The sequence below is a fragment of the Cetobacterium sp. ZWU0022 genome, assembly GCF_000800875.1.
Classification (GTDB): Bacteria; Fusobacteriota; Fusobacteriia; order Fusobacteriales; family Fusobacteriaceae; genus Cetobacterium_A.
This window is the reverse complement of sequence record NZ_JRJZ01000188.1, coordinates 1-41,380: the sequence shown is the minus strand read 5'-3', so window position 1 is coordinate 41,380 and position 41,380 is coordinate 1. Positions and strand designations below refer to the sequence as shown.

The following is a 41,380-nucleotide window of genomic DNA, read 5'->3' as shown; positions in this document are numbered from 1 at the left end:
AAAATAAACTCACTACTTCGAATAGTAAGATCAGATTTTTTTAGATTACAGTAAAGAGAAGAAAATAAACTCACTACTTCAAAAAGTAAACTCAAATGAATATTTTTTAGAGTACTGTGACCTTAAAGACGCTGAAAATTTAAATAAGATATTTAAAAATAATCAAATTGATATGGTTATAAATCTAGCTGGATTAGCTGGAGTTCGTCCATCTTTAGAAAATCCTATTGAATATGAAAAAGTTAATATTGGTGGCTATCTAAACCTTTTAGAGTGTTGTAAAAAATACAATGTAAAAAGATTTATTCAAGCTTCTTCAAGCTCTATATATGGAGATAATAAAGTAGTTCCATTCAAAGAAACTGATATTGTAGACTTCGCTATCTCTCCTTATGCTGCAACTAAAAAATCGTGTGAAGTTTTAGGTCATGTTTATTTCAAACTTTATAATATTGATAGCTTACAATTTAGATTCTTTACAGTTTATGGACCAAGACAAAGACCTGATTTAGCTATTCACAAATTTATTGATAAAATTTATAAAGATGAGAGTATTCCTGTTTTTGGAGATGGAGAAACATATAGAGACTACACATATATTGATGATATCATTGACGGTGTTGTAAAAGGTGTTCAATATTTAGAAAAAAATAAAAATGTTTATGAAATCATAAATTTAGGTGAATCTGATGCTATCTCTTTAAACTTTATGATTGAAACAATTGAAAAACATATGAATAAAAAAGCCAAAATAGATAGACTGCCAATGCAACCAGGGGATGTTAAAAGAACATTTGCAGAGATAGATAAAGCTAAAAACCTTCTAGGATATAATCCTACTACAAAGTTTGATGATGGAATCCAAAAGTTTATAAGATGGTATTTAGGAGGAAAATAGTATGAAAATCACAGTTATTGGAACTGGTTATGTTGGTTTAGTTCAAGGAGTTATTTTAAGTGAGTTCGGACATAAAGTAATATGCTTAGATATAGACGAAAAGAAAATTGAAAATTTAAAAAATGGAATTATTCCAATATATGAACCTGGTTTGAAAGATATTTTAGATAGAAATGTAGAAGAAGGTAGACTAAAGTTCACAACAAATAAAGAGTATGCTTTAGAAAACTCTGAAGTTATTTTTATTGCTGTTGGAACTCCGCCTGCGGATGATGGGTCTGCTGATTTAACTTATGTTTTAGATTGTGCTAAAGATATTGGAAAAAATATAAAAGATTACGTTGTTGTTGTGAATAAATCAACTGTTCCTGTTGGAACTGGAGATCTTGTTGAAGAAACTATAGAGAATGAATTGCTTAAAAGAAAGTTAAATTTAGAATTTGATGTGGTTTCAAATCCTGAATTTTTAAGAGAAGGGAAAGCTGTTAATGATTGTCTAAGACCTGATAGAGTTGTTGTTGGAACAGAAAGTAAAAAAGCTCAAGTTATAATGAAAAAAATATATGATGTTTTATATATAAATAAAACTCCATTTGTCTTTACAAATAGAAGAACTTCTGAGATGATAAAATATGCCTCTAATGCATTCTTAGCTGTAAAAATATCTTTCATCAATGAAATTGCTTTATTAGCTGAAAAAGTTGGAGCTAACACACAAGAAATCGCTCAAGCTATGGGTATGGATGGTAGAATATCTCCTAAGTTTCTACATTGTGGACCTGGATATGGTGGGTCATGTTTCCCTAAAGATACAAAAGCTATTGTTGAGATTGGAAAAGAATATGGAGAGGATATGAGTGTTATCGCTGCTGCTATCTCAGCAAATGAAAAACAAAAACAAAAAATGGTTGACAAAATAATCAGAGAAATGAATGGAGTCTCTGGAAAAACAATTTGTGTATTAGGATTATCATTTAAACCTGATACAGATGATGTTAGAGATGCACCAAGTATCGATATAATTAAAGGTTTGATTGAACATGGTGCAAATATAAAAGCTTACTGTCCTAAAGGAATTGAGGAAGCTAAGTGGAGATTAAAATCTTATAATGATAAAATAAAATATTATAAAGATGAAGAGAGTTGTACTCAAGATGCAGATGCGATAGTTTTAATGACAGAATGGAATCAATTTAGAGGAATTAATCTAGAAGAGTTGAAGAATAGAATGAATGATAATTTTTATTTTGATCTAAGAAATGTACATACTAAAAATTGCAGAGTAAGATCATTATTCAAATATTATCCAGTTGGGCAAAAATAAAACTTAAACTAGAGGAGAATTTATGTATCTAAAAATTGATGAAAACAAACAAAATAGAGAACGTTATAAACTATTTTTTATAATTTATTTTTTATTTATGATATGCCTCACTTTCTTTAGAGCCCCTGATTTAAGAAATGAACTAAAATATTTTTTAATTACAGATCAAATGTTAGCAACTAAGAACTTTGTAGTTTTAGGATATTTTAATGAACTTTATCCTGATAAGCCCCCAATTTATTTCTGGCTACTAGGAGTTATTAGAAGTATTAGCAAAGATTCTTTCTATCCATTGGCTTTAATATTTGGAAGTGTCATTCCTGCTTGGATTACAGGAATTTTAGGTTTTAAATTATTCAAACTTTATTGGAGTGAAAAAATGGCATATTTATCTCTTGCTATTTTTATAACACTTCCATATTTATTAGGTATCTCTTTAGTTCTTCGAATGGACTATCTAATGACTGCTTTCATTTTTGGAGCTTTATACATTTTCTTTAAATCATACTCTGAAAAAGATAAAAAGAAAATTAGTTTTCAAAATATATTTCTAATCTATCTATTTATAGCTCTTGGAGTTCTTGTAAAAGGTGGAGCAGCTATAGTTATTACTATACTTACAATTTTAACGTTTCTATATTTAGATAGAAATTTAAAATATTTAAAAAATATAAAACCAATATTTGGATTTGGAGTTATTTTAAATATTCTAGGCTTTTGGCTTTTACTGATCTCAACTTCATCTAATGGGAATGAGTATATATCTCTTCTATTAGGTCAAGAAACTATTGGTAGAATGGTAAAAGCTAAAACTCACACAAGACCAATCTATTATTATATTAAAAATCTTATTTTCACGGTTTTGCCTCTAACACCATTTCTTGTGAGAGGTTCTATAAACAGTTTAAAAAATATAAAACTTAGACATAAATGGAAACTTGTGGATAAGATATCATTAAGCTTATTTCTACCTAATTTACTATTTTTCAGTTTAATAAGTGGGAAACTAGATATCTATTTACTTCCTCTATATTATGGAGTTGTTGTTATTGCCTTAAGATTTATAGAACACGAATGGAGTGGAACAAAAGAATCAATTTGTAAAAAGATATTATATATCAATGTTGGGATAGGAGTTTTATGTGCTGTTGCTCTTCCTTATTATAATAAAAATTACACTATGATGGATGCTATAAAGATATTGAAAGAAAACACTCAAAATGTTTATAGCTACAGATTTAATGATGCTAAAAATATTTTAACTGAAATTAATAAAAAATCTTTAGATGATCTACCATTAGACGAGCTATACAAAATAAATGAAGGAGAACTTCTGCTAGCAAGAAAAAAATATTATAAAGATATCCCACTTCAAAACTTTAAAGAAGTATACTCTAATAACGAATATATAATTTTAATCAGAGAATAACTTCAAACAAAAAAATCCTTCCCTTTTTTAGAAGAGAAGGATTTTTTTATTTTTCAGCTACTATAAATCTAACCACATCGCCTAACATTATATTTCGACTAGTTACCTTTGAAAAACCGGTATTTCTAATGGTTTTTTCAGTTTCTCTTATAAGAGATGTCCCTAATATAAGTTTTGTAAAAATATTTAAAAATCTAAGAGCTAAGTTTATTATTTCATTTTCACTTCTCATGTGTTCTATAAAAACAGCTTTTCCACCAGGTTTAAGAACTCTATACACTTCAGCAATTCCTTTTTCAGGATTAGGAACTGTACAAAATACACACGAGGAAAATACTGAATCAAAAGTTTCATCTTCAAAGCTCATATTTTCAATATCCATATCCAAAAGAGTTATATTTTTCATATCCAATAACTTTGACTTTTTTTTAGCTAACTCTAACATTCCAATTGAAAAATCTATCCCTGTTACGTCAGCATCTTTTGGATAATATTCTAAAGAAGCTCCACTTCCTATTCCAACTTCTAAAATTTTTCCATTTAACATTTGAACAGCATTTTCTTTTATACTTTTCATAGGCATATTTCGCTCTATCTTATCAAATAATTTTGCAATTCTGCTATACTTATCTTTTGTTTGCATAAACTCCTCCTAAAATTGTACCTATTACTGCACTTGTAAATACATCGCTCATCCAATGTGCTGATAAACAAATTCTTGAAACTCCTACTAAAATAGCTAGTAAAAAACACAATATTTTTATAGAGGTTTTTTGAGATTTAAAAGCTAAAAAAGAATAGCTACAAAATGCTACCATCGTATGTCCTGATGGAAATGACATATAAGTTCCTTTAAAAGGAATCTCTCTTTCTAAAATATCTTCAATAAAATAGAATCCAGAGCTGTTCCACTCTAAAAATGGACGACTTCTCATAAATATAATTTTTAAAATAGTTGATATACTCACACCTAAAATCATAACAATTATCATACCTAAACTAGTATTTTCTAATTTTACAATAGATTTTATTTTTGAATATAAAAACATTGGAAAAACTAGTAATGCAACATACTCTGGTTCACCTAGATGTGTAATTATTTTAAAAATTTTTGTATACTCTATATTTAAATCTGGATGAAGAGAAAAATATCCTGTAGGATACTTATTAGAAATAAAAAAAGCCATCTTTTTATCTATAAATAATATCAGAACAAGAATTAAAATCAAGTATAAAATTAAATACTTCAAATAATCTATTTTAAATTCAAATTTTACTGTTAATAAATCTCTTCGTTTTATAAAGATATAGCTAATCAAAAATATCAATAATACTATTCCTAAAAGTTTCATATTCCACTCTCTTATAAATCAGATTTTTTTATTACATAATCTCCAGGTCCTTCATTGTTAGCTTTTTCTAACAATAAAGCCATCTGTTTTTTAAAATGATCTGTTGAATCTGTGGCACCAGCTACACTGTCCATCTTTTCTAAATTTTTTCCAGATTTAAAATAGTTTTCTGGAATCATTTTAGAATACATACTTGGATTCACTCCTACTTTTTTTAACATATCTGTATTATAATTTTTATCTTGAGAAGCTTTTTTTCCACTTTTCTTAATTCTATCATGTGTTGCTTCAACAACCTCACCATTTTTTACAACCATCTCTGTATATGGATACCAAAACCAAATTGAGCCATCACTCACAACAGTATATTTACCATCTTTCAATTGTGCGTTAGCTATACTAGAAATTGCTATCATTAATAATAAAATTTTTTTCATAACTCTATCCTCCTAAAAACTTGATTTTTTAGAAACCTTTACTCATACTTTTAACTTTATTTAAAAACTCTGGAAACTTTTCCTTTGCTTTTACTGGATCTTTATCTGTATTTTCAAATATTATCTTCTTAAAATTCTTTATTCCCATAAATCTAAAGATAAAACGAACATATCTTTCATCCCAAGCTATGAGTGAAAGAGGAAATGGATATGCTCCACCTCTACTTCCTATATAGATAGCTTTTTTATCTTTTAATAGTCCTTTTGGAATTCCATTAGAACTATATCTAAATGTCACTCCTTTTGCAACAATATGATCTATATATGATTTCAAAATTGAAGGAGTTGTTAAATTCCACATAGGAGCACACACAATATATTTATCAAACTCAGAAAAATATATTGCTTCTTCACACATTTTTCCAGAACGTTTATTTATTGCATTAGATAAAGTTTCATAGCTCAAATGTTCCTGTCCTTTTTCATATAGATCCATTATTTCTATTTCGTGAGTTGGATTTTGAATTTTATATTCTTTTATAAATTCCATTCCTGCTCTTTTACTATAAGATTCCTCTATTGGTTTTGGATTGGCTAATATACATAGTACCTTCATAATTATCTCCTTTTGTAACTAAATTTAAAAATATCTTTATTCATATATTTTTACGGTTTTTTTGAAAAAATCCTCTATTATAAATGAAAGTTTGAAATCTATTTTTTTTATGTTACAATAATTTCATAATAAATCTTAAAAGATTGGAGACTCTATGTTAATTAGTAATAACAAAGTTACAATGTATGAAAGTTTAAAAAACTCTATTAATTTATCCGAAGAGATAATTATTAATGTCTCTTTTATTCGTGATAGCGGATTAAAGTTACTAATTCCAGAACTTACAAAAGCTCGTTCTGAAGGTAAGTCTATCAAGATACTCACGAGTGACTATATGAACGTTACAGAGCCTAATGCTTTATATAGATTACTCGATATTCCTGGTGTGAAAATTTTTAAAAATCCTGAAAAACCTTCATTTCATCCCAAAACTTATATTTTTAAAAATAAAAACAATGTTGAAATATACGTCGGTTCTTCAAATATCTCATACTCAGCTTTAATCTCTGGAGTTGAATGGTCATATCAATTTTTTGGAGATACACAAAACAGTGATATCAACAATATATTAACAGAATTTGAAGAGCTATACGAAAAAAATAGTTTCGAATTAACCTTAGATTGGCTCAGAAAATATGAAAAAAACTATAAAAAAAAGGAGTTTCAAAATTATATAGACCCTGACTCTTCAAAGAGTTCAATTGAAGAGATCGAACCAATAAAATTTCAAGTTCCAGCTCTTTATGAGTTATCAAAAACAAGAGAGGAGGGCTTCAATAAAGCTTTAGTGATTGTTGCAACAGGACTTGGAAAAACATACCTATCGGCTTTCGATTCTAAGAATTTCAATAAAATTCTTTTTGTCGCTCATAGAGATGAGATTTTAAAAGATGCTCAAAAAACTTTTGAAACTATCTATTCAGATTCTAAAAACTACGGATTTTTCAATGGATCTACAAAAGAAACAAAAAAAGATATTATATTTGCAAGTGTTCAAACTCTTTCTAAAAATGATTATCTTTCTGAAGATTATTTCTCAAAAGACTATTTTGATTATATAGTTGTAGATGAGTTTCATCACAGTTCAGCTAAAAGTTACTCTGAAATTTTAAACTACTTTAAACCGAAATTTCTTCTTGGATTAACTGCAACTCCTGATCGTGCTGACTCTGGTGATATTTATAAGTTATGTGACTACAATATCGCTTACGAATGCGATCTCAGAGTTGCTATTAATAATGGTTGGCTAACTCCGTTTCAATACTTTGGAATTTATGATGACACTGATTATTCACTTATTCCTTGGCGTGGAGGAAAATATGATTTAGAATCTTTAGAAAACTCATTGATTGTAGAAAAAAGAGTCCAACTAATTTTAGAAAAATATTTGAAATATCGTAAAAAAAGTACTATCGCTTTTTGTGCTAGTGTAAAACATACTAAAGTTATGCATAACTATTTTTTAAAAAATAAAATAAAAAGCGCTATAGTTTTAGGAGAAACTTCTATTTCTGATCGACAAAATATAATTAAGAAATTTAAAGAAGGAAAATTAGATATCATATTCACTGTTGATATTTTTAATGAGGGAATAGATATTCCATGTATAGATACAGTTTTATTTTTAAGACCTACAACTTCTTATACAATTTTCATGCAACAATTAGGTAGAGGGCTTAGAACTTATCCCAATAAACATCACTTAAGAGTTCTTGATTTTGTTGGAAATTATAAAGGTTCTGAATTAAAGCCTTCATTTTTAACTGGATTCAGAAAAAATGGTAATTTACCAAAATCCCCTTTAGATGAAAACTTTATTCTTCCAGAGGGCTGTACTGCTAACTTTGATTTTAAAATTATAGAGCACTTTGAAAATGAGGAAAAGAAAAGAGAGCCCCTTCATCAAAAAATGATTCAAGATTATCTCAATGTTAAAGATTATTTAAAGAAAACACCTACTATTATGGATATCTATACATTTGGAGAGTATCCAGTTTCTCTGTATATAAAAGAATACGAGGGTTGGTATAATTTCTTGAAAACAGTTAATGATTTAAATGAAAAAGAACTACAGTTTACTCAAAAAGCAATCGACTTTTTAAAGCTTTTAGATACAACCGAAATGACGAAATCTTACAAAATTCCATTATTTTTAAGTTTGTTTGAGGTAGAGCCTAAACGAACTTCATCTTTTTTTAAATTTTCTTTAAAATTACATTTAACCACTTTTCATCTCCTCTACCAACTCTCACATCTGATGTTTCAAAAATATCTTCTAAATAAAAGTCACTTTTCTCAAGTAGCTTTGAAAATCTTTCTTTTGTAAAGCATGTAAATTTTCTATCATTTTTTTCATAATCTTGACTTCCAACCTTAAAAGAAGCGTAAACAACTCCATTATTTTTAAGAGAAGTGTATATTTTATTTAAAGTTTCTAAAATCTCTTCGTAAGAAAGATGTAAAAGAGAAGCACAAGCCCACACTCCAATAAATTTATCTTTGAAATCTATATTTTTCATATCAATTACGATAACACCTTGCCCAATATATTTCGAAGCTTTCTCTGCTAAAACTGGTGATAAATCAATTGCTGTAACTTTATACCCTAATTCTATAAAGTATTTTGAATCTCTTCCACTTCCGCAACCTAAATCTAATATTTCACCAGTTTCTTCAGATAAATTTTTAATAAAATAGTTATAGTTGTAACTCATATCCGCTTTAACTGTATCCTTGAAAAAATTTTCTGCATTTTCATTATAAAATTTAACCGACATTATTTTTCCTCCATATACTTTCTATTAAAGTAGTTTATATTACGATAGTTTAATCTATCTAAGATGTTGTTTAATAGCATATAATTATTTTTAATTTCATTATACAACTTTTCATTTAAATAAAAAATATTATTTTTATATTCAAAAAAGTCTTTATTTTTCTCATTTTTAGTCAAATATTTTATAGGATTATCTTTTGCTAAATTCATAAAGTTTTTCAATTCCCAATTTTTCCAATCAGTATGTTTTTTATTATTTAAATCTTTTCCATGCAGTTTATTATCATAAAATTGTTTAAAATACTTTCCTATCTCCTCTAATTCTATACTCTGTTTAGGCTCTACCTCAAATGGAAACAATAAAAGACAAGTTGTAGTAGAGTCAAATGAAGAACTAATATCTTTATACAAAAGTTTCTCTGAGAAAATTAAAGCTACAAATGGAGCTTCTATGTCTGAATTAAAAAAATATGGATTCAAATACTCTTCAACAGTTTTATTGAGACGTTTTGGAAATTGGAAAACTGTAAAAGAGCTATCTGGATTTACATTTAAACTTGGTTCTATTTACTCTAAAGAGGATATCGTCAAAGCGTTACTAATAGCTCGAGCAGAGAAAGGACGAAGGCTTTCACAAAGTGAAATCAACAAAAATAAAGAGCTTCCATCTCTAGAAACAATTTTGAAATTTTTCAAGACTACTAAAATTTCCAAAGTATGGGATGAGATTGAAAAAAACTTAGAAAAAACAACTACCGAAGGAAAAATATACTCTCTTGAGGAGATTAAAGATTTACTATATAAACAATATTGTTTGAAAGGTTCAACTCTAACTATTTCTGAGATTGAAGTTCTCACAAAACAAGGAATTCTTCCTGGCAAAACAACAATATACAGACATTTTAAAACATATAAAATCAAAGAGATTTGGAAAATAATCTTAGAGGAGAAATCAACACATGAATAAAATTAAACAAGTTTTAAAGAAATACTGGCCTTCAGAAAAAGTTAATACTTTCTATGAAAAATTAGAAATCTCTTTTCCAGTATATAAAATAGAGTGTCTCGAATTTTTTATAGAGGATATTTTCATTCAAAATCCAAAAGTTTCCTCTTCTGATATTTTTTCATATACAAAAAATATGGATGCCTTTCTAAATTCTGAAGAGTTTCTCATTGATTTTTTTAAGTGTACAAAAACTTTAGAGGGAGATTTAATCGCATCTAAATTAGAAAATAACCCTTTAGAAGTTGAAAGAATAGTAGAGGAACTCTTGAAAAAAGAGAAAATTAAATTCAAAGAGAATGAAAATCAATTTATTGTTTGGTACCTTTAATCCTTCAATTATAATACTATTATTTAAAGCTATTATGGATTATAATATAGCTTTATTACAATAATTTATTTTAAGAGGGATTTTATGAAGATTGGATATGTTCGAGTCTCAACAGTCGAACAAAATGAAAAACGACAATTAAAAAAAATGAATGAAATGAAGATTGACAAAATATACATCGAAAAAATATCCGCTAAAGATATTAAAGGAAGAACTCAATTAATAACTATGTTAAATGAAGTTGTTGAAGGCGACACCATTTATGTCCACGATTTTTCAAGATTGGCTAGGTCAACAAAAGATCTCCTATACATCACTGAAATTTTAGCTCAGAAAAAGGTGGCTCTTATATCTTTTAAAGAAAATATAGATACTTCGACTGCAACTGGAAAACTAATGCTAACTATGATTGGAGCTATAAATGAGTTCGAAAGAACAAACCTTTTAGAAAGACAAAAAGAAGGGATTTTTCTAGCCAAAGAGTTAGGAAAATATAAAGGACGCAAACCGATTCCTTTTCCCGATAACTGGGAGAATATCTATGTAAAATGGAAAAATAAAGAGATATCGCCCTCATTTGCTATGGAAAATTTAAATCTAAAAAAATCTACATTTTATAAGTTAGCTAAAGAGTGGGAGAGGAAATAATCCTCTCTCATTTTTATCTCTTTTTGAATTACTTTTTTGTAGCTTCAAAAGCCTCTTTAACTTTTAATAATTCACTCTCATTTAAAATCAATTTAAGTCCTAAAAGTGCCAAAGCTTTTCCTCCTAAAATAACAGCTTCATCTCCAGCTAAAGAACCTGCTGCATCATTAAACTCATGAGTGTGTCCAATAACACATGAATCACAAATTTTAATATTTGGATGAATTGTTGGAACAATGTGACTTACATTTCCAACATCTGTTGAACCCATACTTTTCTTAGAATCCACTAAAACTTCTACTCCTAACTTTTTCATAACATCAACATAAAGATCATCAAAATATCTTGTTTGAACTAAGTTATCAACTCTATTTTGGAAACTAGAAACTTTCGACTTACATCCAGTCATAAGAGCAGCACCATCTGCTATATCCACAATTTTTTGTGTAACCTCGTCACACCCCTCTTTTGTTGCAGCACGAATATAAAATCTAGCTTTTGTATAATCTGGAATTATATTTGGAGCATCCCCACCATGAGTAATAATCCCGTGAATTTTTATATCTGATGTAACATGCTGTCTCAATGTAGCTATTCCATTGAAAAAATGTAATAAGGCATCTAAAGCATTTTTTCCACTTTCTGGAGACCCAGCAGCATGAGCAGACTTTCCAAAGAATTCAAAATCCAAGGGATTTACAGCCAAACTATTTTTTGTTATTGAATGCTCACTACTTGGATGAATAATCATAGCAGCATCTATTCCTTCAAAAAGATTCTCTCTCACGAATGAACCTTTTGCACTTCCATTTTCTCCTCCCTCTTCTGCAGGGCACCCATATATAACTACTTCTCCTGGGACATTTTCCAAAGAATCAGCAAGAGCCACTCCACCAGCCACACTTATTCCCGCTATAACATTGTGTCCACAAGCATGCCCTAAATTTGGCAAAGCATCATACTCAGCTAAGAACGCAAGTTTTGGATACTCTCCATGAATTGATTTTTTTCTAGCTATAAATCCTGTTTTATGTCCAGCTATATCTCTTTCTACATCAAACCCCTTCGACTCCAAATAGTTTGTTAGCAACTCAGATGCAAAATACTCCTCATTTCCAATTTCTGGATTTTTATGTATATTTTGACTTAAACTTATAAACTCATCTCTATTCTCATTTAAAAAACCTATTATTCTATTTTCCATTTTAAATCCTCCCAATTTTATCTTTTTTATTTTTATTTAAAATACAGCTATTGACGACCCTTTATAATAATCATCTATTATTTTTTTATTCTCAGCAGTTTGATATATCTCTAAAACTCTTTTTATTTCAGGGTTATTTTGATTATCCTCTCTTGCTGCTATAATATTAAAGTATGGTTTCAATCTCTCGTTTTTGAAGTCTTCAATAAATATTGAATCTTGCAGAGGCGAATACCCAGCTTGAACAGCAACCCCATTATTTATAGCTGCCACATCTACATCCTCTATTGATCTTGGAATTTGTGTTGCTACAAGCTCAACAATTTTTATTCCTTTCGGATTAGCTACTATATCTTTAACTCTTGGAAATGCTCCTGCTTCTTTATTTAAAGTTACTAATCCTGCATCTTGAAGTAATAATAGTGCTCTTCCACCATTTGAACTATCATTTGGTATTGCTACTGTTGCCCCATCTTTTAAAGCTGATAAATCAGTTATCTTTTTAGAATATATCCCCATCGGTGCTAAAACCGTATATCCTAAATTTACAATACTTAACTTATGCTCTTTCTTAAAATTATCAAAGTATATCTCAGTTTGAAAAGCATTTATATCTATCTCTTTTTCCTGCAAAGCTAAATTTGGTCTTATATAATCAGCAAAATTTATAAACTTCAACTCTATATTCTCTTTTTTTAATTCATCTCTAACATTTTCCCAAATAACATTCTCATCTCCATTTATTCCTAACTTTACAATCTTACTTCCTGAAGTTACATCTTCTGATTTTTTTCCACAACCTACAACTCCTAAAATAGATAGCACTACTAATAAAATAACTCTTAATTTTTTCATAATCTCTCCTCCGATGTTTCAATTTTTATTTTTTTATTCTTTTTAATATTTTTTCTCCAGACCATTGAATTGCTGTAATCAAAGTCACAAGTATGACAATTGTTACAACCATAATATCCGTTTTAAAATGTTGATATCCATATCTTATTGCAAAGTCTCCAAGACCTCCTCCACCAACAGTTCCTGCCACTGCTGAAAATCCAATCAAACTAACTGTTGTTATAATAAGAGCATATATAATTTCAGGTAGAGCTTCTCTTAGTAAAACTCTATAGATTATTTCAAAAGGTGTTGAACCCATTGAATACGCTGCTTCTATAACTCCTGAATCCACTCCCAGAAGTGCTGATTCAATCTGTCTAGCCACAAAAGGTGCTGACCCAAATATAAGAGGAACAATCGCTCCTTTCAATCCAATAGTTGTTCCCATAAAAAATCTTGTTACAGGAATCAAAGCTGCAAGTAAAATCACAAATGGAATTGATCTAAACACATTTATAATCTTCCCCAAAATACTATTGATTAAGTTATTTTCTAAAATTCCATCTTTTCTAGTCACAACCAAAACTATCCCCATTAAAAGTCCAATCAGCGTTGAGATTGTTCCTGCTATAGATACCATTAACAAAGTTTCTCCCATGGCACGAACCATCTCATCTTGATACTTAATTACATTTTCTAAAGAACTATATAGCTTTTCTACCATCTTTTAAAACCTCCGTGTATATATTATTTTTATTTAAGTAATCTAAGGAATTTTGGATATTTTCCTCTTCCCCTTTCAATTTCACAACCAAGTTTCCTATTGGTGTTTCCTTTATAATCTCTATATTTCCAAAAAGGATACTACCATCAACATCATAATCTCTTGATATTTTTGAAATGTAAGCCTCCTCTGTATTACTACCAACATAAGCTAACTTAATTATTTTTTCATCGCCTTTTACAAGAACTGTGTTTAAATAATCATTTATCTTATCACTGTTGAAAACTGAGGATAAAAACCTTTTTGTTATTGGCTCTTTCGGTCTCGAGAAAATATCTATAACATCCCCCTCTTCTTTTACAAACCCATCCTCCATAACAATAACTCTATCACAAATCTCTTTTATAACCTCCATCTGATGAGTTATCAAAACAATGGTTACTCCTAAATCTTTATTTATTTTTTTTAGTAGTTTTAAAATAGATACTGTTGTTTCTGGATCTAGGGCTGAGGTTGCTTCATCACAAAGGATTATATCTGGATTATTCGCTAACGCTCTAGCTATTCCAACTCTTTGCTTTTGTCCTCCCGAAAGTTGTGATGGATAACTACTTTTTTTATCTTTTAATCCAACTAAATCCAACAAACTATTTACTCTTTCATCTATCTCAGCTTTTGAAAGTCCACTGCCTTTCAATGGGTAAGCTATATTTTTAGCAACTGTCCTACTTCTCATCAGATTGAAATGTTGAAATATCATCCCAATTTTTTTTCTTTTCTCTCTAAGCTCTCTCGCATTTAAAGACCCTAACTCAACTCCATCAATTAAAACTTCTCCAGAACATGGTGTCTCTAAAAGATTTATACATCTCAGCAGCGTACTTTTTCCAGCTCCAGAATAACCTATAATTCCTGTAATCTCTCCTTTTTTAAAATCGAAAGATAGTTCTTTTAATGCCTCAACACTTTGACCTTTACTCTCATAAGTTTTTATAATATTCCTAAGTTGTATCATATCTATCTCCTCCAAATATTTTATATTTTTAATTTTTTGAAAAAATTGTATAAAAAAAAGCTTGAGATTTAATCCCAAGCTTTATGTTAACAACTTTATTCCTTGGGAGCTCTCTTTTTGTAAGCAAAAATGAGTTCGTCCCAAAATTAAAAATTAATTTTTGGTTCCAACTCCCATAGGCATCATATTCATCATTGTAGTTTTTGATATTAAATTATAGTTCATCATTTAACTACTCCTTCGATAAATTATTTTTAAGTATACTAACATATGAAATTTTAGAAGTCAAATTATTTTTTATTTAAAGTTGAATAGTTTGAATATCCACCAGAAATATTATATGCATCGAACCCTGAATTTAAAAGGATATTTTGCCCCATATTTCCTGTAACACCTTTATTGCAATGAACTGCAATTTTTTTACTTTTATCCAACTCTTTTACTTTTTCTCTTAAAGTTTCTAGAGGTATATTTATAGCGTCCTCTATATGTGCCGCTTCGTATTGAGATTTACTTCTAACATCTATAACCAAGAATTCATCTCTTTTCTCTTTCAACTCTTTTGGAGTTACAATTTTATTTTTTCCATTTATAGCATTATCTAAAATCATACCTGTATAATTTACAGGATCTTTTGTTGTTGAGAAAGGTGGTGCATAAGCTAAATCTAGATGGAATAGTTGGTCTACTGTCGCTCCAAATGTTAAAAGTGTTGCAAAAACATCTATTCTCTTATCAATACCATTTTCACCTAGCATCTGAACACCTAAAAGTTTGCCAGTTTTTCTATCTGCAATCGCTTTTATTACCATCTCTCTAGATGCTTCTAAATACTCTGTTTGATTTGGTTTTATATTGTGAATTATCTCGATTGAATATCCTTTTTCTAAAGCTTCTTTCTCATCTAATCCAGTGCTAGCAAAGGCCATATCAAATATTTTGAAAATTGACGTTCCTAAAATGCCTTTAAACTCTAAATTTCCACCAGTAAGTCTATCTCCTAAAATACGTCCCATCTTATTTGCTGTTGACCCAAGTGGAACATATGTTTCCTCTCCAGTTAAAAGTGAATATGTTGTAGCACAATCTCCAGCTGCGTAAATATCTTTCAAATTAGTTTCTAAATGACTATTTACTCTTATCGCTTCGCTTTTTCCTAACTGTATTCCTGATGATTTTAAAAACTCTACATTTGGAAGTACTCCAACCGCTGCTACTATAAAATCAACTTCTAAAGTTTCTCCATTTTCAGTACTAACTATTTTTCCATCCTCAGAAATATTTTTTATCTTATCGTTTAAAATTAGTTTAACACCTTTTTTAGCTAGATATTTCTCTAGATAGATACTTATTTCTGAATCCACTCTTCCTATACTAGAATTCATCTCAAGAACAGTTACCTCTATTCCTCTTTGAGCTAAGTTTTCTACCATCTCAAGTCCAATATATCCAGAACCAACTATCAAAGCTTTTTTAGGAGACGTTTCATGAATAAACTTTTTTAATTTATCTCCTGTTTCAACATCTCTTATATAGAATATATTTTCATTATCAAAATCGATTTTCCTAGGTCTCGCTCCTGTTGTAATTACTAGCTTATCATATGAATCTTCAAAAACCTCTTTGGTTATTTCATTTAAAACCTCTATCTTTTTTAAATCTGGATTTACAGATAAAACTTTATGGTTTATATTAAGCTTCATATTAAAACGAGATTCGAACCATTTAGCATCTCTTGGAGTTAGATTTCCTCTTTTTATATAATCCTCTCCAATGTAATATGGAACTCCACATCCAGAGTAACTTATATCTGATCCTGAAGTATAAGCCACAATCTCTACCTCTTCGCTATTTCTACGAGCTTTTGCTATAACAGATGTCCCCGCTGCTACTGCTCCAACTACAACTATCTTCATTTTTCCTCCCAAATTTACTTAATTTTAATTACGCTTTTACAAAATATTCTCTTGTTTTATTAGATATTCCGACTAGTATTAACATCACAGGAACCTCTACTAAAACACCAACTACAGTTGCTAATGTAGCACCTGAATTCAAGCCAAATAAAGATATTGACACTGCCACTGCTAACTCAAAGAAGTTACTGGCCCCAATCATTCCTGCTGGTGAAGCTATCTCATGAGGAAGTTTCCAAACTTTAGCCCATCCATATGCTAAGAAGAAAATAAAGAACGTTTGAATTGTTAATGGTATAGATATTAATAAAATATCCAAAGGATTGTCTATTATTTTTCTTCCTTGGAAAGAGAAAATTATTGTTAATGTCAATAGTAATCCTGTTATCGTTATTTTATCAAACTTTTTTATAAATATATTTTTAAAATAATCTAGTCCTTTTGATTTTATAATATAATGTCTTGAAGTTACACCTAAAATTAGTGGAATAACTACAAATAAAACAACTGAAAGAATCAGTGTATCATATGGAACAACAACATTACTTATTCCTAATAATAGTACTACAATTGGTACAAAACCTATTAATAATATTAAATCATTCACAGCAACTTGAACCAAAGTATAAGCTGGATTTCCTTTTGTAAGTTGACTCCAAACAAAAACCATAGCTGTACAAGGTGCTGTACCTAAAAGTACGGCTCCAGCAATATATTCATCTGCTAAATTTAAAGGTATTAAATTTTTAAAAATAACTTTAAAGAATAACACTGATATAGCATACATTGTAAATGGTTTAATTAACCAGTTAGTTACACAAGTAACTGTTAATCCTTTTGTATTTTTTGTTGCATTCATTATAGATGTAAAATCGATTTTCAACATCATTGGATAAATCATAAGCCAGATTAAAATAGCTACTGGTATTGATACATTTGAATATTCAAAAAGAGCTAAAGTCTCTGGTACTACTGGTGCAAATATTCCAATTGAAACCCCTAAAACTATACAAATTCCTACCCAAATTGATAGGTATTTCTCAAAAAATCCCATTTTTCCTCCTAAATATTAATTTTTTCACATGAATAATCAATTATAATTTATCACAAAGCTTTTCTTTTGTAAATAAGAATATTATTATTTTCTAATATTATAAATAAAATCATATTTTGTATATTTTTTAAATAAAAATATCATTTTTTTATTTTTTGAACTGATTCATATACTATGGTATAATCTAAATAAAACTAAAAGGAAGTGATTGAAATGTGTACGAAATTATTTGAACCAAAAGTTGATTATGTATTTAAAAATCTATTTGGATCAGAAAAACATCCAAGAATATTGATATCCTTTTTAAATGCATGTATAAAACCAGAAAGTCCAATAGTTAGTGTTCAACTAAAAAATACAGAATTATCAAAAGAATATATTGAAGATAGTTTCTCTAGATTAGATGTTTTAGCTAAAACAGATAAAGGAGAGATAATAAATATTGAAATGCAAAGAGCTGATGAAAAAAATATGATAAAGCGTAGTCTTTACTATTGGTCAAAAGCTTTTTCTGGAGAATATGGAGGAAAAAGTAGATATAGGGAACTTCCTAGAACTATCTGTATAAATGTTATAGATTTTAATCTTTTGTTAGAAGAAAATTATCATAATAAATATATTTTAAAAAATGCTAAAACTAGTAATATTTTAACTGATACTATGGAAATACATTTTATTGAACTGCCAAAAATGAAAGAGATTGATACCAAAGACGCTCTTAGTATGTGGACAGCATTTATAAATGATCCAAATGATGATAAAGTTATCGAACTAGAAAGCATGCTTGAAGAACTTCATGAAGCTCGAATTGAATTAGCAAGAATAAGTAGAGACCCAAAAGAAGCTGAAAATTATAGACTTCGTCAAAATGCGATGAACGAAAGAATGAATGCACTTTTAGAAGCTGAAGATAAAGGAGTTGCTAAAGGCATAGCTCAGGGTATGGCTCAAGGTATAGCTCGAGGTATCGCAGAAGGAGAAAAATTAGCTAAATTAGAAATTGCTAAGACTTCATTACAAAATGGATTAAGTCCTGACATTATAACTCAAATAACTGGATTAACTATTGAAGAGATTGAAAATTTGAAATAAAGATATTTTAAATAAACCCTATATCATTTATTCAAAATTTATGATAAAATTTAAATATTGTTTGTAAAAAATAAATTTAATAAATAGATTAGGAGTAAAAATTTATGAGTATTTTAGATGTAAAAGACGTAAGTCATGGATTTGGTTCTAGAGTTATTCTTGAAAACGCCTCATTCAGACTTTTAAAAGGTGAGCATGTTGGTCTTGTTGGAGCCAACGGAGAAGGAAAATCTACTTTCCTTAACATTATAACTGGTAAACTTATGCCTGATGAAGGTAAAGTTTCATGGTGTAATCACATAACTACTGGTTACCTTGACCAATATAGTACTTTAGAAAAAGGAAAAACAATCAGAGATATCTTAAAATCAGCTTTTGCTGGAATGTTCCAACTTGAACAAGACATCATGGATCTTTATACAAAAATGGGAGATTGTACTCCTGAAGAGATGGACGAAATCTTAGAGGAGATTGGAGAGATTCAAAGTATCCTTGAAGGAGGAGATTTCTATAATCTTGACTCTAAAATAGAGGAATATGCAGCTGGATTAGGTCTATTAGATATCGGACTTGAAAAAGATGTATCAGAGCTTTCTGGAGGACAAAGAGCAAAGATTCTTCTAGCTAAAGTACTTCTAGAAAATCCAATGATTCTTATACTAGATGAGCCTACAAACTTCCTAGATGAAGATCATATAATCTGGTTAAAGAACTTCTTACAAAACTATGAGAATGCTTTTATTCTAGTTTCACACGATATTCCATTCTTAAATGATGTTACAAACGTAATTTATCATATAGAAGCTGCTGAGTTAACTAGATATACTGGAGACTACTACCAATTTAGAGAGATGTATGAACTGAAAAAGAGACAAATCGAATCAGCTTATAAAAAGCAACAAAAAGAGATTGCTCATCTTCAAGATTTCATAGCTCGTAACAAAGCTAGAGTTGCTACGACAAACTTAGCAAAAGATAGACAAAAGAAACTTGATCGTATGGATATAATTGAGATTGCTAGAGAGAAACCAAAACCAATATTCGGATTTAAAACTGCTCGTACTCCATCTAGAGAGATTATAACAGTTAAAGATCTTGTTATCGGATATGATGAGCCATTAACAAAACCACTTAACTTCACAATTGAACGTAATCAAAAAATTGCCATCAAAGGAGTTAACGGTTTAGGAAAATCAACTCTTTTAAATACAATCTTAAAAAATATAAAAGCTTTATCTGGGGAGATTGAGCATGGACAATTCTTAGAAGTTGGATACTTCAAACAAGAAGAGGAAAGTTCAACAACAACTGCTCTAGATGAGTTCTGGAATGAGTTCCCTGGACTTACAAATGCAGAAGTTAGAGCTGCTCTTGCTAGATGTGGATTAACTACTGACCATATCACAAGTCAAATGCGTGTTCTTTCTGGAGGAGAAAATGCAAAAGTTAGACTTGCTAAAATCATGAACCGTGAAATAAACTTCTTAGTTCTAGATGAGCCTACAAATCACTTAGATATTGATGCTAAAGAGGAACTTAAAAGAGCAATAAAAGAGTTTAATGGAACTGTTTTAATGGTAAGTCACGAACCAGAATTCTATATGGACGTTGCTACTGAAATTTGGAACGTTGAAGATTGGACAACTAAAATTATATAAATTTATATAAAATCTGTTGATAATTTATCAGCAGATTTTTTTATTAAAAAATTTTTAAACTTTTCAAAAAAAACTTGCTTTTTTTCATTTAACAGTTTATAATTTATTCATAAATGAAATCATTACAAATTTAAAAAAGTAATAAAAAGGAGGCATATAATGAAAATATTACTAGCAACTTCTATTCTTACTTTATCTTTAATGGCATACAGCACAGAAAAAACATATTCAGTTCCAGCTACTGGTACTTTAATGAAATATACAACTCAAGATAATAACAACAAGAACTTAGATACAAAATATTTTTCTGCAACAGGTTCGTTAGCTTTTTATAACAATAATTAATTAATAAAAAATCCACTAATTTTATGATAAATCAGTGGATTTTTTTATTATTTTTTTAATTTTATTTTAGTTTTATATCTATTTAGCCATGCATTTAAAGAATTAGAATTTTTCTTTTTCAAATCTCTCTTATTGTGCTGCTCTCCAAATATTAAATCAACTATATGAAGCGTTTTTGTTTCTCCAACTTCTAAAGCCTCTCTACATCCAGCACAATATGTCAAAATATTTCCTGTGCTACTGCTTTCTGCTCTTTTTTTCCTAACCTCTTCACTTATCTCTGAAGCAACCGTAGCTACCATTCCTCCGAGTCCACAGCATCTTGTTTTCTCCTTCGAGTATTCAAACTCCTCATATTCATATCCCAACTCATTCACAATCCACCTAACTCCATCTTGAATGGACTTCTCAAATCTAGTTGGACATGAATCATGAATATTAAATTTAAGATCAGATCCGATTCCTATATTGATTTTTTCTTCAGGCAATCCTATTTCTGGTAGTAGCTCCCACAAAGATATTATTTCTATATCTAAATCTTTCTTAAACATCTTATAACATGATTGACATGCAACAACTATTTTTTCTACATTTTTTTCTTTAAATTGTTTTTCTAACTTTTCAAATTTTTTAGAAAATAACTCTGCCTCTCCAATATCTCTAGTTGGTTTACCACAACATGCTAACATCGATTGAACACTGTTATCTAATCTATCATTCAGATGATTTAATATGCTTTTAACCCCTGAAGGAGTGTAAGATGATAAAGAACACCCTGGAAAAAATAGATATTTTACATTTTCTTTCTGTGGATCAATATCTTTACTAAAAAATTTAGTCTCTCCTAAATATTGATGAACTTGTACACCTTTATGACCTTTTAAAGGCGATTTTCCACTATTATCTTTAGTATACTCATCTCTTAAATCTTGAAAACTAGATTTTAAATCTAATTTTTTCGGACAAACTAATTTACATTGATCACAAAGATTACAAGAAAAAGCTATCTTTGAATCCATATTTTTATATCCTTTTTCTAGATATTCACTGAATAACTCTTTCGGGCTTTCAGTATACCTATACATCATCGGACACTCTTTCATACAAAGTTTACAACTAGATTTTTTTCCAGAAGTTGCTAAACAGTTATCAGCTATATATTTCATTTTTGATTCCATAATTTTATTTGACATGAATTCTCCTCTATCTATATCTTTATTTTCATCAAAATAACTAGTAACTTTTTTGTAACTGATTGATATAGTGTAATTAATATGTTACATTATATATTATACTATAATTGTCATCATATTTTAAGGAGGTTTTTTATGTACCATACAATTGTTTTAGGCGGTGGAGCAGGTGGACTTACAACTTCTATTGGACTTGCATCTGCTGGAAAAAAAGTTCTTCTTATTGAAAAAGAAAATCTTGGTGGAGAGTGTACTTGGAGTGGCTGTATCGCTTCTAAAAGCTTTATCTCTGCGACTAAAACTTCTAAAAATCTAAAAGAGGTTTTAGAGAAAACTCTTAAAAATGTACATAAAGTTGGTGACAGTGAATTACCACATATCTCTAACTTCAAAAATATAGACTTAGTTATTGGTAAAGGAAGTTTTGTAGATAAAAATAGTATTATTGTAAACGACACTATATACAAAGGAAAAAATATTGTAATCTCTACTGGAAGTTCTCCTTTTATTCCAAATATAAAAGGATTAGAAAAAATTGATTACTTAACAAACCAAAATTTTTTCTATATAAAAGATGATTACAGTAGTATGATTATGATTGGAGCTGGGATAATCTCTTTAGAACTAGCTTTTCCTCTTAAAAAACTTGGAATAGATGTCACAATTTTAGAAAAATCTAACCTTTTTCTTCCTAATATGGAAGATGAAATTAGAGAGTTCTATTCTAAACGATTAAAAGAAGAGGGTATTGATTTATTTTTAAACTGTGAAGAGATAGAGATTTTATCTTTTGATGAATCCAATAAAAAAGTTTTAATAAAAACAAATCACAAAAATTTTGAAACTGAAAAAGTTTTTATATCTACTGGAAGAGTTCCTAATTTAAAAGATTTAAATTTAGAAAAAGCTGGTATTGAGTTCAACAATAAAGGCATTGTTGTTGACAAATATATGAGAACATCATCTAAAAATATATTCTCTATTGGAGATGTAGCATCACCTCTTAAATTTTCACACGTAGCTGGATATCACGGTGAAACAGTTGTCAGAAATCTTCTGTTCCCTTATATTATGAAATCGATAGATTATTCTAATATTCCTTGGACAATATTTGGTGAAACTGAGGTTTCTAAAGTTGGACTGAGTGAAGATGAAGCTAAAACTAAATATAAAAAAATATATACATACAATTTGGATGAAAATAATGATAGAAGTTTAATCACGTTTGAAAAAAATTTCTATTTAAAGGTTATTTGTGACAATAAATTTAATATTGTAGGAGCTACATGCATAGGTGAAAGAGCTGGGGAACTTATTGGCTTTTTACAACTCATGATTGGAAATAAAATTAAGTTTTATAAAGCTATGAAATCTATTCAAGCTTACCCTACATATACTTACTATATAAGAAACCTGTCTAAAAAAGCTTATATAGATCATTTAAAAAGCTATTTACCATAATCTACTTGGAGGTGAATCTTGAAAAATAACAAAAAAAGAATAGTAAAATTGTTCATTCTAATCTTTATAGCTTTTCTCTTCTTTCTATTCTTTAAATATGATGGAGTGAAATATATAAAAGATAAAGAGCAATTAAAAACATTAATAGAAAGTTTTGGAATCTTAGCTCCTTTAAGTTACATATTACTTTACTGTATTGTAACTGTTACAACAATATCAACTCTTCCTCTTAGTTTGGCAGGTGGAGTACTATTTGGACCAGTTTATGGAATTATTTATACTATGATTGGAGCTAGTTTTGGAATGATGTCTTCATTTTTAATAGCTAGATATATTGCTAAAGATTTCATTGAACGAAAGTTTTCAAATCTACAGATTTTTAAAAAAATAAATGAAGGAGTTAAAAAAGATGGTCCATTTATTCTTGCAGTAACGAGATTATTGCCTATATTTCCTTTTGGAATTCAAAACTATCTTTACGGATTAACCTCTATCAGTTTTTTTAAATATACTATCTTTTCTATAATATTTATTTTACCCGGAACTTCAGTTTTCGTCTTACTTGCTGGAGCTATATCTGCTGGAAATACAAAAGATGCAGCTAAAATATCTTTAATCGCATCGCTAATATTTTTAGCTCTGACTATTATTACTAAAATTATTCAAAATAAAATAAAAAACAGATAGGAGATTCTATGTTAAAGAAAATTATTAAACCACTACTTCCTATTCTCTTGATTGGGATTGTTATAGGATGTGGAAAAAAAGAAAACAATGAAGTTAACATATATATGTGGGGTGGCTCAAAAGAGATTAACACCTTTATGGATGACATTGTTATTCCAGCAATTTCAAAAAAAGAAAATATTACTTTAAAAAGAGTTCCAATTGTTGATATTAAAGATGTTGTAAATAAACTTATAATAGAAAAACAAGCTGGTAAAAAAAATGGAACTATCGATGTTTTATGGGTTAATGGTGAAAACTTTAAAGCCTTAAAAGATGCTGAGGTTCTTGAAAAAAATATTTTAGCTAAAATTGATAATAAAAACATAATAAAAGAAAGCACAACAGTTAAAGATTTTGGTGAAACTATTGATGGATTAGAGGTTCCTTTTGGAGAAGCTCAGTTCAACTTTATCTATAATACAGCCAAAGGAGAGATTCCTTTCAGTAATTGGATGACTTTATCTCAGTATGTAAAAAATAATCCTGAAAAATTTACATATCCAAATACCTCTAATTTTACTGGTAGTGCTTTTGTAAGAAATATCGCTATCGATATTCTTGGATATGATGAGATTTCAAAAATGACTACTGATGAACTTAAAGCTAACTTAAATATTGTTTGGAATTTTTTAAATGAGATAGAACCATATCTTTGGAGAAAAGGTGAAACATATCCAGAGTCAGAAGGAAAATTAGATTTATTATATTCAGCTGGTGAAGTTGATATCACGATGGGATATACAATTAATAAGGTTAATTCAAAAATTGAATCTGGGGATTACCCCGTAACGTCAAAAAGTTTCCTACTAGATAAAGGAACTCTTTTTAATAATCACTACTTAGCGATTCCAGAAAACTCTGCTAATAAAAATGCTGCCTTAAAAGTTATAAATGAACTGGTTTCACCAGAGATACAACTGCTTAAACAAGATCCTAAAAATTGGGGTGACTTTACAATTTTAGATATGAAAAAACTACCGACTGAAGCTGTTCAAAAGTTTATTTTATTAAATAAAAGTGATAAAATCCCATCATCAGAGGAGCTTGCAGAGAAAAGAGTGATGGAGTTAACTCCTGAAAAGTTAGAGATTATAGACAAAGGTTGGTTAGAATACGTTGGTAAAAATTAAAAAGTATATATTTATAACTCCTTTTTTAATATATATTTCAGTATTTTTTTTATATGGCTTATACTACGTTTTTATGACCTCTATTGGATTTAACAGAATTCTAAGTCCTTCCTACTTTACTTTAGATTTTTATCGTGAAATTTTAAGCTCAAAAGAAGTTTATGAGAGTTTTATTTACACAATAAAAATAAATACAATATCTGCTTTTATTTCAATTACTTTAACAGTAGTTTTGTTGTTTCTAATATTTTTAGGAAAAAGAAAGAATTATTCTCATATAAAACTATTTCAAAAGATTGTTGAATCTCCAACTTTTATTCCTTATCTTGTAAGTGCCTATGGTATTTTACTCGTATTTATGAAAAACGGGATTCTTCATAATCTTTTTCTTAAATTTGGAATCTTATCGAGTAACCAATTTCCAATTCTAACAAATGAGAAATATGGTATTAGTATAATTCTTACATATATCTGGAAAACCTTACCTTTTATGACTATGATGGCTCTTCCAATAATGTTTAGAGTTGAAAAGAAATGGGATTCTTTAGGTAAAATCTATAACTTAAGTAACTTAAAGTTTTTTAAAAAAATAGTATTACCTTTAATTTTACCAAACTTAGGAGTTAGTTTCTTTATAGTTTTAAGCTATCTCTTTGCATCATTTGAAACTCCCTATATTTTAGGAGTAACTCATCCAAGAGTTTTATCAGTATTGGTCTTCGATATGTATGCAAAAGGAAGTTTGGATTTGAGAGGTAAAATAATGGTTTTAAATATATTAATCTCTTGTATAAGTTTAATTTTTGCTGGAGCTATATATTTCATTTTTAAATATTTTACAAAATTTGAAGATAGAGAGTGGTAATCATGAAAAAATATATTTTGAATTTAACATATTTTATAATCTGCTTATTTTTTCTATTGCCATTTATGGGCATATTTTTTAAAAGTCTGAATTTTAAAATGTGGATATACGTTTTAAATTCATGGAGTACTTATGAAAGTTTAATCACTACCACAACGATTCTTTTTATAACTGTACTCATTAATTTTATAATAGGAACTCCCGTTGCAGCTTTTTTAGTAAGAGAAAAATCTAAACTAAATTTTTTACTGATGATTCTGATAGCTCTTCCTCTTATAATTCCTGTTATGGTAAGTACGATGGGACTACAATTTTCTTTTATAAAATTAAATTTGATTGATAGTGTTCTTGGAGTTTCTATTGTACACAGTGTTGCAACTATTCCCTACTATATTCTAAGTATGAAATCGGGATATCTTACAATAAATAAAGATTATTTAAATCTCGGAAAAATTTTAGGAGCTAATCCTATACAAATCTTTTTTAAGATTACGTTGCCTTTAATATATCCCTCGTTTTTAGTTGGAGTTTCGCTAACTATAGTTGTTTCTTTAGCACAGTATCTTATCACATTTATAATAGGAGGTGGAAGAGTTATCACTCTTCCGATTTTAATGATGCCATATCTAGTAGATGGTGGAATAACCAACGGAACCGTTTACAGTGTTATTTATATTATTTTTACATACCTCTTACTATTTTTACTAAATAGTTTTACCAAAAATATATACAGAAAGAGAGATTTACATGATTCAAATAAACAATGTATCTAAAACATTTTCAGGATTTCTTTTAAAAAATATAAATTTATCAATAACCTCAGGCGAGTTTATTGGTATATTGGGACAATCGGGTTCGGGAAAATCAACTCTTTTAAATTTAATAGCTGGTTTAGATGAAGATTTTACTGGAGAGATTAAAATAGAGGGTAAGAACCCATCTCATACCATAAAAAATGGAGAGATTAGTATGGTTTTTCAAGATTCATTGCTTCTTCCACACTTAAATGTATTTGATAACATTGCGTTTGGCTTGAAAATAAAAAAAATAAATAAATCTGAAATAGAAAAAAGAGTTTTCGAAGCAATTTCTGAAATGGAGCTAACGGGAAAAGAGAAAAGATTTCCAAATGAGTTAAGTGGAGGAGAAAAGCAAAGAGTTTCTATAGCTAGAGCTCTTGTGACAAAACCAAAACTACTTTTAATGGATGAGCCATTCTCTGCATTAGATTTTAATTTAAGAGAACGAATGCAAAAATTAGTTAAATCTCTTCATAAAAAATATAAAATTAGTACTATTTTTGTAACTCATGATAGAGATGAAGCTTTCTTTTTAGCGGATAGAATTGCTATAATGTCTGATGGAGAACTTTTAGAGTTTGATACTCCTCAAGCTTTATATTACACCCCTAAAACACTATATACCGCTAAACTTCTTGGAATAGAAAATATACTTTCTAAAAAAGATTTTGAAGTAATTTTTGGACCGAGAGATGAAAATTTTGATTTTATCGCTTTTAGAGGAAACGATCTATGTATTGTTCAAAACTCTAATTTTACTGGAATCATTGAAGATATCCAGTTTGGATTAGGAAAATATTGTCTCATTATTTTAATTAGAGATATAAGGCTCTATTTCATACAAGAAAAGGAACCAAAGGAAAAAATTGGAGATTTCATCTGTTTTTTATATAATAAAAATAATGAAATCTTAATCAAAGGAGAATAAACTAATGTTAGATACACACTGTAGAAAATATATTCAACCACTTATTGAAGTAGCCGCAAATTTAGCTATAAAATTGAAATTGAGTGCGAACTTTGTAACAATTTTAGCTGCTATCATTGGAATTTCAAGTGGAATTTTTACCCTGATAGATAAGAATATCTTAGCTATTATCATGTTATGGTTATCAGGCTATCTTGATGCTGTTGACGGAACAATAGCTCGTAAAACAAAGTCATCTACAGCTTTTGGTACTGTTATGGATATAACTTTTGATAGAGTTGTTGAAGGGTCTGTTATAATTGGGGTAGCATATAAATATCCTCAATTTAGCTTTATCTCCCTTTTACTGGCAATCAGTATAATTATTTCTATGACAATCTTTTTAACAACAGGACCTTTAGCTCAAAACAAAGGTGAAAAAACATTTTATTATCAAGCTGGATTGGCTGAAAGAACTGAAGGCTTCATTATGCTATCCGCTATGATTTTATTAAGAGAAAAGAGTGGACTTATAATAAATCTATTCACTGGAATCGTTTTATTCACTGCTTTCCAAAGATTTGTTGAAGCCAAGAAGATTTTAGATAAATAAAAAATCCCACTAGTAAATTTTTAATTCGCTAGTGGGTTTTTTATCTCCTATTTATATTTAATTTTCATTTTTAAAATAGTTATTGCAAATGACAATGTCACAGCATTTCCTATAATAACTGGGATATCTTTTCTAAAAGTTCCATAGATTAGCCAAGCAAAAACTCCTACTGTAAACATTATATACATCAAAAGTGAGATTCCACTTGTATCTTTTGTCTTTATAGTTTTTATAGCTTGAGGTAAAAATGAAACTGTTGTTAAAAAAGCTGCACAATATCCTAATATATCTATCATTTTTTTCTCCTTAAATAGCTTTTAATTTAATTAAGCAACTTTTAAAATCTCCAATTAAGCTATCTAACTCTCCTTCAACTTGTAAATTCCCTAAATCAGAGAATGAAGGCTCTTTAAATATAACTCCACTATTTTGAAGCTCATCACCATAGTATGACTTTCCTTGAACTTGCAAACTTTCCACTGAATATAGATAATCTTCATTTAATCCACTCAATATCAGTGATTCATACCCGGCATTAGGAACTGATAAGATTTTATATTTTGCTACTAGCGCTTCTTTTTTATCCTTGCTAACAACCATCCATGCTGCATCATTTAATTTTTTCTCAAATGGAGAAACCAATCTATAAAAATCTCCAAATTGAATTAATTCTCTATTTTCTTTGAAAAATTCTATCTGTTTTTTAACAATCTCTTTCTCTTCATCAGTTATCTTATTCAAATCTAGCTCATATCCAAAAGCTCCAAAAATAGCGACATTCCCACGTGTTTTTATAGGTGTTACTCTATTTGTTTGATGATTTGGAACTGCCGACACATGAGCTCCCATAGAAACTACTGGATAACAAAGTGATGTTCCGTATTGTATCTTAATTCTTTCAACTGCATCTGTATCATCACTCGTCCAAGTTTGTGGCATATAATATAACATCCCTGGATCAAATCTATTTCCGCCACTTGCACAAGATTCAAATAAAACTTCTGGAAACTCTGTTGTTAACTTTTCTAAAAGCTCGTAAAGACCTAAAATATATCTATGGAAAACCTCTCCTTGTTTTGTAGAATCTATAACTTCTGACCAAACTTCAGTCATCGGTCTATTCATATCCCATTTCACATATGATATTTTTGATTCTCTCAATATTTTAGATATTTTTTCATAAAGATATTCACGAACATCCTCTCTTCCTAAATCCAAAGTATGCTGATTTCTACTTGGAGTATTTTTTCTATTTGGAGCTCTTAAAATCCAATTTGGATGATTTCTATAAAGCTCACTATCTTTATTTACCATTTCAGGCTCAAACCAAAGACCAAATTTAATCCCCATCTCTTCAACTTTTTTCGATAATCCCTCAACACCACTAGGAATTTTTTCTAGATTACTCCACCAATCTCCCAACCCAGCTTTGTCATGATTTCTAGCTCCAAACCATCCATCATCTAAAACAAACAGTTCAACACCTAACTCTTTTGCTTTTTTAGCTATATCTAAAATTTTCTCCTCATTGAAATCAAAATATGTAGCCTCCCAGTTATTAAGTAACACTGGTCTAACCTTATCTCTCCAAACTCCTCTAGCTAATCTTTCTCTATAAAGTCTATGATAGTTTAAGCTAAGTCCGTTCATACCAGTATTTGAGTAACTCATTACAACTTCTGGAGATTGGAATTCATCATTTTTTAATAATGTCCAATTAAAATTAAATGGATTCATACCAATTGAAACTCTAAGTTTGTCGTACTGATTTTTTTCAACCATCTCAATATGATTTCCACTATAAACTAAGTTGAAACCATAAACTTCTCCTGAAAACTCTGTAGTTTCTTTTCTTTTTAAAGCTATAAATGGATTGCTATTTACACTACTTGTTCCTCTTTTACTATCTATTACAAATTTGTTTTGGTTTATTTCACTTATCTCAACGTGTCTCTCTCTTGACCAAGCTCCCGAAAGATGTACAATTTGAAAATCAGGTTCTTTAAAATCTAAAGATGCACTTAAAAATCTTTCTAAAACCAACTTTTCATCCGATTCATTTTTTATGTGAGCATTTCTTGTAATAACATCATAATCTCTAAATATAGTATAACTTAAAGTTAGAGTTGCTCCTATAAGTTCATCTTTTAAATATATTTTTAAAGTTTTAGCTTCATTTGAATTTTCAATATATGTATTTGGAAGATTTTTTAGATTTTCTTTTCCTTCAACTATTTCATATGAATGATAAGTAAAATCTGTAACTCTACTTCCATTTTCTTGTAAAACTACAATTGCAGGTTCTCTATAGTCCCCATTTCCATAACTCGGATACTCTTGTAGCAAGATATCTTTACAAAACCCTCTTTTCTCATCTAAAGCGTTTGGAGTAACCGGAACCTCCGCCGAAGTTATTTGAACTAAGTGTTCATATGAGTCTCTATGTTTTATTTTTTTTCCAAAATAAAGATGTCCTAAAGTTCGATCATCTAAAACTTTTAAAATATAACTGATATTCTCATTACAAAGGTGAAACTCTAATTTTTTTTCATTTATAAGTATATGCATTTTTCCTCCCTAAGCTTCTACTGCTTTTTCTACTTTTAATTTTTGTCTATATTTTCTAATTGTTATAACTACTAAGGCTGTAACTGTCCACAATATACCTAGATTTTTTTGTAATCCCATAAAGTTCAGTGTAACCAATCCATATTTTGAGAAAATAACATAGAACGATAACATAACAGATACAATTATAGTTCCAGCTTCGTATTGATACTCCCACGGAGTTACTTCAACAATATTTTTATTTACTAAAACGTACGGAGTTTTTCTAGGCTTCAACTTTCCTATAATTAACATAATTCCACAACTTATAACAAACAGTATTGCCGACTGATGTAAAAAATGTAAATCTGGCTTAACTACTAGTTGAAGGAATGCATATGATGAAACGAAAAATGCCAGTGAAATTTTTGCAGCTATTGCTGGTACATATTTTGTTGTATATCCAATAAAAATTATTGTAAATATTGGTACATTGAAAAATCCATTTACAATTTGTAGATACTGAAATAATCCTTGTGGTGCCTTCATTATTAGAGGTGCTGTAAATAAAGATGTCAACGCTATAACAAATCCAAATATTTTTCCTTTATTTACTATTTGAGCATCTGTTTTATTTTTTCCAAAAATTGGTTTATAAACATTTATACAGAATAGTGTAGAAGCACTGTTTAAAGTACTGTTATAACTACTTAGAACAGCTCCAAACATTACCGCTGCAAAGAATCCTACAAAATATTTTGGCATTAAACCTTTAATCAGATGAGAATACATTAAATCAGGTTCAGCAAAATTTGCACCATAAATATGATAGGCTATAATTCCTGGAATTATTACAATTATAGGAGTAAATATTTTTAGTAGCCCTGCTAACATAACTCCTTTTTGACCTTCTTTTAAATTTTTAGCAGCCAAAGCTCTTTGCATAATTCCTTGATCTGTTCCCCAATAATATAGATTAACTAAAAGCATTCCTGTGAAAAGGGTTGTAAATGGAATTGGATCTGAATTTGAACCGATAGCATCAAATTTTTCTGGATGTGCTAAAACTAATTCTCCAATTCCTCTAGTAAATGAACCATCTCCTATAAATTTAAAACCGAAATAAGGTACTGATAATCCCCCAATTACAAGTCCTATTCCATTTAAAGTATCTGAAAATGCTACTGCTTTTAACCCTCCAAAAATCGCATAGATTGCACCTATAATTCCAATAGCCCAAACTGTTATCCAGATTCCAGCTGTATAAGAAACACCTAAAACTCCAGATATATCAAACAGTTGACTCATAACTAATGCTCCTGCATAAAGTGTAGGTGGTAATCCGTTTAAAACATAACTGATTAAAAATAGATATGTTACAAATTTTCTAACTCCTGGATCAAAACGATCTTCTAAAAATTCTGGAATTGTTGTAAGACCACCTTTTAAGTATCTAGGAACTAAAAACATTGCAACAAGTACCAAAGTTATTCCTGAACAAACTTCCCATCCCATAACAGACATGTTATGAGTATAAGATTGTGCACTCATTCCCGCAAAATTTGCTGGACTAAGATTTGTTAGCATTAGAGACCCCGCTATAAATCCAGCTGTTAAACTTCTTCCACCTAAAAAATAACCGTCATTTGTGTCTAATGTATCTCCTTTAGTTTTATAATAAGTTAATATAGCAACTAAAGCTGTAAAGAAAATAAAAGATAAAAACATTAACATAAAGTCACACTCCCCGTATATTTATTTTAAAATTTTAAAAAAATTTAATCTTCAAAATAATCCATCATACTTTCTATTAATTTTGTCTTTGTATATTCAACTCTTGTTTCTACAAACTCAGAAACTAAGAATTCGATACTTTTCTTAGCTGTTTCTTTTAACATTGGTGACACCGTTTTAAATCCCATTGGAACTGTATATTTCAAATTATCGAATCCCCAAATCTCTAATTTTTTATAATCCACTTCAAACTCTTTCAAAGCTTTCACGATTCCAAATAGCATATTATCACTTGATGAAAAAATAGCATCAAATTCTATATTATTTTTTAATATTTGAACCATATCGCTATAAGCATTTCCTCTACAATAATCTGATTTTAAAATTAGATTTTTATCGATATCTATTTTTTTCTTTTTTAAACTATCTTCATACGCTCTTTTTCTTTCAAATCCAGAAAGTTTATTTAAATCTCCTAGAAATATAAGTGGTCGTTTTAAATTTTTTTCTAAAATCTTCTCCATAATAGAAGAGGCTCCACCATAATCATCTGTATTTATATATAAAGTTTTCTGAGCCATATTGTTAATTTCTTTGGCGTAGTCTACTACCACAACTTTGTATTCACTTTTTATCATTTTTTCTAAAAACATATTATCTCTTAAAAAACCAATGAATATTCCACTTGAGACATTTCCATTCTTAAAAAAAGCTTCTATTCTCTTTTCATCATTAAAATCTTTTACATAGTCTACTAAAATTTGATGATTTTCTAAAAAAGCTTCTTTTACAACCGTATCTGTAAAATCCATAAAGTATGCTGTATCCATGCTTGTAGTTTCAGAATTCATATTAGGTTCATATATAAAAACTCCAATTACACTATTTTTTTTCCCTGCCAATGTCTGAGCATTTAAATTTGGAATATAATTGTATTCATCGATTATTTTTAAGATTTTTTGTCGATTCTTAACACTCACATTTGGATGATTATTTAAAACTCTCGAAACTGTACTTCTTGAAACTCCTGCTAATTTAGCTATCTCTGTACTATCTATTTTCAAATTTTCTTTTTTCATATTGCGCCTTTCTTTTTGGACAGCTGTCCAAAAGTTTTTTAAAAAAATATTTATGTACGTATTATAAAATAAAAAATAGAAAAATAAACATTTTTTATTAAAAAAGTATTTTTCTTTTTTTACTTTAGTAAAAAAACTTCTATTTTTTATACTTAACTTTTTTAGTTAAATATTTTTTATTGACAGACATTATTATTTAATATATAATAATTGAAATATATTTTTTAAATATATAAAAATTAAATAAACAACTTCGTATAACCCTATTAATCTGGTATAGGGGTCTCTACCACGGAACCATAATTCCTGCTTACGAAGAAGATATGTCTATCATTGTCATATTTTCTTCGTGTGCAGGATTTTTTTTATAATTTTTTATTTAGAAGGAGAAAAAATATGAATTTAAGCAAATTACCAAAAATCGAGTTACACTGTCATCTTGATGGAAGTGTAAGACCTGAAACTATTATTGAGTTATCAAAAATTGAAAATGTTAAACTGCCAAGTTATGATATAGAAACTATTAGAAATATTATGGTTGCTCCTATGGAATGTACATCTCTTGATGAGTATTTAGAAAAGTTCCAAATTCCTGTTGCTATTATGCAATCTAAGGAGAGCTTAGAAAGAGTCACTTTTGAACTTATGGAAGATTCTGCTAAAGAAAATATAAAATATATTGAGATTAGATTTGCTCCATTACTTCATATAAATAAGGGGCTTTCTGTTGAAGAGATTTTAGAGAGTGTTGTTAAAGGAATTAAAAAATCTGAAGAGATATACGATATAAAAGGAAATCTTATCTTATCATTCCTAAGACATATGTCTGCTGAAACTATCTACGATGTTATTGAAGCTGGAAGAAGATTTTTAGGCAATGGTGTTGTGGCTATAGATCTTTGTGCAAGTGAAGAAAAAGGTTTTTGTGAAAGATTTATAAAGCCATTCGAACTTGGAAGAGAGTATGGTTATAAAGTTACTATACATGCTGGTGAAACTGGAATTGGAGAGAATGTTTTAGATGCTGTTCAAATGCTACATGCTGAGAGAATTGGTCATGGAATCCACATAAAAAATTGTAAAGCTGCTTATGATATCGTAAAAGAAAATGGAATTACATTAGAGATGTGTCCTACGAGCAATGTTCAAACTAAAGCTGTTGAGAATTTTGAAAATCATCCTCTTTTAGATTTCTATAAAGATGGAATAAATGTAACAATAAATACTGATAATAGAACTGTTTCTAATACTACTTTAACTAATGAGATTCTTGTTTCTAAAGATAACTTCAATATGGATTTTGAAATTTATAAAAATATATATCTAACTTCTGTTGAAGCTGCTTTTACAACTTCAGAGATTAAAAATAAACTGAAAATTGACTTAGAGAACTTTGTTATCTAATTTTCTATCCTATAAATTTGAATTCTTTTAAAGTACATGTTATAATATTAAGCGACAAAAAAATTACTAGAATATAGGGGGATTTATTTTTGAAAAAATTAATACTTTTAACAATAATTATAAGCGGATTATTAATGCAGGGTTGTTCTGCTGTTATGGCACTGAATGGAGAAAAAGAACCTAGTTTTGAATTAATTAAACCAGGACAAAACAAGGCAATTGTTGAATCACAACCATTAAAACCTATTAGTACAGATGTTCTTCCTAGCGGAAATATGGTATCGACATACCAATATACTATGGGAAATGAACCTAGTGCAGGTAGAGCAGCTGTTTATGTTCTTTTAGATTGTATGACTTTCTTCATATCTGAATTAGTAACTATGCCAATAGAAATGACTAAAAAAGGTGATTTAAAGTTTATAAAAATCGAATATACACCTAAAGGTGAAATTGTAAAAATTGGATAACTCAATCTAGTTTTTTTTAAAGGATAGAGTTAAACTCTATCCTTTTTATTATAATTCACTTACTATTAAAATTTTTTTAAATTATAAAAAATAACTCTAGATTTTACAACCAATATTTTTTTCTTTTCTCCATATAGGAACCTTTACCTCTTCAGTCCAATACTCTTCTAATAAAACTATCTTATTATTTTTCAATTTCATAAACGAAGTACAATAGTGACAACTTGATTTATCTTTAGGCATAACTTCTCCAACAAAAATAACTAAATCTCCAATCGCTTCTACTCTTTTAACTTCTCCTATCCAATTTCCAGGATATTCACAATTCGCTATTAAATATTCATCAACAGTAAATTTTTCATTAGTTTCATACCATAAGATTTTAGCTTCAGAATCAAAATATAATTTTATATAGGAAGGGGGTTATGAAGAGTATATATTTATCATTATTGACACTAACTTTTATTGGATGTAACAATCTGAGCCCTAAAGAATACACACTATATTATACTTATGGGCATGAAACAGAAATATTTACAAACGAAAAAACAGGACAAGATTATTGGATATATGGAAATACTGAAATGTTAAATCAACCCATGAAAGAATTAGCTACTATAACTTCCCTAATAGAGAGGCTTTTCTAGCATATACTTTTATTAAAATTGCACTCAATTTTTAGTTGTAAAGTACCTTGTTTTATAACTCCTCTATTAGTGGGACTTCTTAAAAATCATCAAAAAATACCCCTAAAAAATGATTCTTTAAAATCAATTTTAAGCCCCCTAAAAAACTCATTAGGTATAAAAGCATACCCTATTTTTTAGAGGGCTTTATTTTAAAGCCTATTTTTTAGATAGAAAGATATAATAAAAGAAAAACTAATTTAATATTTTTTTAATTATTTAGATTCTCTTTCTATAAAAATGTTAACCCAAGTATTATAACAATAGCAGAATAAATAGTAATAACAACACCATATCCCATTATGTCTTTAGCCCCAAGTTTTGCTATTCCCAAAGCTGGCAAAGCCCAGAATGGTTGAATCATATTAGTCCATGCATCTCCCCAAGCAATAGCCATCCCTGTTTTTGCACTAGAAACTCCAAGTTCTATACTTGCTGGCATCATAATCGGTGCTTGAACAGCCCATTGTCCTCCACCAGAAGGAACAAAGAAATTTACTATTCCAGCACTTAAAAATGTCAAACTAGGGAAAGAAAGAGCTGTTGATGAACTTATAAATGCATTAGACATTAAAATTGCCAATGATGTTCCTTCTGCATTTAATCCTGTCATCATTCCCATAATTCCAGCATAAAACGGAAATTGTAAAATAATTCCTGATGCTCCTCTGCAAGCACCCGAAAAAGCTCCAAGAAGATTTTTAGGTGTTCTATGTGCTACAATAGCTGTTATTAAAAATATAAGATTTACTATATTTAAATTTAAATCAAATCCATTTTTAAGGAAGAAACCAATAATATAAGTATATCCAATAAGTCCAATCAACATATTAACGATAGGGCTGTTTTCTATTTTATCCGCTGGTGTCATCTCATTTTTTGGCGTAGTTATAGCTCCATCATCTTTTAATAGCTTAATATCAATTTCGAAAATATCTTCTTTATTTTTGGGATGCATTGCTGCATTTAAAAGAGGTAAAGTTATTAATAAAATAGCTAAAATAATTAAATTGAATGATGAGAAAATCGTTTCAGAAGTACTTATTGCTTCATTTAAAGCACCACCAGTAGATTTTGATAAATTTCCTGAAGCTAACGTTAATGGAATAGAGGCAGAAATTCCTGCATGCCAAAATAAAAATCCTGAATATGCAGAAGCAATAAGAAGTCTGTAATCGACTCCTTTTAGTTTTTTTGCAATTTCTTTTGCGTATATAGCCCCAATAACAAGACCAAATCCCCAATTCAAAAGACAAGCTATACTTGAAACAAGTGTTACATATATAATTGCTTGAATTGGTGTTTTTGGTAAGTATGACAATTTATCCAAAAGTCTTTTAAAAAATGGTGCTGTTGCTAATGTATGCCCTGTTACAAGAACCATAACCATTTGCATAGAGAAACTAAGTAAAGACCAAACTCCATTTCCCCAATGTGTGGCAACTTGAAAAGGAGATTGATTTGTAGTAACCATTGTAGCAATAAAAACTATAAAAGTAAGAACCGCAGCAAAAAGAAAAGCATCTGGTAAGTATTTTTGCATAATTGTAACACAAAATTGAGTGAATTTTTCAAAAACATTTAACTTTTTATTAGACAATACAGTTTCCAAGATATATACCTCCATTTTTTATAAAAAGACAATTTTAAATTATTTTAATTACTTTACATTTTTAACAATTATGGCTGTTCCCATTCCTCCACCAATACAAAGACTTGCCAAACCATACACAGATTCTATTTTCTTCATTTCATATATTAATGTTGTTAAAATTCTCGCTCCACTCGCTCCAACAGGATGTCCTAAAGCTATTGCTCCTCCATTCACATTTGTTTTATCATTAAACCATTCAAAATCAATAGAGTTAATATCTGAAAGTTCTTTTATAACCCCTAAAGCTTGTGCTGCAAAAGCTTCATTAAGTTCAAGAATATCCATTTCTTTTAAATTTAAATTTGTTTTTTGTAAAACATTTTGAATTGCTGGAACAGGACCAAGTCCCATAACTAAAGGATCTACTCCACCTTGTCCAACTCCAACTATTTCAACTAAAGGAGTTAAATTATATTTTTTTACAGCTTTCTCTGATGCTAATAGTAGAATAGCTGCACCATCATTTATTCCAGAAGAGTTTCCAGCTGTAACACTTCCATCTTTTTTAAAAGCTGGTCTCAATTGTGATAACTTTTCTAAAGAGGTTTTTCTATTTGGGTACTCATCTGTATCTACAACGACTATTCCCTTTCTATCTTTTACTTCAATAGGAACAATTTCATTTTTAAATTTACCATTATCAATTGCTGAAATTGCTTTTTCTTGTGAATAGATTGCAAAACTATCTTGTTCTTCTCTTGAAATATTGTGCTTTTCCACAATATTTTCAGCTGTTATTCCCATATGAATACCATGAAAGGCATCTGTTAGTGCATCTAAAATCATATGATCTTTAGCCAATACATCCCCCATCTTAAAGCCCGTTCTTAAATTACTGTTCATTAATAATGGGGCTTGAGACATCGATTCTGTACCACCGGCTAAAATAAGATCAGCTTCTTCTGATTTTATAATTTGATAAGCTGACATAACAGCCTTCATTCCACTTCCACATATTATATTTAAAGAATATGCGGGAATGCTGTGAGGAACACCTCCTTTTATAGCAGATTGTCTAGCTACACCTTGTCCTTGACCAGCCGATAAAACATTTCCAATAATAACTTCATCTAAATCATTTGGATCTATTTTAGTCTCAGCTATTATATTTTTTATGACTTCTCCTGCTAAATCACTTGGAGATACTTTTCCTAAAGAACCCAGGAATGAACCTATCGGCGTTCTTTTTGCCGTAACAATATAAACTTTTTCCATTTCCATCCTCCTAATATTTTATTTTAAACTTCCATAATTTTTAAATCGTCTTGTACTATAATTTCAGCTTCTGTATATTTCATAATATCTTCTACCGAAGAAAAAGGACTAATCTCTTTTAGATAAACTCTATTATTTTTAATCTCCATGACCCCTTTTTCGGTAACAATAAGATTAACCTGATTTGCAGCTGTAAGTGGAAGAGTACAATTTTTTAAGATCTTAGGTCTCCCTTTAGCCGTATGCTCCATAGCTATAATAACTTTTTTAGCTCCAACAACCAAATCCATAGCCCCACCCATTCCAGGAACCATTTTTCCAGGAACCATCCAGTTTGCTAAATTACCTTTTTCATCTACTTGTAAAGCTCCTAAAACTGTTGTATCTACATGTCCACCACGAATTATTCCAAAAGATACAAGACTATCAAAGAAGCAACCTCCTTCTACTATACTAACTAAAGAACCTCCAGCATTTGAAATTCTAGAGTCAGCTTCTTTTTCACATGGCACTGGTCCCATTCCAATTAATCCATTTTCAGATTGAAGAGCAACGTATATAGAGTCTGGAATATAATTTGCAACCTCAGTTGGCAACCCAATTCCTAAGTTTACAACATCTCCATCATTAAATTCTTTTGCAACTCTTTTTGCTATAATTTCTCTTATTTTTTCCTTAGTAAGTTCCATTTATTTTTCTCCTTTAACAACGTAATCTATAAAAATTCCAGGAATAACAACCTCATTCGGATCTAAACATCCTTCCATAATTTCATCTGCTTCAACAATTACAATATCGGCAGCAGTTGCCATTATCGTATTAAAGTTTCTAGTTGAACCAGAGAATGATACGTTACCAAAAGAATCAACTTTTGTTCCATAAATTAATGCTACATCAGCTTTTAATGGTTTTTCTAAAAGAAATTTTTTATTATCAATTTCAATAATCTCTTTTCCTTCTTGAACAACAGTTCCCAGGCCAGTTGGTGTCAAAATCCCACCAAGACCTGCACCTGCTGCTCTTATTCTTTCAGCAAGAGTACCCTGAGGAACAAGTTGTACTTCCAACTCGCCATTGTTCATCTGTTTTCCAGTTTCAGGATTAGTTCCAATGTGTGAAACTATCGCTTTTTTTACTCTTTTATTGACTATTAATTTTCCTTTTTCAAACTCTGGAAAACTTGTGTCATTTGCAATTAGAGTTAAATCTTTGGTTCCATTTTCTAATAATTTTTCAATAATTTTTTTAGGAGAACCACATTTTAAAAATCCTCCTATCATAAGAGAAGAATTGTTTTTAATAAATGATGTTGCATAATCAACAGAAATTAGCTTTTTCATGACCCCTCCTTTTTAGCAAGTTTGCACTTGCATTTTATAATCAATATATACCACATTAAAAATATAGTGTCAATATTCGGTTTTAAAAATATTTTTATAAAACACAAAAAACCATTTCAAAACATATATTTGTAGAAGTGGTTTTAATTTTTAATTTTTAAAAAATTTGACAAAATATTATAGATAAGGCATAAAATATTCAAAAATGGATAACTTTAATGAAAACACGAAATAAAATAGTCATATCTGGACAAAATTTTTTCTAAAGAGGTGTTTGAAAAAGTTTCAACAAAATATATTACTCAAGAGATTAACTGTAACAAAGTCACAATTTTTAGATTATTTGGAACAAAGGATAATCTTCTTGAAAAAATCATAAATAAATTTGTATAAAAATCTAATATAATAAATAATTTACACAAAATTTTAACTGGAAATTTAAATACGGATATTGAAAAAAATATCAGTTTTTAGAAAAATGTACAGAGAGTAAAAATAAGACTAAAATAGTTACTAGACATGTATGGGAAAATTATTTAGAGAAGGCAGAATATATAAGACATGCAATAGGAACTAAAGAGATTTACTCTCTTAGGAGTCAACACGAAAGAACTACATGGAACAAGATATACACAATATAGAGGGTTAGCAAAAATAAAAATGGAGCTCACTCTCAAATTTGCATGTATGAATTAAAAAAAATTAGCAATGTGGAAGTTTGGAAAAAACTTCCACAACACAAATTCCTATAAAAATAATTCAAAATTTATAAAATAAAAAAATGACTATCAAATATTATTATTCGATAGCCATTTGTCTAAAATCTCTCTATTTGAGTCTTCTTCAAATTTTGTGTAAACTCTAAAAATTAAGAGTAATATTTTATATTTT

General features: G+C 29.1%; 42 protein-coding genes, 2 pseudogenes and 1 riboswitch. Of the genes and pseudogenes, 22 read left to right on the top strand and 22 right to left on the bottom strand.

All coding sequences use genetic code 11. From position 1 onward, the window contains the following. Nucleotides 1-34 precede the first annotated feature (34 nt). From L988_RS12735 to L988_RS12725, 3 genes are read left to right on the top strand one after another with little or no spacing between them, the layout of a single operon-like run. Nucleotides 35-898 carry a GDP-mannose 4,6-dehydratase gene (locus tag L988_RS12735; RefSeq protein WP_081990352.1) on the top strand — a complete coding sequence of 288 codons (864 nt, stop codon included), beginning with the start codon at nucleotides 35-37 and terminating at the stop codon, nucleotides 896-898. Nucleotide 899: 1 nt separating this feature from the next. Then, complete coding sequence (locus tag L988_RS12730; RefSeq protein WP_047384808.1) at nucleotides 900-2,222, top strand: UDP-glucose/GDP-mannose dehydrogenase family protein; 1,323 nt, start codon at nucleotides 900-902, stop codon at nucleotides 2,220-2,222. Nucleotides 2,223-2,244: 22 nt separating this feature from the next. Next, nucleotides 2,245-3,651, top strand: a complete 1,407-nt coding sequence (locus L988_RS12725; RefSeq protein ID WP_047384806.1) for a glycosyltransferase family 39 protein — start codon at nucleotides 2,245-2,247, stop codon at nucleotides 3,649-3,651. 46 nt (nucleotides 3,652-3,697) lie between these two features. On the opposite strand, the gene L988_RS12720 is transcribed toward L988_RS12725, so the two are convergent. From L988_RS12720 to L988_RS12705, 4 genes are read right to left on the bottom strand one after another with little or no spacing between them, the layout of a single operon-like run. Continuing rightward, nucleotides 3,698-4,294: a class I SAM-dependent methyltransferase gene (locus L988_RS12720; protein ID WP_047384805.1), complete on the bottom strand. Its 597-nt coding sequence runs from the start codon at nucleotides 4,292-4,294 to the stop codon at nucleotides 3,698-3,700. Next, nucleotides 4,278-5,003, bottom strand: coding sequence for a phosphatase PAP2 family protein (locus L988_RS13350; protein ID WP_052191856.1), 726 nt, complete (start codon nucleotides 5,001-5,003; stop codon nucleotides 4,278-4,280). Before L988_RS13350 ends, L988_RS12720 begins: the two co-directional genes overlap by 17 nt. 11 nt (nucleotides 5,004-5,014) lie before the next feature. Continuing rightward, nucleotides 5,015-5,440 carry a hypothetical protein gene (locus L988_RS12710; RefSeq protein WP_047384803.1) on the bottom strand — a complete coding sequence of 142 codons (426 nt, stop codon included), beginning with the start codon at nucleotides 5,438-5,440 and terminating at the stop codon, nucleotides 5,015-5,017. A 28-nt stretch (nucleotides 5,441-5,468) separates the two neighbouring features. Further along, the gene (locus L988_RS12705) at nucleotides 5,469-6,056 is read right to left on the bottom strand and encodes an FMN-dependent NADH-azoreductase (RefSeq protein WP_052191855.1); all 588 of its coding nucleotides are present in this window, start codon (nucleotides 6,054-6,056) and stop codon (nucleotides 5,469-5,471) included. Between the two features lie 154 nt (nucleotides 6,057-6,210). Between L988_RS12705 and L988_RS13510 the strand changes: the two are divergent. Beyond that, a pseudogene (locus L988_RS13510) lies at nucleotides 6,211-7,725 on the top strand (DEAD/DEAH box helicase family protein); the annotation flags it as partial. A gap of 526 nt (nucleotides 7,726-8,251) precedes the next feature. On the opposite strand, the gene L988_RS14000 reads toward L988_RS13510, so the two are convergent. After that, nucleotides 8,252-8,833, bottom strand: a complete 582-nt coding sequence (locus tag L988_RS14000; protein WP_047384799.1) for a bifunctional 2-polyprenyl-6-hydroxyphenol methylase/3-demethylubiquinol 3-O-methyltransferase UbiG — start codon at nucleotides 8,831-8,833, stop codon at nucleotides 8,252-8,254. Then, the gene (locus L988_RS12690; RefSeq protein ID WP_156111971.1) at nucleotides 8,833-9,243 is read right to left on the bottom strand and encodes a hypothetical protein; all 411 of its coding nucleotides are present in this window, start codon (nucleotides 9,241-9,243) and stop codon (nucleotides 8,833-8,835) included. Before L988_RS12690 ends, L988_RS14000 begins: the two co-directional genes overlap by 1 nt. A gap of 40 nt (nucleotides 9,244-9,283) precedes the next feature. On the opposite strand from L988_RS12690, the gene L988_RS12685 reads away from it, so the two are divergent. The 3 genes from L988_RS12685 (at nucleotide 9,284) to L988_RS12675 (ending at nucleotide 10,817) form a co-directional block, all read left to right on the top strand. Then, nucleotides 9,284-9,799 carry a hypothetical protein gene (locus tag L988_RS12685; protein WP_047384796.1) on the top strand — a complete coding sequence of 172 codons (516 nt, stop codon included), beginning with the start codon at nucleotides 9,284-9,286 and terminating at the stop codon, nucleotides 9,797-9,799. After that, the gene (locus tag L988_RS12680) at nucleotides 9,792-10,169 is read left to right on the top strand and encodes a hypothetical protein (RefSeq protein ID WP_047384795.1); all 378 of its coding nucleotides are present in this window, start codon (nucleotides 9,792-9,794) and stop codon (nucleotides 10,167-10,169) included. Before L988_RS12685 ends, L988_RS12680 begins: the two co-directional genes overlap by 8 nt. Before the next feature lie 84 nt (nucleotides 10,170-10,253). Continuing rightward, nucleotides 10,254-10,817 (top strand): recombinase family protein, encoded by a 564-nt coding sequence (locus L988_RS12675; RefSeq protein WP_047384794.1) that lies wholly within the window; start codon nucleotides 10,254-10,256, stop codon nucleotides 10,815-10,817. A 28-nt stretch (nucleotides 10,818-10,845) separates the two neighbouring features. Here the strand turns inward: L988_RS12675 and L988_RS12670 are convergent, their stop codons facing one another. From L988_RS12670 to arsB, 6 genes are all read right to left on the bottom strand, one after another. Continuing rightward, nucleotides 10,846-12,021: a M20 family metallopeptidase gene (locus L988_RS12670; protein WP_081990350.1), complete on the bottom strand. Its 1,176-nt coding sequence runs from the start codon at nucleotides 12,019-12,021 to the stop codon at nucleotides 10,846-10,848. Nucleotides 12,022-12,057: 36 nt separating this feature from the next. After that, the gene (locus L988_RS12665; RefSeq protein ID WP_047384790.1) at nucleotides 12,058-12,876 is read right to left on the bottom strand and encodes a MetQ/NlpA family ABC transporter substrate-binding protein; all 819 of its coding nucleotides are present in this window, start codon (nucleotides 12,874-12,876) and stop codon (nucleotides 12,058-12,060) included. Between the two features lie 25 nt (nucleotides 12,877-12,901). Further along, entirely contained in the window at nucleotides 12,902-13,582 is a 681-nt protein-coding gene (locus tag L988_RS12660) for a methionine ABC transporter permease (RefSeq protein ID WP_047384789.1), read from the bottom strand. Beyond that, a complete protein-coding gene (locus tag L988_RS12655) occupies nucleotides 13,563-14,597 on the bottom strand; it encodes a methionine ABC transporter ATP-binding protein (RefSeq protein ID WP_047384787.1) in 1,035 nt (344 codons plus the stop codon). The genes L988_RS12660 and L988_RS12655 overlap by 20 nt, the downstream gene beginning before the upstream one ends. 290 nt (nucleotides 14,598-14,887) lie before the next feature. Beyond that, nucleotides 14,888-16,513: an FAD-dependent oxidoreductase gene (locus L988_RS12650; RefSeq protein WP_047384785.1), complete on the bottom strand. Its 1,626-nt coding sequence runs from the start codon at nucleotides 16,511-16,513 to the stop codon at nucleotides 14,888-14,890. Between the two features lie 28 nt (nucleotides 16,514-16,541). Next, nucleotides 16,542-17,567, bottom strand: a complete 1,026-nt coding sequence (gene arsB, locus L988_RS12645) for an ACR3 family arsenite efflux transporter (RefSeq protein WP_047384784.1) — start codon at nucleotides 17,565-17,567, stop codon at nucleotides 16,542-16,544. Nucleotides 17,568-17,780: 213 nt separating this feature from the next. Between arsB and L988_RS12640 the strand changes: the two genes are divergently transcribed. The 3 genes from L988_RS12640 (at nucleotide 17,781) to L988_RS12630 (ending at nucleotide 20,662) form a co-directional block, all read left to right on the top strand. Next, the gene (locus tag L988_RS12640) at nucleotides 17,781-18,659 is read left to right on the top strand and encodes an Rpn family recombination-promoting nuclease/putative transposase (protein WP_047384783.1); all 879 of its coding nucleotides are present in this window, start codon (nucleotides 17,781-17,783) and stop codon (nucleotides 18,657-18,659) included. 104 nt (nucleotides 18,660-18,763) lie between these two features. Continuing rightward, entirely contained in the window at nucleotides 18,764-20,317 is a 1,554-nt protein-coding gene (locus L988_RS12635; protein ID WP_047384782.1) for an ABC-F family ATP-binding cassette domain-containing protein, read from the top strand. A 159-nt stretch (nucleotides 20,318-20,476) separates the two neighbouring features. Next, nucleotides 20,477-20,662: a hypothetical protein gene (locus tag L988_RS12630; RefSeq protein WP_047384781.1), complete on the top strand. Its 186-nt coding sequence runs from the start codon at nucleotides 20,477-20,479 to the stop codon at nucleotides 20,660-20,662. Nucleotides 20,663-20,709: 47 nt separating this feature from the next. Here L988_RS12630 and L988_RS12625 read toward each other — a convergent pair whose 3' ends face one another. Next, nucleotides 20,710-21,855, bottom strand: a complete 1,146-nt coding sequence (locus L988_RS12625; protein WP_047384780.1) for a (Fe-S)-binding protein — start codon at nucleotides 21,853-21,855, stop codon at nucleotides 20,710-20,712. A 135-nt stretch (nucleotides 21,856-21,990) separates the two neighbouring features. On the opposite strand from L988_RS12625, the gene L988_RS12620 reads away from it, so the two are divergent. The 7 genes from L988_RS12620 (at nucleotide 21,991) to L988_RS12590 (ending at nucleotide 28,360) form a co-directional block, all read left to right on the top strand. Beyond that, nucleotides 21,991-23,316, top strand: a complete 1,326-nt coding sequence (locus L988_RS12620; protein ID WP_047384778.1) for an NAD(P)/FAD-dependent oxidoreductase — start codon at nucleotides 21,991-21,993, stop codon at nucleotides 23,314-23,316. Nucleotides 23,317-23,334: 18 nt separating this feature from the next. Next, the gene (locus L988_RS12615; RefSeq protein WP_047384776.1) at nucleotides 23,335-24,003 is read left to right on the top strand and encodes a TVP38/TMEM64 family protein; all 669 of its coding nucleotides are present in this window, start codon (nucleotides 23,335-23,337) and stop codon (nucleotides 24,001-24,003) included. A gap of 8 nt (nucleotides 24,004-24,011) precedes the next feature. Then, nucleotides 24,012-25,175, top strand: coding sequence for an ABC transporter substrate-binding protein (locus tag L988_RS12610; protein ID WP_047384774.1), 1,164 nt, complete (start codon nucleotides 24,012-24,014; stop codon nucleotides 25,173-25,175). 358 nt (nucleotides 25,176-25,533) lie between these two features. Further along, complete coding sequence (locus L988_RS12605; protein ID WP_231549849.1) at nucleotides 25,534-26,040, top strand: ABC transporter permease subunit; 507 nt, start codon at nucleotides 25,534-25,536, stop codon at nucleotides 26,038-26,040. Between the two features lie 98 nt (nucleotides 26,041-26,138). Next, a complete protein-coding gene (locus tag L988_RS12600) occupies nucleotides 26,139-26,813 on the top strand; it encodes an ABC transporter permease (protein ID WP_197053392.1) in 675 nt (224 codons plus the stop codon). Continuing rightward, the gene (locus L988_RS12595) at nucleotides 26,788-27,768 is read left to right on the top strand and encodes an ABC transporter ATP-binding protein (protein ID WP_052191854.1); all 981 of its coding nucleotides are present in this window, start codon (nucleotides 26,788-26,790) and stop codon (nucleotides 27,766-27,768) included. Before L988_RS12600 ends, L988_RS12595 begins: the two co-directional genes overlap by 26 nt. 4 nt (nucleotides 27,769-27,772) lie before the next feature. Further along, nucleotides 27,773-28,360, top strand: a complete 588-nt coding sequence (locus tag L988_RS12590; protein ID WP_047384771.1) for a CDP-alcohol phosphatidyltransferase family protein — start codon at nucleotides 27,773-27,775, stop codon at nucleotides 28,358-28,360. Nucleotides 28,361-28,407: 47 nt separating this feature from the next. Here the strand turns inward: L988_RS12590 and L988_RS12585 are convergent, their stop codons facing one another. The 4 genes from L988_RS12585 to L988_RS12570 are packed head-to-tail and all read right to left on the bottom strand — an operon-like array spanning nucleotide 28,408 to nucleotide 33,720. After that, nucleotides 28,408-28,656, bottom strand: a complete 249-nt coding sequence (locus L988_RS12585; protein ID WP_197053393.1) for a SemiSWEET transporter — start codon at nucleotides 28,654-28,656, stop codon at nucleotides 28,408-28,410. Nucleotides 28,657-28,666: 10 nt separating this feature from the next. Next, the gene (locus tag L988_RS12580; RefSeq protein WP_047384770.1) at nucleotides 28,667-30,928 is read right to left on the bottom strand and encodes an alpha-galactosidase; all 2,262 of its coding nucleotides are present in this window, start codon (nucleotides 30,926-30,928) and stop codon (nucleotides 28,667-28,669) included. Between the two features lie 9 nt (nucleotides 30,929-30,937). After that, nucleotides 30,938-32,641 carry a solute:sodium symporter family transporter gene (locus L988_RS12575; protein WP_047384768.1) on the bottom strand — a complete coding sequence of 568 codons (1,704 nt, stop codon included), beginning with the start codon at nucleotides 32,639-32,641 and terminating at the stop codon, nucleotides 30,938-30,940. A 44-nt stretch (nucleotides 32,642-32,685) separates the two neighbouring features. Continuing rightward, nucleotides 32,686-33,720 (bottom strand): LacI family DNA-binding transcriptional regulator, encoded by a 1,035-nt coding sequence (locus tag L988_RS12570; protein WP_047384767.1) that lies wholly within the window; start codon nucleotides 33,718-33,720, stop codon nucleotides 32,686-32,688. 233 nt (nucleotides 33,721-33,953) lie between these two features. Further along, nucleotides 33,954-34,053, top strand: a riboswitch (purine riboswitch). Nucleotides 34,054-34,116: 63 nt separating this feature from the next. On the opposite strand from L988_RS12570, the gene add reads away from it, so the two are divergent. Next, on the top strand, nucleotides 34,117-35,124 hold the full coding sequence (add, locus tag L988_RS12565; protein WP_047384765.1) for an adenosine deaminase: 1,008 nt from the start codon (nucleotides 34,117-34,119) through the stop codon (nucleotides 35,122-35,124). Between the two features lie 89 nt (nucleotides 35,125-35,213). Next, entirely contained in the window at nucleotides 35,214-35,594 is a 381-nt protein-coding gene (locus tag L988_RS12560) for a hypothetical protein (RefSeq protein WP_231549848.1), read from the top strand. Between the two features lie 96 nt (nucleotides 35,595-35,690). Here the strand turns inward: L988_RS12560 and L988_RS13910 are convergent, their stop codons facing one another. Further along, nucleotides 35,691-35,837: a hypothetical protein gene (locus L988_RS13910; protein ID WP_197053981.1), complete on the bottom strand. Its 147-nt coding sequence runs from the start codon at nucleotides 35,835-35,837 to the stop codon at nucleotides 35,691-35,693. A 182-nt stretch (nucleotides 35,838-36,019) separates the two neighbouring features. On the opposite strand from L988_RS13910, the gene L988_RS12550 reads away from it, so the two are divergent. After that, nucleotides 36,020-36,241 (top strand): hypothetical protein, encoded by a 222-nt coding sequence (locus L988_RS12550; protein ID WP_047384764.1) that lies wholly within the window; start codon nucleotides 36,020-36,022, stop codon nucleotides 36,239-36,241. Between the two features lie 271 nt (nucleotides 36,242-36,512). On the opposite strand, the gene L988_RS12545 is transcribed toward L988_RS12550, so the two are convergent. The 4 genes from L988_RS12545 to L988_RS12530 are packed head-to-tail and all read right to left on the bottom strand — an operon-like array spanning nucleotide 36,513 to nucleotide 40,489. Continuing rightward, nucleotides 36,513-37,892 (bottom strand): short-chain fatty acid transporter, encoded by a 1,380-nt coding sequence (locus tag L988_RS12545; protein WP_197053980.1) that lies wholly within the window; start codon nucleotides 37,890-37,892, stop codon nucleotides 36,513-36,515. 48 nt (nucleotides 37,893-37,940) lie between these two features. Further along, nucleotides 37,941-39,149 (bottom strand): acetyl-CoA C-acetyltransferase, encoded by a 1,209-nt coding sequence (locus L988_RS12540; RefSeq protein WP_047384763.1) that lies wholly within the window; start codon nucleotides 39,147-39,149, stop codon nucleotides 37,941-37,943. A 23-nt stretch (nucleotides 39,150-39,172) separates the two neighbouring features. Next, on the bottom strand, nucleotides 39,173-39,838 hold the full coding sequence (locus L988_RS12535) for a 3-oxoacid CoA-transferase subunit B (protein ID WP_047384761.1): 666 nt from the start codon (nucleotides 39,836-39,838) through the stop codon (nucleotides 39,173-39,175). Further along, nucleotides 39,839-40,489: a CoA transferase subunit A gene (locus L988_RS12530; protein WP_047384759.1), complete on the bottom strand. Its 651-nt coding sequence runs from the start codon at nucleotides 40,487-40,489 to the stop codon at nucleotides 39,839-39,841. A gap of 246 nt (nucleotides 40,490-40,735) precedes the next feature. Here L988_RS12530 and L988_RS14140 point away from each other — a divergent pair, with 246 nt between their 5' ends. Together L988_RS14140 and L988_RS13995 are read left to right on the top strand one after the other, a co-directional pair. After that, nucleotides 40,736-40,882: a TetR family transcriptional regulator gene (locus tag L988_RS14140; protein WP_156111972.1), complete on the top strand. Its 147-nt coding sequence runs from the start codon at nucleotides 40,736-40,738 to the stop codon at nucleotides 40,880-40,882. Between the two features lie 77 nt (nucleotides 40,883-40,959). Next, nucleotides 40,960-41,182: pseudogene (locus L988_RS13995) on the top strand (transposase); the annotation flags it as partial. Between the last annotated feature and the right edge of the window lie 198 nt (nucleotides 41,183-41,380).

Bases quoted from the DNA above. Each gene is read 5' to 3' on its own strand.
- L988_RS12730 (WP_047384808.1), top strand. From the start codon at position 900: ATGAAAATCACAGTTATTGGAACTGGTTATGTTGGTTTAGTTCAAGGA.
- L988_RS12725 (WP_047384806.1), top strand. From the start codon at position 2,245: ATGTATCTAAAAATTGATGAAAACAAACAAAATAGAGAACGTTATAAA.
- L988_RS12720 (WP_047384805.1), bottom strand. From the start codon at position 4,294: ATGCAAACAAAAGATAAGTATAGCAGAATTGCAAAATTATTTGATAAG.
- L988_RS13350 (WP_052191856.1), bottom strand. From the start codon at position 5,003: ATGAAACTTTTAGGAATAGTATTATTGATATTTTTGATTAGCTATATC.
- L988_RS12710 (WP_047384803.1), bottom strand. From the start codon at position 5,440: ATGAAAAAAATTTTATTATTAATGATAGCAATTTCTAGTATAGCTAAC.
- L988_RS12705 (WP_052191855.1), bottom strand. From the start codon at position 6,056: ATGAAGGTACTATGTATATTAGCCAATCCAAAACCAATAGAGGAATCT.
- L988_RS14000 (WP_047384799.1), bottom strand. From the start codon at position 8,833: ATGTCGGTTAAATTTTATAATGAAAATGCAGAAAATTTTTTCAAGGAT.
- L988_RS12685 (WP_047384796.1), top strand. From the start codon at position 9,284: ATGTCTGAATTAAAAAAATATGGATTCAAATACTCTTCAACAGTTTTA.
- L988_RS12680 (WP_047384795.1), top strand. From the start codon at position 9,792: ATGAATAAAATTAAACAAGTTTTAAAGAAATACTGGCCTTCAGAAAAA.
- L988_RS12675 (WP_047384794.1), top strand. From the start codon at position 10,254: ATGAAGATTGGATATGTTCGAGTCTCAACAGTCGAACAAAATGAAAAA.
- L988_RS12670 (WP_081990350.1), bottom strand. From the start codon at position 12,021: ATGGAAAATAGAATAATAGGTTTTTTAAATGAGAATAGAGATGAGTTT.
- L988_RS12665 (WP_047384790.1), bottom strand. From the start codon at position 12,876: ATGAAAAAATTAAGAGTTATTTTATTAGTAGTGCTATCTATTTTAGGA.
- L988_RS12660 (WP_047384789.1), bottom strand. From the start codon at position 13,582: ATGGTAGAAAAGCTATATAGTTCTTTAGAAAATGTAATTAAGTATCAA.
- L988_RS12655 (WP_047384787.1), bottom strand. From the start codon at position 14,597: ATGATACAACTTAGGAATATTATAAAAACTTATGAGAGTAAAGGTCAA.
- L988_RS12650 (WP_047384785.1), bottom strand. From the start codon at position 16,513: ATGAAGATAGTTGTAGTTGGAGCAGTAGCAGCGGGGACATCTGTTATA.
- arsB (WP_047384784.1), bottom strand. From the start codon at position 17,567: ATGGGATTTTTTGAGAAATACCTATCAATTTGGGTAGGAATTTGTATA.
- L988_RS12640 (WP_047384783.1), top strand. From the start codon at position 17,781: ATGTGTACGAAATTATTTGAACCAAAAGTTGATTATGTATTTAAAAAT.
- L988_RS12635 (WP_047384782.1), top strand. From the start codon at position 18,764: ATGAGTATTTTAGATGTAAAAGACGTAAGTCATGGATTTGGTTCTAGA.
- L988_RS12630 (WP_047384781.1), top strand. From the start codon at position 20,477: ATGAAAATATTACTAGCAACTTCTATTCTTACTTTATCTTTAATGGCA.
- L988_RS12625 (WP_047384780.1), bottom strand. From the start codon at position 21,855: ATGTCAAATAAAATTATGGAATCAAAAATGAAATATATAGCTGATAAC.
- L988_RS12620 (WP_047384778.1), top strand. From the start codon at position 21,991: ATGTACCATACAATTGTTTTAGGCGGTGGAGCAGGTGGACTTACAACT.
- L988_RS12610 (WP_047384774.1), top strand. From the start codon at position 24,012: ATGTTAAAGAAAATTATTAAACCACTACTTCCTATTCTCTTGATTGGG.
- L988_RS12605 (WP_231549849.1), top strand. From the start codon at position 25,534: ATGAAAAACGGGATTCTTCATAATCTTTTTCTTAAATTTGGAATCTTA.
- L988_RS12600 (WP_197053392.1), top strand. From the start codon at position 26,139: ATGTGGATATACGTTTTAAATTCATGGAGTACTTATGAAAGTTTAATC.
- L988_RS12595 (WP_052191854.1), top strand. From the start codon at position 26,788: ATGATTCAAATAAACAATGTATCTAAAACATTTTCAGGATTTCTTTTA.
- L988_RS12590 (WP_047384771.1), top strand. From the start codon at position 27,773: ATGTTAGATACACACTGTAGAAAATATATTCAACCACTTATTGAAGTA.
- L988_RS12585 (WP_197053393.1), bottom strand. From the start codon at position 28,656: ATGATAGATATATTAGGATATTGTGCAGCTTTTTTAACAACAGTTTCA.
- L988_RS12580 (WP_047384770.1), bottom strand. From the start codon at position 30,928: ATGCATATACTTATAAATGAAAAAAAATTAGAGTTTCACCTTTGTAAT.
- L988_RS12575 (WP_047384768.1), bottom strand. From the start codon at position 32,641: ATGTTAATGTTTTTATCTTTTATTTTCTTTACAGCTTTAGTTGCTATA.
- L988_RS12570 (WP_047384767.1), bottom strand. From the start codon at position 33,720: ATGAAAAAAGAAAATTTGAAAATAGATAGTACAGAGATAGCTAAATTA.
- add (WP_047384765.1), top strand. From the start codon at position 34,117: ATGAATTTAAGCAAATTACCAAAAATCGAGTTACACTGTCATCTTGAT.
- L988_RS13910 (WP_197053981.1), bottom strand. From the start codon at position 35,837: ATGCCTAAAGATAAATCAAGTTGTCACTATTGTACTTCGTTTATGAAA.
- L988_RS12550 (WP_047384764.1), top strand. From the start codon at position 36,020: ATGAAGAGTATATATTTATCATTATTGACACTAACTTTTATTGGATGT.
- L988_RS12540 (WP_047384763.1), bottom strand. From the start codon at position 39,149: ATGGAAAAAGTTTATATTGTTACGGCAAAAAGAACGCCGATAGGTTCA.
- L988_RS12535 (WP_047384761.1), bottom strand. From the start codon at position 39,838: ATGGAACTTACTAAGGAAAAAATAAGAGAAATTATAGCAAAAAGAGTT.
- L988_RS12530 (WP_047384759.1), bottom strand. From the start codon at position 40,489: ATGAAAAAGCTAATTTCTGTTGATTATGCAACATCATTTATTAAAAAC.